Consider the following 55,288-nt stretch of genomic DNA (forward strand, 5'->3'; position numbering starts at 1 on the left):
GTGAGGAACGAGCAAAAAATTTAGCGGCACCCGGCCAAAAGTGTGGTTGGCTCCGCCAGGTCATACGGAGATGACACAAGCAAGAAGCCCCCGCCTTTTCTTTTGCTTTTGTGTCATCTTTGGCGGCCTGCCCGCCGGCGAGGCTCTTTTCGCTTTAGACTGAACGCTGACGCTCTCAAGCCCTCGCTTCGCGGGTCTTCACGCAACGCGCTCCGCGCTCGCAAGCTCGAACGCGCTTCGCGCTTGGGAGCGCTCCGCGCATCGGAACGCGCGAAGCGCTCTCAAGATGAAAAGCGCCTCGCCGGCGGGCAGGCCCCCGGGGGTGGAAGGGCGTCGGTTCGTTCCCCGTACGGCCTGCCGGAGGCAACCACCCTTTGGTCTTCTCCGCAACCGGAAAAGCTGGTTGCGGAGAAGACCAAAGCGCGGTTGGGCTGCGCCCAGGCCGTACGGGGAACGAACCGAGGCCCTTCCTTGGCTTGGCAGCCCGATCAGAAGCCCGCGCTTCGCGCGGATTGCGGCGTGCGTCTAGTGGCGCGCGTATCGGTGCATTTGTAGGCCGCTGGTTGTCTAAATGGTGTTCCCCTGGCGTGTCAGAAGCCGCTGCAGAATGCGCTGGTGTTCGGGCCACTGGCTGTGGCGGATCGGCGTTCCACGCCATCCACGCTCACCTTGCACCCCACCGAGCCGCCCTCCGGTCCCACGGTCACCGTGAGCACCCCGTTCCGCACTTCCCCCGGCACGGACAACTCCGCCCGCCACGGGAACGAACTCAGCTCCACCTCGCGCAGGGCGTTCCCCTCGTCCTCCGCGAAAGTGGAGTACACGACCGTGGCGCGCACGGCCTCTCCGGACACCTCGTACACGACAACGGACCGTTGCTCCGGTCTGGCCGCCCAGTACGCCAGGGCCAGGGCGCTCAGCACGAGTGCCACCGAACCGGCGATCACGATCCACTTCCGGGCGGGTTTGTCGGACTCCGGTGGGTCCGGCTCCGTCATCGTTGGTCTCCTCGGGTGAAGATCGGTTGCTCTGAACGGATCATCGCCCACTTTCTACTGTGAGTTACTCCATTCACCCGTTCGAGTTGCAGTTGGCCAGCGCGAACGGGCCGGTGGCCGTGGCTGTCTTGCGCTGGACGCCGTCTACGAGGATTCGGCAGGTCACGGTGCCGCCGGTCGGGCCGGCCATGGCGGTGAGGGTGCCGGCGCTGAGCAGGCCCTTCACCTTCAGCGTCTTGGACCACGGCAGCGCGGCGGCCGGCTCCTGCTCGGTGGTGCTGTCGCCGTCGCTGTAGGTCGAGTACCGGATGTCCGCCTTGTCGACGTCGCCGGTGATCTCGTAGACGACCGTGGACTCGCGGCCGGCGTGGCGGTCGAGGTCGTCCAGCGGCTCCTCGGGCTCCGCCGCGAACGCCGTCAGCCACACCACCACCGCGCCGGCTAAGAGGGCTAACACGAGCACGGCGACCAGTGGTCCACGGCGGCGCGGGCGGGTGGTCGGGTGCTGGGCGTGGGCCACGGGGTACTCCCTCGGGTCGGCGTACTGAGACGCCGGGACCATCGAGTGACCTCCGACACAGTTACTGGTCGTGATCGAACTGTGGCCTAAAACGCGTCAGGGGCACCCGCGGCGGGGTGCCCCTGACGATCGCGCGGCGCGGGTCTTACAGCTCGATCTCGCCCAGCAGCTCGGCCATGCGCGTGACGCCGGTCTTCAGGTCGTCGTCGCCCAGGGCGTAGGACAGGCGCAGGTAGCCCGGCGTGCCGAACGCCTCACCCGGCACGACCGCGACCTCGGCGTGCTCCAGGATCAGGGCCGCCAGCTGCACGGTGTCCTTGATCTCGGTGCCGCGCAGGGTCTTGCCGATCAGCGCCTTCACCGACGGGTACACGTAGAACGCGCCCTTCGGGGTCGGGCACTCCACGCCCGGGATCGCGGACAGCAGGTCCACGATCGTCCGCCGCCGCCGGTCGAACGCCTTGCGCATCTCGTCCACCGCGTCCAGGGACCCGGAGACGGCCTCCAGGGCCGCGCGCTGCGAGACGTTCGCCACGTTCGACGTCAGGTGCGACTGGAGGTTCGCGGCGGCCTTCACGACGTCGGTGGGGCCGATCAGCCAGCCCACCCGCCAGCCGGTCATCGCGTAGGTCTTGGCGACGCCGTTGAGCACGATCGTCCGGTCGGCCATCGCGGGCACCGCGACCGGCAGGGACACCGTCTCGGCGCCGTCGTAGAGCAGGTGCTCGTAGATCTCGTCAGTGATCACCCACAGGCCGTGCTCCAGCGCCCACTCGCCGATCGCGGTGATCTGCTCGCGGCTGTAGACCGAGCCGGTCGGGTTGGACGGCGAGCACAGCAGCAGGACCTTGGTCTTCTCGGTCCGCGCCGCCTCAAGCTGCTCGACGGTCACCAGGTAGTCGGTGGTCTCGTCGGCCGTGACCTGCACCGGGACGCCGCCCGCGAGGGTGATCGCCTCCGGGTAGGTGGTCCAGTACGGCGCGGGCAGCAGGACCTCGTCGCCCGGGTCCACGATCGTCGCGAACGCCTGGTAGACGGCCTGCTTGCCGCCGTTGGTGATCAGCACCTGGGCCGCGGTGACCTCGTAGCCCGAGTCCCGCTTGGTCTTGGCCGCCACGGCCTCCCGCAGCTCCGGCAGGCCGGCGGCGGGGGTGTAGCGGTGGTTCTTCGGGTCCGCGCAGGCCGCCGCCGCGGCGGCCACGATGGCCTCCGGGGTCGGGAAGTCCGGCTCGCCCGCGCCGAAGCCGATCACCGGTCGGCCGGCCGCCTTGAGCGCCTTCGCCTTCGCGTCCACCGCGAGGGTGGCGGACTCGGCGATACCGCCGATCCGCTTCGAGATCCGGGGGAAGTCGGAGGAGCCGGGCGCGGAGGTCGTCTCAGGTGAGGCCATGGCCCCAATCGTGGCAGACCGCACAACCGAGATGGTGCCCGGCACCCCCTCTGACCGGGCCGGTTGGGAGTAACGGCCCCCTGTGCCGTATGCTTCGACACCGGGAACGTCCAGCCGCTGCCTCACGGGCCACGTGAGGAGGGTGCAAGACGTCCTCAGCCAGCGGGTCCCCTCACGGGGGACCCCGAAGGGGTGTAGCTCAACTGGCAGAGCAGCGGTCTCCAAAACCGCAGGTTGCAGGTTCAAGTCCTGTCGCCCCTGCGTCGAAGCGCGATGGTGAGCGGAGGACGGCATGAGCGAGGGCCGCGAGCAGGACCAGCCGGACGAGCGCGAGAGCGCGGCCCGGCCGGTCACCGCCGCAGCGCGCCGCGAGCGCCGCGGTACCGCGCGTCCGGCGGGCCGCAAGGACGCCGCCGCCAAGCCGTCCGAGGCGAAGAAGTCGGCCGAGTCCGACTCGGACGCCGCGGACCGCAAGGGCCGCCCCACGCGCGCTCGGGGCGACCAGGAGAAGCGGATCGGCTTCTTCGCCCGGATCGTCCGCTACATCCGTGAGGTGGTCAGCGAGCTGCGGAAGGTCATCTGGCCGACCCGCAAGCAGATGATCACCTACACCTCGGTCGTGTTGGTCTTCGTGGCCTTCATGGTGGCGTTGGTGTTCGGCCTTGACTCGGCCTTCGCCTGGGGCGTGTTCAAGGTGTTCGGCTGAGCCGACGCCTCCCCGCCCGGGGTGGCGGTGGCGAACACGTGGATGAAAGGAAGCGAGACCCACAGTGACCTCCGAGAACGGCGTTGACGCCCAGGAGCTGACCGACCTGACCGACGAGCAGGACTTCGACGGTGATGTCGAGGACGTCGAGCAGGACGAGGCGACGGAGGACACCGCGGAGTCCGCTGACGACGCCGCCGAGTCTGCTGACGAGTCCGACGACTCCGACTCCGACGACGAGTCCGACGCCGCCGTGGCCGCGCCGGTCGCCGACATCGACGCCGAGCCGGCCGACCCGGCCGCCGAGATGCGCGAGGCCCTGCGCAACGCGCCCGGCGACTGGTACGTCGTGCACTCGTACGCCGGGTACGAGAACAAGGTCAAGACGAACCTCGAAACGCGCATCCAGACGCTGGACATGGAGGACTACATCTTCCAGGTCGAGGTGCCGACCGAGGAAGTCACCGAGATCAAGAACGGCCAGCGCAAGCAGGTGCAGCGCAAGGTGCTGCCCGGCTACATCCTGGTCCGGATGGAGCTCAACGACGCCTCGTGGAGCGCGGTGCGCAACACGCCCGGCGTCACCGGCTTCGTCGGCGCGACCTCCAAGCCGTCGCCGCTGACCCTGGACGAGGTGCTGAAGTTCCTGCTGCCGCAGGTCGAGCAGAAGCCGGCCGCGGGCAAGAAGGCCGCTTCCGCGCCCGCCAAGACCGCGGTCGAGGTGGACTTCGAGGTCGGCGAGTCGGTCACCGTCATGGACGGCCCGTTCGCCACGCTGCCCGCGACGATCAGCGAGGTCAACGCGGACGGCCAGAAGCTGAAGGTCCTGGTGTCGATCTTCGGCCGCGAGACTCCGGTCGAGCTGTCGTTCAGCCAGGTCTCCAAGATCTGACCGGGTTCCTCCGGTCCGGTCACCAGACTCCGACGCCCCGGTCGGGTGTCGGCAGCCACGCTGCGGCTGGCAGGGCCGCGCGCGGACACCGCAATAACAGGAAGCACTGAGATGCCACCCAAGAAGAAGAAGCTCGCAGCGATCATCAAGCTGCAGATCAAGGCCGGGGCCGCGAACCCCGCGCCGCCGGTCGGCCCCGCGCTGGGTCAGCACGGCGTCAACATCATGGAGTTCTGCAAGCAGTACAACGCCGCGACCGAGTCGCAGCGCGGCACCGTGGTGCCGGTCGAGATCTCCGTGTACGAGGACCGCTCGTTCGACTTCAAGCTCAAGACGCCGCCGGCCGCGAAGCTGCTGCTGAAGGCCGCGGGCGTGGAGAAGGGCTCGGGCGAGCCGCACCGCACCAAGGTCGCCAAGGTGACCATGGACCAGGTGCGCGAGATCGCGCAGACCAAGATGGTCGACCTGAACGCCAACGACGTGGACCAGGCGGCGAAGATCATCGCCGGCACCGCCCGCTCCATGGGCATCACCGTCGAAGGCTGACCCTTTCTTTTTGATCCCGTGGGAGAGCCAAGCGCTGGCTCGTCACCACTACTGTTTGGTTAAGGAACAGAAGCATGAAGCGCAGCAAGGCGTACAAGGCCGCGGCTGAGCTCGTCGACCGGGAGCGGCTGTACTCGCCGCTGGAGGCCGCGAAGCTCGCCAAGGAGACGTCCAAGGTCAAGCTGGACGCGACCGTCGAGGTCGCCATCCGGCTCGGCGTCGACCCCCGCAAGGCCGACCAGATGGTCCGCGGCACCGTGAACCTGCCGCACGGTACGGGCAAGACCGCCCGCGTGATCGTCTTCGCGACCGGCGACAAGGCCAACGAGGCCACCGCCGCCGGTGCGGACGCGGTCGGCAGCGAGGACCTGATCGAGCGCATCCAGGGTGGCTGGCTCGACTTCGACGCCGCGATCGCCACGCCGGACCAGATGGCGAAGGTCGGTCGCATCGCCCGCATCCTCGGCCCGCGTGGCCTGATGCCGAACCCGAAGACCGGCACCGTGACGCCCGACGTCACCAAGGCCGTGACGGAGATCAAGGGCGGTAAGATCAACTTCCGCGTGGACAAGCAGGCCAACCTGCACCTCGTCATCGGCAAGGCGTCCTTCGACCCGGAGAAGCTGGTCGAGAACTACGCCGCCGCCCTGGACGAGATCCTGCGCGCGAAGCCGTCCGCCGCGAAGGGCCGCTACCTGAAGAAGGTCACCGTCTCCACGACGATGGGCCCGGGCATCCCGGTCGACCCGAACCGCACCCGCAACCTGCTGAGCGACGAAGCCACCGCCTGACCGGCTGGCGCGCTGTAGCTGACGAAAGCCCCTCGGCACCTCGTGCCGAGGGGCTTTCGCGCGCCTCAACAGGCCGGCTCGGCCTCGTACCCGGTGATCACCCACGTCTTGTTCTCCTGCATGGAGAGGACGAAGCGACCCAGCCGGGGTCCGCCGTTGACCTGGAGCTTGCACGAGCTGACCACGACCGAGCCGCCGTCGGGCACCGCGCGCATGTCGGCCGGGAAACCGATCTGGCGGTACTGCGCGCCGTTGGTCACCTGCTTGCTGAGCTGGTGCACGGCGGAGTCGCAGTCCGGAGCGCCGAACGCCTCGGTGAACGCCTTCTTCGCCTTGTCCTCGCTGAAGAGCAGGCACGCGCGGCCCGCGTCGTCGTTCAGGACGTGCTTGTAGAGCAGGGCGACCGTGCCCTGGAGCCCGTACGGCGTCTGGGGCGCGATGACGTTGCCCTTGTCGCCGCCGCTGTCCACCGCCACCGAGCCGGGGTCCTCGCCGCCGAAGTACTGCTCGTAGAAGTACATGCCCACCAGCACGACGATGAGCAGCAGGATCAGGCGGCGGACGAGTTTGCTGCCGAGCAGGACCTGCCACAGTGGTTTGCGCGGGGGTGCCGCGGGGGGCGCCGGTGAGGGTGGGGGTGTGGGGGTGCCCGGGGGGAGGGCTTGGGGGCCCTGGGCTTGTTGGAAGCGTTGGAACTCCTGGAACCGTTGGAACTCCTGGAACTGCCGGAGTTGTTCCGGGTCGATGTCCGGGGGCGGCGGGTTCCTCGGTGGCTCTTCGGTCACGGGTCACATCATGCCGATTTGGTGGCTCCGGGACACGTCCCGTACTCTGGTCCACGGTTCCACCAAAGACCGCTGGTCTTCCCACGCCCTCGGGCGCGGGGACGAAGGGTTCGCACGGCGAACGGCCCGCGCAGGAGGACGAGGTAAGCATCAGGCGCGCTCGCGCGTCTCTTCCGCCCCGTGCTGCTGTGCGCCGGGGCGTTTTTCATGCCTTCTCTTCGGCCAGGCCGGCGGCTCACCTAAGCCCAGAGAGGAGGCGATCATGGCGAAGCCCAGCAAGGTTTCGGCCGTCGCCGAGCTGACGGACAAGTTCCGCGGCAGCTCGGCCGCCGTCGTCACCGAGTACCGTGGCCTCTCCATGGCGCAGCTCACCACGCTGCGTCGCGCTCTCGGCGCGGGCACCACGTACACCGTTGCGAAGAACACGCTGGTCAAGCGTGCCGCTCAGGACGCGGGCGTCGAGGGTCTGGAAGACCTGCTCGTCGGCCCGACCGCCATCGCCTTCGTCGAAGGCGAGCCGGTCGACGCGGCCAAGGCGCTGCGCGACTTCGCGAAGGACAACAAGGCCCTGGTCATCAAGGGCGGCTTCATGGACGGCCGCCCCCTCTCGGTCGACGAGGTCACCGCCATCGCGGACCTCGAAAGCCGCGAGGTGCTGCTCGCCAAGCTGGCGGGCGCGATGAAGGGCAACCTGGCCAAGGCCGCGGGTCTGTTCAACGCCCCGGCTTCCCAGGTCGCCCGCCTGGCCGCTGCCCTGCAGGAGAAGAAGGCTTCGGAGGCTCCCGCCGCCGAGGCCGAGGCTCCGGCCGAAAGCTGATCAACCCGACACATCGCGTCCAGTTCGGGCGTTGAATTAGAAAGGACCGCCGATCATGGCGAAGCTCAGCACCGACGAGCTGCTCGACGCGTTCAAGGAGATGACCCTCCTGGAGCTGTCGGCGTTCGTGAAGGAGTTCGAGGCGACCTTCGAGGTCACCGCTGCCGCTCCGGTCGCCGTCGCCGCCGCGGGCCCGGCCACCACCGCCGCCCCGGCCGAGGAGGAGAAGGACGAGTTCACCGTCGTCCTTGAGTCCGCCGGTGACAAGAAGATCCAGGTCATCAAGGTCGTCCGCGAGGTCGTCTCGGGCCTGGGCCTGAAGGAGGCCAAGGAGCTGGTCGAGTCCGCTCCGAAGCCGCTGCTGGAGAACGTGGCGAAGGACGTCGCCGACGCCGCCAAGGAGAAGCTCGAAGCCGCCGGCGCCAAGATCTCGCTCAAGTGAGCCGAGCGGCCCACCGGTGACACCGGCGGGCCGGCGCCCGGAAGCTGAACGCGCGAAAGGGCGGGCACCCACGCTGGGTGCCCGCCCTTTCGCATGCCCGGAACACGTGCCCGGAACGCGTGCCCGGAACGCGTGCCGCGTGCCGCGTTCGCGTACCTGTGACCGGGAGATTGACCGAATCGGGCGAAACGGAGATCACACCGGTCGTTACGCATCCGTGACACCCGCTAACCCAACTGGGGAGTAACCACGACGCGACGGGCTCGTTGCACGGGTATGGCGACCTGCTGCGCGGGCCTCGCCAGGCGTTGTGGCCGGTGACCTGGAGGTGCGATGGGCGTCGAGGTGGTCGTCGAGGGCCTGACCAAATCCTTCGGCAAGCAGACCATCTGGCGGGACGTCACGCTCACCCTGCCGCCGGGCGAGGTCAGCGTGATGCTGGGTCCCTCCGGAACGGGCAAGTCCGTCTTCCTCAAGTCCCTGGTCGGGCTGCTCAAGCCCGAAAAGGGCCGGATCCTGATCAACGGCACCGATCTGGTCCGCTGCTCCGAGCACAAGCTCTACGAGATCCGGAAGCTGTTCGGCGTCCTGTTCCAGGACGGCGCGCTGTTCGGCTCGATGAACCTCTTCGACAACGTGGCGTTCCCGCTGCGCGAGCACACCCGCAAGACCGAGGCCGAGGTCCGGCGGATCGTGCTGGAGAAGATGGAGATGGTCGGCCTCGTCGGCGCGGAGAAGAAGCTGCCCGGCGAGATCTCCGGCGGCATGCGCAAGCGCGCCGGCCTCGCCCGCGCCCTCGTGCTCGACCCCGAGATCATCCTGTGCGACGAGCCGGACTCCGGTCTCGACCCGGTCCGCACCGCCTACCTCTCCCAGCTGCTCATCGACCTGAACTCCCAGATCGACGCCACGATCCTGATCGTCACGCACAACATCACCGTCGCGCGCACGGTCCCGGACAACCTGGGCATGCTGTTCCGCCGCGAACTGGTCATGTTCGGCCCCCGCGAGGTGCTGTTGACCAGCGACGAACCGGTCGTGGAGCAGTTCCTCAACGGCCGCCGCATCGGCCCGATCGGCATGTCCGAGGAGAAGGACCAGGCCACCATGGCGGCCGAGCTGGCGCACCGGGACGCGGGCCACTCCGACGGCTCCCCGGACGAGGACGTGCGCGGCGTGGTGCCGCAGCTCGAACCCACCCCGGGCCTGCCGCCGCGCACCGCCGTGCGCCGCCGCAAGGACCGGGTCATGAGCATCATCCACACGCTGCCGCCCGAGGCGCAGCAAGGGATCATCGCGAGCCTCACGCCCGAGGAGCAGCGCCACTACCGCGTGCTCGCGACCTCCGCCCAGACCCAGCAGAGCTTCGACCGCACGATCCCGGCCGCGGGCACCGCGGTGCCCGTCGCCGAGCGGCCCGCGCCCAGCCCCTGGCCCCGGCGGGGAGGCGACCTGTGAGCGCCCCGGCGACCTTTCCCGGCGCGGGCGCCCTGCGGGAGACCGGCCGGCTGTTCGCGCTCGGCATCGACGTCGTCCGCAACACCTTCCGCCGCCCGTTCCAGCTGCGCGAGTTCATCCAGCAGTGCTGGTTCGTGGTCAGCGTGACGGTCCTGCCGACCGCCCTGGTGTCGATCCCGTTCGGCGCGGTCATCGCGCTGCAACTCGGGTCGCTGACCCGGCAGATCGGCGCCCAGTCGTTCACCGGCGCGGCCAGCGTGCTGGCGATCATCCAGCAGGCGAGCCCGATCGTGACGGCCCTGCTCATCGCGGGCGCGGGCGGCAGCGCCATCTGCGCCGACCTCGGCTCCCGCAAGATCCGCGAGGAGATCGACGCCATGGAGGTGCTGGGCGTCTCGCCGATCCAGCGCCTGGTGGTGCCCCGCGTCCTGGCCGCGATGCTGGTCAGCGTCCTGCTCAACGGCATGGTCAGCGTCGTCGGCGTGATGGGCGGCTACTTCTTCAACGTGATCCTCCAGGACGGCACGCCCGGCGCGTACCTGGCGAGCTTCAGCGCCCTGGCGCAGCTGCCGGACCTGTGGATCTCCGAGATCAAGGCGTTGATCTTCGGCTTCATCGCGGGCATCGTCGCGGCCTACCGCGGCCTGAACCCGGCGGGCGGCCCGAAGGGCGTGGGCGACGCGGTCAACCAGGCCGTGGTCATCACGTTCCTGCTGCTGTTCTTCGTGAACTTCGTGCTCACCACGATCTACCTCCAGGTCGTCCCGGCGAAGGGGAGCTGAGATGGCCACGATCGGCAACCGCGCGCGCAAGGCGGCCAACGCCCCGCTGGCGATGCTGGACACCTTCGGCGACCAGCTCTGGTTCTACCTGCGCGCCCTGGCGTGGACGCCCCGGACGCTGCACCGCTACCTGCGCGAGACCCTCCGGCTGCTGGCCGAGGTCAGCTTCGGCTCGGGCGCGCTGGCGGTCATCGGCGGCACCATCGGCGTGATGGTCGGCCTGTCGGTGTTCACCGGCACGGTCGTCGGCCTGCAGGGCTTCGCCGCCCTGAACCAGATCGGCACGTCGGCGTTCGCGGGCTTCGTGTCGGCCTACTTCAACACCCGCGAGATCGCGCCGCTGGTGGCCGGTCTCGCCCTGAGCGCGACGGTGGGCTCCGGGTTCACCGCCCAGCTCGGCGCGATGCGGATCTCCGAGGAGATCGACGCGCTGGAGGTCATGGGCATCCCGAGCATGCCGTTCCTGGTGACGACCCGGATCATCGCGGGCTTCATCGCGATCATCCCGCTCTACGTCATCGGCCTGCTGACGTCCTATCTAGCGGCGCGGTTGATCACCGTGGAGCTGTATGGGCAGTCAGCCGGCACATATGACCATTACTTCAACCTGTTCCTACCCCCGGTGGACGTGCTCTGGTCGTTCGGCAAGGTCCTCGTCTTCTCGGTCGTGATCATCCTGACGCACTGCTACTACGGCTACCGGGCGTCCGGCGGCCCGGCGGGCGTGGGTGTCGCGGTCGGCCGCGCGGTGCGCACCGCGATCGTGACGACGAGCCTGCTGGACTTCTTCCTGAGCATGGCGATCTGGGGCACGACGACCACGGTGAGGATCGCCGGATGATCACCCGCAGGCTCCTGGGCGTCGTCTTCATCGCGGTCATCGCCCTGTTCCTCAGCCTCACCGTCGCGCTCTACAACGACGCCTTCACCAAGGTCGTCAAGGTGACGCTGAAGACCGACCGGGTCGGCAACCAGCTCCAGCTCGCCTCGGACGTGAAGGTGCGCGGGCTGGTCGTCGGCGAGGTCGCGGACATCCGCACCGAGGGCGACGGCGCCGTGCTGGAACTGGCGCTGCACCCCGACCAGGTGCACCACATCCCCGGCAACGTCTCGGCGCGCCTGCTGCCCAAGACGCTGTTCGGCGAGCGGTACGTGAACCTGGTCGTGCCCAAGCAGCCCGACCTCGCGAACCACCTGGACCAGGGCGACGTCATCGAGCAGGACCGGTCGAGCAGCGCGATCGAGCTGGAACGGGTGCTCGACGACCTCATGCCCGTGCTGCAGGCGGTGCAGCCGGAGAAGCTCGCCACCACCCTGACCGCCATGTCGCAGGCCCTGGACAACCGGGGGAAGCAGCTCGGCGAGACCCTCGTCCAGCTCGACGGCTACCTGGGCGAGCTCAACCCGCAGCTGCCTGCCATCAAGCAGGGCATCAGCAAGCTGGCCGAGGTCTCCGACGTCTACGCCGACGCCGCGCCCGACCTGGTGCAGGCGCTGTCCGACGCCACCGTCACCAGCCGCACGCTGGTCGACCAGCGGGACAAGCTGCTGGCCATGTACGGCACGCTGACCACCACCGCGGTGGACCTGAACAGCTTCGTCACGGTCAACCGGAACAACCTGATCCAGCTCGCCGACGTGTCGCGGCCGACGCTGGAGCTGCTGGCCAAGTACGCGCCCGAGTACCCGTGCCTGCTCAAGGGCCTGACCGAGTTCAAGCCGATCATGGACCAGGTGTTCGGCAAGGGCACCGACGAGCCGGGCCTGCACATCACGCTGGAGATCACCGCGAACCGCGGCAAGTACGAGCCGGGCAAGGACGAGCCGGAGTACGCCGACAAGCGCGGCCCGCGCTGCTACGACATCGTGCCGCGGCCGGACCCGTTCCCGCAGTACCCGCCGGAGGGCGCGGTGAAGGACGGGTCCACGTCCCCGCCGCCCGCCCGCAACGCCACCGACGGCCTGCTGCCGCCCAACACCGGCCAGATCAACCCGGACGGCACCGTCGTCTCGTCGGCGCCCGGCGGTCCGGCGCTCGCGCCGAGCCTCGCGAACTCGCCGGAGGAGATGGACTTCCTCAACGCGCTGCTCGCGCCGCAGTTCGGTCTGCGCAAGTCCGAGATGCCCAGCTTCACGGCCCTGCTGCTGGGCCCGCTGTACCGGGGAGCGGAGGTGACGGTGTGAGGTCGCTCGTCGCGCCGCTGGTCAAGCTGTCGATCTTCGCGGTCGTCACGGTCCTGGCGACCGCGCTGCTCGCGGTGACCATCGCGAACGTCAACTTCACCGGCGCCACCACCTACACGGCCCGGTTCACCGACGTCACCGCGCTCAACGAGGGCGACGACATCCGCATCGCGGGCGTCCGGGTGGGCCAGGTGCAGGACATCCGGGTGGTGGACCGGCGGCTCGCGGAGGTCGAGTTCTCGCTGGAGGGCGAGCGCCGGCTGCCCGCCTCGGCGACCGCGACCATCAAGTACCGCAACCTGGTCGGCCAGCGGTACATCGCGCTGGAGCACGGCGTGGGCGACGCGTCCCCGCTCAAGCCCGGCGACGTGATCCCGCTGGAGCGCACCAAGCCGGCCCTGGACCTGACGGTGCTGTTCAACGGCTTCAAGCCGCTGTTCCAGGCGCTCAACCCGGACGACGTCAACAAGCTGTCCAACGAGATCATCCAGGTCCTCCAGGGCGAGGGCGGCACGATCGACAGCCTGTTGCGGCACACCGCGTCGCTCACCTCGACCCTGGCGAGCCGGGACAGGGTGATTGGCGAGGTCATCGACAACCTGAACACCGTTCTGGACACCGTGAACAGCCGTACGGACCAGGTCTCGACGCTGGTCGCGACCCTCCAGGAGCTGACCACGGGCCTGGCCGGCGACCGGCAGCCGATCGGCGAGTCGATCGCCGCCCTCGGCGACCTGACCAACACCACGGCCGGCCTGCTCACCGAGGCCCGCGAGCCGCTGAAGAACGACATCGCCCGCCTGGGCGTGGTCTCCCGGACGCTGGCCGACAACGAGGCCGTGGTCGAGGGCGTCATCCAGCGGCTGCCGAACAAGATCGAGGCGATGGCGCGCACCGCGTCGTACGGCTCCTGGTTCAACTTCTTCCTGTGCGAGGGCACGGGTCAGATCGCCGTTCCGCCGATCATCAACGACCCGATCCCGATCACCGCCCTCCCCGTCACACAGCCGAGGTGCCGCCGGTGAAACCCGAACGGAATCCGGTGACCATCGGCGCGGTCAGCCTGACCGTGATCGCGCTGCTGCTGCTCGCCGCCTTCTACTCCGACGACCTGCCGATCATCGGCGGCGGCACCACCTACCAGGCCGAGTTCAGCGAGGCCGCCGGGCTGGTGCCGAGCAACGAGGTGCGGGTCGCGGGCGTGAAGGTCGGCAAGGTGACCGACGTCGAACTGGCCGGCGACAAGGTGCTGGTGTCGTTCAAGGTCAAGGACGCCTGGGTGGGCGACCGGACCACGGCGACCATCCGGATCAAGACCCTGCTCGGCCAGAAGTTCCTGGCCCTGGACCCGCAGGGCGCCGAGCCGATGGACCCGGGCAACCCCATCCCGCGCGAGCGCACGCTGGCCCCGTACGACGTGCAGGAGGCGTTCAACGGCCTCGCGTCCACGGTCGGCCAGATCGACACCAAGCAGCTCGCGGACAGCTTCCAGGTGCTGTCGGAGACGCTCGACGGCACCAAGGACAGCGTCCGGGGCGCGCTGGACGGCCTGTCCGCGCTGTCCAAGACGATCTCCTCGCGCGACGAGCAGTTGGCGAAGCTGCTGGCCAACACCCGGCAGGTCACGCAGACCCTGGCCGACCGCAACGAGCAGTTCGAGAAGCTGCTCGCGGACGGCAACCTGCTGCTGGGCGAGCTGCGCAAGCGCCGGGACGCCATCGGCGCGCTGCTGTCCGGCACCCGCGAGCTGTCCAAGGAGCTGTCCGGCCTGGTGGCGGACAACAACGCCCAGCTCAAGCCCGCCCTGGAGCAGCTCGACCGGGTGTCCACGATGCTCCAGCGCAACCAGGACACGCTCAGCCGCAGCCTCGCGCTGATGGCCCCGTTCTACCGGGTGTTCGCCAACACCCTGGGCAACGGCCGCTGGTTCGACACCTACATCTGCGGCCTGCTGCCGCCGTCGGTGAACCTCGGCGTGGTCGGTTTCAACGAAGAGGGCTGCCTGCCCCCCGGCGTGCAGAGGGGGAACTGACGTGGCGACCACGAGGGTCGGACGTGACCTGGGCCGGGCCGTGGCGATCGCGTGCGTGCTCGCGCTCGTCGCCGCGGCGGCGATGTGGTGGGCGTTCGCCGGCGTGAACAGCCGGAAGGTGACCGCGCTGTTCGGCGGGGCGGTCGGCGTGTACCCGGGCTCGGACGTGCGGGTCCTGGGCGTGCGGATCGGGTCGATCGAGGACGTCGAGCCGCAGGGCACGCTGGTCAAGGTCACCATGTCGATCGACCGGACGGTCAAGGTCCCCGCGAACGCGCAGGCCGTCGTGGTCGCGCCGAGCGTGGTCAGCGACCGGTACGTCCAGCTCGCCCCCGCCTACACGGCCGGGCCGGCGATGGGCGACAACGCGACCATCCCGCGCGAGCGCACCGCCACCCCGGTCGAGCTGGACGAGCTGTACGCGAGCCTGGACAAGCTGACCACCGCGCTCGGCCCCAACGGCGCCAACAAGGACGGCGCGCTGTCGGACCTGCTGGACTCGGCCGCGGCCAACCTCGACGGCAACGGCAAGGCGCTCGGCGACACCATCAAGCAGCTCGGCGACGCCGCCCGCACCCTGTCCGGCTCCAAGGACGACCTGTTCGGCACGGTGGACAACCTGCAGAGGTTCACCGGCATGCTGGCCGCCAACGACAGCCAGGTCCGGGACATGAACCGGCAGCTCGCCGAGGTCGCCGGGTTCCTCGCCGACGAGCGGGAGAACCTGGGCGCGGCCCTGACCGAGCTCGCGCACGCGCTGGGGCAGGTGCAGGGCTTCATCCGGGACAACCGGGCGATCATCAAGACCAACGTGGACAAGCTGACCGGCATCACGCAGGTGCTGGTGGACCAGCGGGCCGCGTTGGCCGAGACCCTGGACGTCGCCCCGCTCGCGCTGGGCAACCTCCAGAACGCCTACAACGCGGCGTCGGGCACGCTGGACACCCGCGCCGACCTGAACGAGCTCAACCAGCCGCCGATCGTGCTGGTGTGCAAGCTGATCCAGTCCGTCGAACCGGGCAAGGTGCCGCTGGTGCTGTCGCAGGCGTGCAAGCAGTTGGAGCCCATCCTGTCCGGCGCGGTGCCGCTCAAGATGCCGGCCGAGGTGCTCAGCGACATGTCCCAGGGCAAGGTTCCGCTGCCCCTGCCGCTCGCGGGGGTGCCGCAATGAGGCGTCTGGTGGGTCTGATGGCCGGCGCGCTGCTGCTCACGGGCTGCGGCTCGGGCGGGTTCGACGGCGTCTACAACATGCCGCTGCCCGGCGGTGCGGACCTGGGCGACCGGCCGTACGCGGTGAAGGTGCAGTTCAAGGACGTCCTGGACCTGGTGCCGCAGGCCGGCGTGAAGGTCAACGACGTGCCGGTGGGCCGCGTCGACCGGATCGACCTGGCCGCCGACGGCTGGACCGCCGAGGTGACCGTCCTGGTCAACGGGGACGTGAAGCTGCCCGGCAACGCCATCGCCAAGCTGCGCCAGTCCGCGCTGCTCGGCGAGAAGTACGTGGAGCTGGCCAAGCCCGCCGAGGGGCGCGAGGAGGGCACGCTCGCCGACGGCGCGACCATCCCGGTGGAGCGGACCAACCGCAACCCCGAGGTGGAGGAGGTCTTCGGCGCGCTGTCCATGCTGCTCAACGGCGGCGGCATCGCCCAACTCCAGAACATCAGCAAGGAGCTCAGCGCGGCCCTGGAGGGCAACGAGCCGGAGGTCAAGTCCCTGCTGGCCAACCTGAACACGCTGGTCGGCGAGCTGGACGGGCACAAGACCGAGATCACCCGCGCGTTGGACGGCGTGAACCGGCTGGCCGGCACGCTGAGCGCCCAGCGCGACCAGATCAGCGGCGTGCTGGAGGGCCTGGAGCCCGGCCTGAAGGTGCTCAGCGAGCAGCGCACCCAGCTGGTGACGCTGCTGCAGTCGCTGGACTCGCTGGCCGACGTCGCCGTGGACACCATCGACAAGTCCAAGGCGGACGTCGTGGCCGACCTCAAGGCGCTCGAACCCACGCTGCAGAAGCTGGTCGAGGCGGGCACGAACCTGCCCAACGCGTTCGAGCTGCTGCTGACCTACCCGTTCCCGGACGCGGCCGTCGACGGCATCAAGGGCGACTACACCAACCTGTACGCCGACCTCGACCTGAACCTGGGCACGGTCGTGGACAACCTGGGCCGGTCGCGGCAAAGCCCGCTGCCGACCCTGCCCGGCCTGGACGGCAACGCGCCGTCCCTGCCGCTGCCGCTGCCCAACCTGCCGTTGCCCCACCTCGGCGGCACCCCCGGCCTCGGTGACGTGCTCGGCGGACTCCTGGGAGGTGGTCGGCGGTGATGACGGCCCGCACGCGCCTGCAGATCATCGCGTTCGTGCTGATCGCGCTGGTCGGCGTGAGCTACGTCGGCGCCCGGTACGTCGGCCTGGGCCGCGCGTTCGGCGCGACCGGCTACGTGGTGAAGATGCAGCTCGCCGATTCCGGCGGCGTGTTCACCAACGCCGAGGTGACCTACCGCGGCGTGACCGTGGGCCGGGTCGGCGAGATGCGGCTGACCGCCGACGGCATCGAGGTGGACCTGGACATCGACCCGGACGCGCCGCGCATCCCGGCCGACCTGGAGGCCGTGGTCGCCAACCGGTCCGCGGTCGGCGAGCAGTACGTGGACCTGCGCCCGCGCGGCGAGGAGGGCCCGTACCTGGCGGAGGGCACGGTCATCCCGCGCAGCTCCACCAAGACCCCGCCGCCGGTGGACGGCCTGCTGACCAACCTCGACGCGTTCGCCAAGTCGGTGCCCACCGACTCGCTGCGCACCGTCGTGGACGAGCTGGACCAGGCGTTCAACGGCACCGGGCCGGACCTCCAGGTGCTGCTGGACAACACCCGCGTGTTCACCGAGGCGGCGACGCGGAACCTCCCGCAGACCAAGGCGTTGATCAACGACGGCCTGGTCGTGCTGAACACGCAGGCGGCGCAGGGCAGCGCGATCCGGTCGTTCTCCGGCGACCTGCGGGCGCTGGCGGAGACGCTGAAGAACTCCGACAGCGACCTGCGGGCGTTGATCGGCGTCTCCCCGCAGGCCGCCGAGCAGTTGTCCGCGCTGCTCCGGGAGACCGGCCCGAACCTGGGCGTGGTCCTGGCGAACCTCCTGACCACCGGGAACGTCCTGGTGACCAGGCTGGACGGGCTGGAGCAGATCGCGGTGACCTACCCGATCGCCGTCGGCGGCGGGTTCAGCGTGGCCAAGGGCGACGGCACCGGCGCCCACTTCGGCCTCGCGCTCAACGTCTTCGACCCGCCGCCGTGCACGGTCGGCTACGAGGGCACCAAGATCCGCCAGGGCACCGACACCAGCCCCGTGGCGCTCAACACCGGGGCCTACTGCGCCCTGGCCCGGGGCAGCGTGACCAGCGTGCGGGGTGCGCAGAACGCCCCGTACGGTGGCACCCCGGGCACTCCGAAGGGCGACGAGACGTCCCAGCCGGGCCGGGAGCCCACCACCGGGCAGCCGGGCGAGCCGGTGGTCCTGACCAGCCTGGGGCAGTTGCTCGGTCTGCCGGGCTGAGCGGAGAGGACATCGTGCGACGTTTCTTCCTGCCGATCGCGGCCGTGCTGGCCGTGCTCGCCGCCGGGTACGCCACCTGGGCGGGCGTGTCCTGGTGGGGCGCCTCCACGAACGACTCGGCGGCGTTCGCCCGGGAGCGGGAGGAGGTGCTGCGGGTGGGGCAGGTCGGCATCGCCAACTTCACGACCCTGGACTACAAGAAGGTCGACGACGACCTGAACCGGTGGGTCGACTCGGCCACCGGCGAGCTGCGCACCGAGATCGAGAACGGCCGCGCGGAGCGCAAGAAGCAGATCGAGGACGCCAAGACCGTGACGGTGAGCCGGGTGCTGGACGCGGCCGTGACGGAGCTGGACTCGCGCGCGGGCAAGGCCCGCCTGATCGCCGTGGTCGAGACGACGGTGACGCCGGAGGGCGGCCAGCCGGTCAAGAAGGTCAACCGCTACCAGACCGCCCTGACCCGCACCGACGCCGGCTGGAAGCTCAACGCGCTCGGCCCGGTCGCGGCCGGCGGCGCCTGAGGATAGGAACGACTCGTGCCCCCGTCACGCCGCCGCCCCGTCCCGTCCACCCCGACGGGCCGCCCGAAGGTTGCCGGCCTCCGCAAGCGCCAGGACGCTCCGCCGTCGTCCCCCGAGGCGACCGGTCCCGCTGTCGACCCGGCGGTTGACCCCGCTGTCGATCCCGCTGTCGATGGCGCGGTCGATCGCGTGGAGGAGGAGTTGGAGCCGTCGCCTTTCGTGGACGCGGTCCCCGCGACCACCACCGACCCGGCCTCGCCCGCCGACCCCGGTTCCGGTGCCGAGCGCGGGTCGGGTGCCGGATCGGCCGCGGGACCCCGCCCGACCGGTCGCCGGAAGCGGTCCGGCGCGCCGGTGCCGACGTCCGCCGAGGAGCCGCGCCGGTCGCGCACCGGGGTCGCCGACGCGAAGCCCGTCGAGCGCGGTGGCGTGGTGCTGCCGATCGCCCTGGTCGTGGTGGCGGCGGTGCTGGTGGGGTTGGGCGTGTGGTTCCAGACGCGGTCCGGGGACGTGAAGTACAACCAGGCCCTGGTGGACAGCGCCGGCACGACCGAGGTGGCGGGGCAGGTGCGCGAGGCGGTCGAGAAGTCGTTCTCGTACAACTTCGCGGACGTGTCCGGGACCGAGAAGGCGGCGAACGAGCTGCTGGTCGGCAAGGCGAAGTGCCAGTACAACGCGATCTTCGGGCCGGTGAAGACGCTCGCGCCGGAGCAGAAGCTGGTGGTGACGGTGAAGGCCGTGTCGACCGGCGTGACGAGCCTGGACGGCGACCGGGCGACCGTGCTGCTGTTCCTGGACCAGGTCACGACCCGGACGACGGACAACCAGAGCGGCGGCGGCATCGCGATGATGCGGGCGGGCGCGCAGAAGGTCGACGGGCGCTGGAAGGTGGACAACATGGAGATGTTCGGCGCGGCAGCCGACCAGTCCGCCGCCCTGGCGAAGTGCAACTGACCGGACACGCCCGGTAGCGGGTCTCGCCTCGAGGCACGCCGCACCTCGCCCCCACCGAGGAGGCCGCCCGCCGGCCGGCTTCCGGGGACGCTGCCCCTCGGCGCGCCGCTCCGGGACGCTGCCCCTCGGCGCGCCGGCCCTCGGGGGCGCGCTGGCCGAAGTTGACCGCGCCGTGCCCCACCCGCCGCCGCTGTCGCCGGGTTCCGCCCGCCTCGCCGCCGCGGACCCGCTCAGCCCGCCGCCCCTGCCGCACCGCCCGCTGCGGCGAGCCCTGTCCCGACTCGCCGCCGCCCTTCGCCGTCGCCCGCCCAGATACCCTCGCGCACCCGCCTGGAAACGCCCGCCGAGACGCCCGCCGAAGCGCTCGGCCGTGGCCGCCGGCCCCCGACTCCATGATCGCACGGGGCACCGACAATTTCGGCTCGGCGCAGACCGGGGGTAGCCGCACGGTCGCTGAGCGTGTGCGCTACCTTCATGATCATCGGTCAGGGGTTCGCGACCCGTCGAAACCGCCGCTCGCAACGGCGTAGTACAGTGATCTCCGCCACACTTTTGCACCGGTGACTGAACGGAATCGCCGGGCCTTCCCGAAGGGCGACAAAGACCAGCCAACAGTTCACCCCGGCCCACAACTGTGTAATTCCGCAGGTCAGAGCGGTAACGCGGCGTGAGGTCCGCTTGCGCCACGCGAGTGATCGCCGCGTGGCATCTTGACTGTCGGCGTCGGCGGGGTCACTCTGTCGGTGACGACGAGAAAGGTCCTTCCAGGTGCCTCTCGACAGTTGGCGTGCGCGTGGCTAGACTGCCCCTTTGCGCTGCCCTCTTTCCGTTTGCCCTTCGCCGAGAGCTGGATTGCCGGGCATCGCCGCACCCTTGACAGCCGTGCTAGTCCGCTGCTAGCCAGCTACCTGTCCCTGGAAGGACGCATCTTGGCGATCTCTCGCGCGACCAAGGCCACTGCTGCGACCAACTCCACGTCGGGGATTCCCGGAGCGCCGAAGCGAGTCTCTTTCGCGAAGATCCACGAACCGCTTCAGACGCCCAACCTGCTGGACCTCCAGATCCAGTCCTTCGAGTGGCTCACCGGCGACGAGGCGTGGTTCCAGCGCCGCGTCGACGAAGGTGACGAGACCCCCACCAGCGGTCTCGAAGAGGTCTTGAACGAGATCTCGCCCATCGAGGACTTCTCCGGCTCGATGTCGCTCTCCTTCTCCGACCCGCGCTTCGACGAGGTCAAGGCCTCGACCGAGGAGTGCAAGGACAAGGACATGACGTACGCGGCCCCGCTGTTCGTCACGGCGGAGTTCACCAACCACACCACCGGCGAGATCAAGAGCCAGACGGTGTTCATGGGTGACTTCCCGATGATGACGGACAAGGGCACGTTCATCATCAACGGCACCGAGCGGGTCGTCGTGTCCCAGCTCGTCCGGTCGCCGGGTGTCTACTTCGACACCGCGATCGACAAGACGACCGACAAGGACGTCTTCAGCGTCAAGATCATCCCTTCGCGGGGTGCCTGGCTGGAGTTCGACGTCGACAAGCGCGACACCGTCGGCGTCCGCATCGACCGCAAGCGCCGGCAGCCCGTCACGGTGCTGCTCAAGGCCCTGGGCTGGACCACCGAGCAGATCCGGGAGCGGTTCTCCTTCTCGGAGACGCTGCTGACCACCCTGGAGAAGGACCACACCGCCGGGACCGACGAGGCGTTGCTCGACATCTACCGGAAGCTGCGTCCGGGCGAGCCGCCGACGAAGGAGTCCGCGCAGGCGCTGCTGGAGAACCTGTTCTTCAAGGACAAGCGCTACGACCTGGCCAAGGTGGGCCGCTACAAGGTCAACAAGAAGCTGGGCCTGGCGACGCCGATCAGCACCGGCGTGCTGACCGAGGACGACATCGTCACGACGATCGAGTACCTGGTCCGCCTGCACGCCGGTGAGACCAGCATGCAGCCGGGCGAGACCGAGGTGCCGGTCGAGGTCGACGACATCGACCACTTCGGCAACCGCCGCCTGCGCACCGTCGGCGAGCTGATCCAGAACCAGATCCGGGTCGGCCTGTCCCGCATGGAGCGCGTCGTGCGCGAGCGCATGACGACCCAGGACGTCGAGGCCATCACGCCGCAGACCCTGATCAACATCCGCCCGGTCGTGGCGGCGATCAAGGAGTTCTTCGGCACCTCCCAGCTGTCGCAGTTCATGGACCAGACCAACCCGCTGGCGGGTCTGACCCACAAGCGCCGCCTGTCGGCGCTGGGCCCGGGTGGTCTGTCCCGTGAGCGGGCCGGCATGGAGGTCCGCGACGTCCACCCGTCGCACTACGGCCGCATGTGCCCGATCGAGACGCCGGAAGGCCCGAACATCGGCCTGATCGGCTCGCTGTCCTCCTACGGGCGGGTCAACCCGTTCGGCTTCATCGAGACGCCGTACCGCAAGGTCGTCGATGGTCGGGTCACCGACCAGATCGACTACCTGACCGCGGACGAGGAGGACCGCTTCGTCAAGGCGCAGGCCAACGCGAAGATCGACGACGAGGGCAACTTCCTGGAGGACCGCGTCCTGGTCCGCAAGAAGGGCGGCGAGGTCGAGCAGATCGACCCGCGCGACGTCGACTACATGGACGTCTCCCCGCGCCAGATGGTGTCGGCGGCGACCGCCATGATCCCCTTCCTGGAGCACGACGACGCCAACCGCGCCCTGATGGGCGCGAACATGCAGCGCCAGGCCGTGCCGCTGCTCCGCTCCGAGTCGCCGCTGGTCGGCACCGGCATGGAGCTGCGCGCCGCGGTCGACGCCGGTGACGTCGTGGTGGCCAAGAAGACCGGTGTGGTCGAGGAGATCTCCGCCGACTACGTCACGGTCATGGCCGACGACGGCTCGCGGCAGACCTACGGCCTGCACAAGTTCCGCCGCTCGAACCAGGGCACCTGCATCAACCAGAAGCCCATCGTCAACGAGGGCGACCGGGTGCAGGAGGGCCAGGTCCTGGCCGACGGCCCGTGCACCGAGAACGGCGAGATGGCGCTGGGCAAGAACCTGCTCGTCGCGATCATGCCGTGGGAGGGCCACAACTACGAGGACGCGATCATCCTGTCGCAGCGCCTCGTGCAGGACGACGTCCTGACCTCGATCCACATCGAGGAGCACGAGATCGACGCGCGGGACACCAAGCTGGGCGCCGAGGAGATCACCCGGGACATCCCGAACGTCTCCGAGGAGGTCCTGGCGGACCTGGACGAGCGGGGCATCATCCGCATCGGCGCCGAGGTCCAGCCGGGCGACATCCTGGTCGGCAAGGTCACCCCCAAGGGCGAGACCGAGCTGACCCCCGAGGAGCGCCTGCTGCGCGCGATCTTCGGCGAGAAGGCCCGCGAGGTGCGCGACACGTCCCTGAAGGTGCCGCACGGCGAGTACGGCAAGGTCATCGGCATCCGCGTGTTCTCCCGCGAGGACGACGACGAGCTGCCCCCGGGCGTCAACGAGCTGGTCCGCGTCTACGTGGCCCAGAAGCGCAAGATCCAGGACGGCGACAAGCTCGCCGGCCGCCACGGCAACAAGGGCGTCATCGGCAAGATCCTCCCCGTCGAGGACATGCCGTTCCTGGAGGACGGCACCCCGGTGGACATCGTGCTGAACACGCACGGCGTGCCGCGTCGTATGAACATCGGCCAGGTGCTGGAGACCCACCTCGGGTGGATCGCCAAGCAGGGCTGGAGCATCAACGGCGACCCGGACTGGGCGAAGAACCTGCCCGCCGAGCTGTACGAGGTCGAGCCCGGCACGAAGACCGCCACCCCGGTCTTCGACGGCGCCCGCGAGGACGAGATCACCGGTCTGCTCGGCTCCACCATCCCGAACCGCGACGGTGAGCGGATGGTCAAGGAGAACGGCAAGGCGCAGCTGTTCGACGGCCGCAGCGGCGAGCCGTACCCGTTCCCGGTGTCGGTCGGCTACATGTACATCCTGAAGCTGCTGCACCTGGTGGACGACAAGATCCACGCCCGCTCCACCGGCCCGTACTCGATGATCACCCAGCAGCCGCTGGGCGGTAAGGCGCAGTTCGGTGGCCAGCGCTTCGGTGAGATGGAGTGCTGGGCGATGCAGGCCTACGGCGCGGCCTACACGCTGCAGGAGCTGCTCACGATCAAGTCCGACGACGTGCTCGGCCGCGTGAAGGTCTACGAGGCCATCGTCAAGGGCGAGAACATCCCGGAGCCGGGCATCCCGGAGTCCTTCAAGGTGCTGCTCAAGGAGCTCCAGTCGCTGTGCCTCAACGTCGAGGTGCTGTCCTCGGACGGCGCCGCGATCGAGATGCGCGACGGCGACGACGAAGACCTGGAGCGCGCGGCCGCGAACCTCGGCATCAACCTGTCGCGGTCCGAGTCGCCGTCCGTGGACGACGTCGTCAACTAGAACCCTCGCCGGTCACCGGGGAAGGCCTCCCGCCCTCCCCGGTGACCCCGCCACCAGCTCCTGAGCCAAGCCCCTTGCTGGGCAACCGATCTAAAAGGGGAAGAGAGTAGACGTGCTCGACGTCAACTTCTTCGATGAGCTCCGCATCGGTCTCGCGACCGCGGACGACATCCGCCAGTGGTCCTACGGCGAGGTCAAGAAGCCCGAGACCATCAACTACCGCACGCTCAAGCCGGAGAAGGACGGCTTGTTCTGCGAGAAGATCTTCGGTCCCACCCGGGACTGGGAGTGCTACTGCGGCAAGTACAAGCGCGTCCGGTTCAAGGGCATCATCTGCGAGCGCTGCGGCGTCGAGGTGACCCGCGCCAAGGTGCGCCGCGAGCGGATGGGCCACATCGAACTGGCCGCCCCGGTCACGCACATCTGGTACTTCAAGGGCGTCCCGAGCCGGTTGGGCTACCTGCTCGACCTGGCCCCCAAGGACCTTGAGAAGATCATCTACTTCGCGGCCTACGTCATCGTGGGCGTGAACGGCGAGCTGCGCCACAACGACCTGCCGACGCTCGAAAACGAGATGCAGGTCGAGCGCAAGCGCGTGGAGAACCGCCGCGACGCCGACGTGGAGGCCCGGGCGCAGAAGCTCGAAGCCGACCTGGCCGAGCTGGAGGCGGAGGGCGCCAAGTCCGACGTGCGCCGCAAGGTCAAGGAGGGCGGCGAGCGCGAGATGCGCCAGCTGCGCGACCGCGCGCAGCGCGAGCTGGACCGCCTCGACGAGATCTGGTCCACCTTCACCAAGTTGGAGAAGGGCCAGCTCATCGCGGACGAGCTGCTCTACCGCGAGCTCTACGACCGCTACGGCGACTACTTCACCGGCGCCATGGGCGCCGAGGCCATCCAGAAGCTGCTGGGTGACTACGACGTGGACGCCGAGGCCGAGTCGCTGCGCGAGACCATCCGCAGCGGCAAGGGCCAGAAGAAGCTGCGCGCCCTCAAGCGCCTCAAGGTCGTCGCCGCGTTCCAGGCGACCCGCAACAACCCGCAGGGCATGGTCCTGGACTGCGTCCCGGTCATCCCGCCGGACCTGCGCCCGATGGTGCAGCTCGACGGTGGCCGCTTCGCGACCTCGGACCTCAACGACCTGTACCGCCGGGTCATCAACCGGAACAACCGCCTCAAGCGGCTGATCGACCTCGGCGCGCCCGAGATCATCGTCAACAACGAGAAGCGGATGCTCCAGGAGGCCGTCGACGCGCTGTTCGACAACGGCCGCCGCGGCCGTCCGGTCACCGGCCCGGGCAACCGGCCGCTGAAGTCGCTGTCCGACCTGCTCAAGGGCAAGCAGGGCCGGTTCCGCCAGAACCTGCTCGGCAAGCGCGTCGACTACTCCGGCCGTTCGGTCATCGTGGTCGGCCCGCAGCTCAAGCTGCACCAGTGCGGCCTGCCCAAGCAGATGGCGCTGGAGCTGTTCAAGCCGTTCGTGATGAAGCGGCTGGTCGACCTCAACCACGCGCAGAACATCAAGTCCGCCAAGCGGATGGTCGAGCGCGCCCGCCCCGCCGTGTGGGACGTGCTGGAAGAGGTCATCACCGAGCACCCGGTGCTGCTCAACCGCGCGCCCACGCTGCACCGCCTGGGCATCCAGGCCTTCGAGCCGCAGCTGGTCGAGGGCAAGGCCATCCAGCTGCACCCGCTGGTCTGTGAGGCGTTCAACGCCGACTTCGACGGTGACCAGATGGCGGTCCACCTGCCGCTGTCCGCCGAGGCGCAGGCCGAGGCGCGCGTGCTGATGCTGTCGTCGAACAACATCCTCTCGCCCGCGTCGGGCAAGCCGCTGGCCATGCCGCGTCTGGACATGGTGACCGGCCTGTACCACCTGACCCGGCACAAGGAAGGCGACATCGGCGAGGGCCAGGCGTACTCGTCGCCGGCCGAGGCGCTGATGGCGTTCGACCGCAAGGTCCTGGGCCTGCAGGCGATGGTGAAGATCCGCATCGCGGACAAGAACCCGCCCAAGGGCCAGGAGCCGGAGGGCTGGGAGCCCGGTCAGCCGTGGCTGGCCGAGACCACCCTGGGCCGCGTGCTGTTCAACGAGGTCCTGCCGCAGGACTACCCGTTCCTGAACGAGGTCATGCCCAAGAAGCGGCAGGCCACGGTCATCAACGACCTCGCCGAGCGGTACCCGATGGTCACCGTCGCCCGGACGCTGGACAAGCTGAAGGACGCGGGCTTCTACTGGGCCACCCGGTCCGGTGTCACCGTCGCGATCTCCGACGTGCTCGTGCCGGAGGCCAAGCAGGGCATCCTGGACGAGTACGAGAAGCTCGCCGACGCGGTGGAGAAGCGCTACCAGCGCGGTCAGCTCTCCTACGCGGAGCGCAACAACGAGCTGGTCAAGGTGTGGACCAAGGCGACCGAAGAGGTGGCCGAGGTCATGGAGGCCAACTTCCCCGAGGACAACTCGATCCGCATGATCGTGAAGTCCGGCGCGGCGGGCAACATGACCCAGGTCCGCTCGCTGGCGGGCATGCGTGGTCTGGTGACCAACCCGAAGGGCGAGTACATCCCGCGGCCGATCAAGAACTCGTTCCGCGAGGGCCTGTCGGTGCTGGAGTACTTCATCGCCACGCACGGCGCCCGCAAGGGTCTGGCCGACACCGCTCTGCGTACCGCCGACTCGGGTTACCTGACCCGTCGTCTGGTGGACGTCTCGCAGGACGTCATCATCCGCGAGATCGACTGCGGCACCACCCGCGGCGTGAACATGACGGTCGGCGAGCGGCTGGGCGACAAGGTCGTCCTGCACGAGTTCGCGCAGACCTCGGTCTACGCCCGGACCATCGCCGAGGACATCACCGACGCGGACGGCAACATCGTCCTCAACCGCGGTGACGACCTGGGCGACCCGGCGCTGCAGACGCTGGTCCAGAACGGCGTGACCCGCGTCAAGGTCCGCTCCGTGCTGACCTGCGAGTCGGCGGTCGGCGTGTGCGCGTCCTGCTACGGCCGCTCGATGGCGACCGGCAAGCTGGTCGACGTCGGCGAGGCCGTCGGCATCGTCGCCGCCCAGTCGATCGGTGAGCCCGGCACGCAGCTGACCATGCGCACGTTCCACCAGGGTGGTGTCGCCGGTGACGACATCACCACCGGTCTGCCCCGTGTGCAGGAGCTCTTCGAGGCTCGTGTGCCCAAGGGCAAGGCGCCCATCGCGGACGTCGACGGCCGGGTGCGCATCGAGGACGGCGACCGGTTCTGGAAGATCACCCTCATCCCGGACGACGGGTCCGAGGAGATCGTCTTCGAGAAGCTCTCGAAGCGCCAGCGCCTGGCCAACACCGCCACCGGTCCGCTGCAGGACGGCGACCACGTGCACGTCGGCCAGCAGTTGCTGGAGGGCACGCCCGACCCGCACGAGGTGCTGCGCGTCATGGGTCCGCGCGAGGCCCAGCTGCACCTGGTGCAGGAGGTCCAGAAGGTCTACCGGGCCCAGGGCGTGGCGATCCACGACAAGCACATCGAGGTCATCGTCCGGCAGATGCTGCGCCGGGTGACGATCATCGACTCGGGCGCCACCGAGTTCCTGCCGGGCTCGCTGGTCGAGCGCGCGGAGTTCGAGTCGGGCAACCGCGCGGTCGTGGCCGAGGGCGGCGAGCCGGCGGCCGGCCGTCCGGTGCTGATGGGCATCACGAAGGCGTCGCTGGCCACGGACTCGTGGCTGTCGGCGGCCTCCTTCCAGGAGACCACGCGTGTCCTGACCGACGCCGCGATCAACGGCCGGTCGGACAAGCTGATCGGCCTGAAGGAGAACGTGATCATCGGCAAGCTGATCCCGGCCGGCACCGGCATCAACCGGTACCGGAACATCCAGGTCCAGCCGACCGAGGAGGCGCGGGCGGCGGCGTACGCCATCCCGAGCTACGACGACGGGTACTACACCCCGGACGTCTTCGGCACCGGCACGGGCGCGGCGGTCCCGCTCGACGACTACGACTTCGGTCGCGACTACCGCTGACAGCAGCGCTACGACAGAACGGCCCCTCGAAGCCTCCCGCTTCGAGGGGCCGTTCCGCGTCGGGTGGCGCGCCGGGCCGACGGCAGCCGCGACCGGGCGGGGCATAGTGGGCTGATGGGGACCGCGCGGATCGACCACGTCCTGTACGCCGCTCCCGAGCTGGAGGCGGCCGTGGCCGACCTCGCCGCCCGCCTGGGCGTGCGGGCGGCGGGCGGCGGGCAGCACCCCGGCGTGGGCACGCACAACCGCCTGCTCGGCCTGGGGCCGCACACCTACCTGGAGGTCATCGCGCCCGACCCGAGCCAGCCGGGGCCCGCCCTGCCACGCCCCTACGGCGTCGACGGGGTGACGTCCGGACGGGTGGTGGGGTGGGCGCTCACCGTGGACGACATCGACGCGGCGGTGGCCCGCGCGCGGGCGGCCGGGTTCGACCCCGGCGAGGTGCTCGACGGGCAGCGGCGGACGCCCGACGGCGAGCTGCTGCGGTGGCGGTTGACGGCCAACGCGCGCACGGCCGGGGTCGTGCCGTTCCTGATCGACTGGGGTGGCACACCGCACCCCGCCCGGTCCGCGCCCGCCGGACTCGCGCTCGCCTCCCTCCACATCGAACACCCCGAACCCGCGAACGTCCTTGCGGCGCTGAGGGCTTTGGGCGTCGAGGTCGAGGTGCGCGCAGCGTCCACAGAGGCCTTGGTGATGCGTGTGGACGGTCCGAACGGGATGGTGGAAGTCCGATGAAGGTCTGTTCGTCGGATTAGTGCATGCGCATGGGTGTCGTAAAGAACGCTGCGGCATTCGGGTGATGCGCGAGTGGACCCCTTGTCCAACCTACTTGGAAGTAGATAGCTTTCCGATCGACGTGATCATGCGTCACAGGCCGTGATCCGGCCGAACTTCGAGGTACCTCCGCCGCCATCGGACCCTCGACCGATCAGGAACCACGATGTTTCGTGTGCTGCTGGTCGCGCTGGCGACGGCCTTCGCCGTCTCCTCGTGCGCCGGCTCCGAACCACCACCGAACCCCCGGCCCCGGCCGCAGGCCGTCGACGTGCAGTCGTACGCCGTGCTGCCCGAGGCCACCACGTTCGCCAAGATCGAAGCCCTCCCGCGGGACGACGACACGTCGCCCACGGCGGGCCAGGTCCTGCGGGCGAAGAAGGACGTGCCCGTCTACGACGCCGTGGACGGGCGCGCCGTCGCCAAGCTCCCCGCCACCCAGCTCGGCTCGCCGACGTGGGTGCCCGAGGTGGACCGGCGGGACGGCTGGTCCAAGGTGCTGCTGCCGTCCCGGCCCAACCGGTCCGCCGGCTGGGTGTTCACCGGCTCCGACGACTTCGAACGCGCCGAGAACGACTACCTGGTCACCGTGGACCTGGCCGCGTTCCGGATGGACGTCACCGAGAAGGGCCGCTCGATCGGCACGTGGACCGTCGGCACGGGCAGTGCCCGGCACCCCACGCCCACCGGCCGGACCTACGTGATGGCCTCCATCAAGGAGACCGTGGCGACGTTCAGCCCGTACGTCCTGCCGCTGGGCTCGCACTCCGACAGCCACGAGACCTTCGGCGGCGGCCCCGGCACGGTGGCCCTGCACGGCTGGCCGGACGACACCCCGTTCGGCACGGCGAGCAGCGACGGCTGCATCCGCGTCCCCGACGACGCGCTCGACCTCCTCCTCACCCTCCCGCTGGGGACCGTGGTGATCGTCAAGTGAAAGGCACATCCCCCATGAAGAGAACCGCGGCCCTGGTCACCGCCGCCCTCCTCGTCGCCACCGCCGGCACCGCGCACGCCCAGGTCGCCAAGCGGCAGGCGGCGGGCGGCGCCCCGAGCTCCGCGTTCGCCCTGTCCGCGTCCGGCCTGCTCACCGTCGAGCCCCTGGCCGCGCTGGACGGGTCCAAGGGCTACCGGCAGACCTCGGTCGCCTCGGTCGCGCTGCCCGACGCGAAGGCCCCGGTCATCACCGCCGGCGTGCTGAACACCGAGGTGGACACGGCGTCCGCCAAGGCGAGCGTCGCCGACCTCAAGGCGCAGCTCGGCCTGCTGAAGCTCTCCGACCTGACGTCCCTGACCGCCGAGGTCATCAGCGCGACCTGCGTGGACGGCACCGGCGCCGTCACCCTGGCCGCCGCGAAGGCCGGCCCGACCGCGCTGGACCTGCACCCGGGCCCGAACACCCGCGTCCAGGTGCCGGGCGTGGTGTCGGTGGTCCTGAACAAGCAGACCCGCGCCGCCGACGGCTCCCTGACGGTCGTCGCGGTCTCCGTCGAACTGGCGGGCCTGCAGAAGATCGACATCGCGTCGGCCACCTGCGCGCAGGCGCAGAAGCCGGTGCCGACGAGCACCCCGTCCGCGACGCCGACGAAGCCGTCCACGACCACCCCGGCCCCGTCCGCCCCGGGCAAGGCGCCGCGTCCGACTCCCGTCGAAGGGCACCTGCCGGTGACGGGTTGAGCTGTGTTGGATTGCGCCGCCTCCGGCGTCGCGGGCGAGGCCGCCTGGAAGTCGGCCCATCTCGCCGGGTTTACCGCCGATCGAAGGACGTGATCGGCGGTAAACCCGGCGCGACAGGCCGACGCGGCCTCGCGGATCAGCGGAGCGGGGTAGGGCGACGCGGCCTCGCGGGTCAGCGGAGCGGGGTTGGGCGAGGCGGCCGCGCGGGGGTCAGCGGCGGCGGGACTTGGCCAGGGCTCGGGCGCGGGCGACCAGGTCGTCCACCAGGTCCGCGTCGGCGGACGGGGGAGTGCCGTCGGAGCAGCACGGCGGCTTGGTGCGGCGCTCGTTGAGGCGCGGGCGGACGCCGGCCAGTTCGTAGAGGGCGTCGTAGAGGTTGCGGCCCGGGTCGTCGTCGTGCGCGCCGACCAGCAGGACCCACGCCGTGTCCGGTTCGGGGAAGGCGACGACCACGCGGTCGGTGCCGCGCAGGTGCTTCACGCACAGGCGGGGGAGGGGTTCGGGGCCCGTCACGCGGTACCCGAGGGCGGCGCAGCCGCGGTGGGACAACTCGTCCAGGAAGCGGTCGTAGGCCTGGCGGGCGGGTCCGCGCAGGGCGGCGGCCTGGAGGCTCGCGACCGGCGTCTCAACTACCTTGATCAAGATTGCGGACTACGCGTCCTTCACCCCGGTGCATCTGCGCCAGGCTCGTGGCCAGGTCGTCGCGGTCGAGCAGGGCCTGGTCGCTCAACCGGCGGTGCACCTCGTCGAGCAGGCCGCGGGTGCGGCCCGCCTGGCGCAGCTCGGAGACGACGTGCAGCACCTCGTGCAGGCGGACGGCGTCGAGCAGCATCCGGGGTTCCCGGCTGTGGATCGCCAGCACGCCCTCGCGGGCCCACGCCTTGACGGTCTTCTCGGTCAGGTCGAGCAGCTCACCGGCGACCACCGGCCGGACCGGGGGAGCCGTGCGCAGCACCCGGGCCACCACGCCGTCGAGCTTCCGCCGCCGCTCGTCGTCCTCGGCCAGCGTCGAGGCGACCTCCTCGATCTCCTCGACCTGGTCGAACAGGTCCCGGATCTGCGCAGCCTCCGTTGCGACCGACATGGCGACCTCCCTCAGTCACTACTGAGTATCGCCCAATTTCTCGGTAGTCGCAACGGAGGCGGCTGCTCCTGGGATCAGGAGGAGAAGAACAGGCCCGCGAGGCCGTGGTGCTTGCGATGGCCGTAGCCGTGGCCGTAGTGCGGCGCGGGAGCACCCCAGCCCGGCTGGACCGGCTGCACGTAGTGGACCTGCGCCGGGGCCGGCGCGGCGGGCGGCGGGGGCGGCGGGGCCTGCATCTGGGCCTCCAGGCGCGTGATGGCCTCCAGCTCGCCGTAGTCGAGGAAGACTCCGCGGCAGCCGTCGCACTGCTCGATGTGTACGCCCATGCGGTCGAAAGTCCGCATGTTCGCATGGCACTTGGGGCACTGCATCGTGTGAGCCTCCTGCTCTCGGTGCGTTGTGCGCGATATTAGCCGCGCGGCATGGGTTCGTGCCTGGACGCGATGCGCTCGCACGCCTCCAGCAACGCGACCTGCGCGGGCTGCAACGCCGTCCCGTCACGCTCCGCCGCCGCGAGGGCACGCGCCGCCATCTGCACGACCAGCGCCCGCGCCGGTCCCTCCAACGCCGCCCACGGGTCGTCCCGGTCGATCCCCGTGCCGCCGGCGTCGAGGTAGGCGTCCAGCAGCCGCGACCACGCGCGCGGTTCGAGCACCCCGGCCGCGAACAGCGCCGCCGGCCGGGCGAGGTCCCACGCCGGGTCGCCGACGCCGAGGTCGTCCACGTCGATCAACCGCCACCCGCCGCGCGCCACGAGCTGCCCGAGGTGCCAGTCGCCGTGGACGAGCGCCGTGCCGGGCCGCATCGGCTCGACGGTCGCGAACGCCCGCCGGACGACGTCCGCGCCCCCGACCGACGGCACCCGGGCCACCGCCCGCTCCAACCGCTCCCACGCCCCGGCGACCGGGAGCCCGCCGAAGTCGTCGGCGGTGAAGCCGTGCAGGGCGGCGAGCATCCGGCCGGCGTCCTCCATCGGCAGCGTGTCGGGCGGGCCGGGCTCCACCGGCACCCCCAACGGCCACCCGGTGACCAGCCGGTCGCGCACCGGGACCGGACCCAGGAGGGGCGGCAGGAAGAGTTCACCCAATCGTGGGTCACCGGCCAACTTGCACCGGGCGGCGAGCAGCGAGGCGTCCGTGCCGCTCTCGTGCGCCTTCAACACCACGTCCCCGACCTGCACCACCACGACGTCCCCGCGCACGGCGAGCACCACGGGCTCGGCGGTGGGGCCGACCAGGGCGGCCATGGCGGTGACCAGAGCGGTGTGCACCGCGCCCCTCTACACTGGAAACGCCCCGCCGGACAAGTCCCCGGTCGCGCTGACCGCCCGGCGAGGGTGTGCGCGCGGTCACCGGTAGGGCCCGAAACCGCAGGTCGTCAAGGCTCGGCGGGCACGTCAAGCCCTCGACCCCACCCGTTTTGACCAGTGGGAAGCGGGCGGGGTATCTTTGGTACTCGTGCCCGACCCATGTCGGGCCGCTCCGCGTGCCTACGCGCCAGTCGTGCTGGAAAGCCGGCCGCGGTGACCTCCACACGTAGGGGCGTCCTGGGATGTCGCCTGCGGACCTTGGGTCAACGGTGTTCCACCCCCGGGCTTCGGCCACAGGGGCGCGACACGCCCGACCTCGGGTGCAGAGAGGGACCAAGTAAACAGCGCTCGCCGCCCGCGCGACGAGCACGCGAACGGAAGAAGCAGCCGGCGTATGCCAACGATCCAGCAGCTGGTCCGCAAGGGCCGGCAGGACAAGGTCGCCAAGCAGAAGACCGCGGCGCTCAAGGGCAGCCCGCAGCGGCGCGGTGTGTGCACCCGCGTCTACACGACCACGCCCAAGAAGCCGAACTCGGCGCTGCGCAAGGTGGCCCGTGTGAAGCTGACCTCCGGCATCGAGGTCACGGCGTACATCCCGGGTGAGGGCCACAACCTCCAGGAGCACTCGATGGTGCTCGTGCGCGGCGGTCGTGTGAAGGACCTCCCGGGTGTCCGCTACAAGATCATCCGCGGCTCCCTGGACACGCAGGGCGTGAAGAACCGCAAGCAGGCTCGCAGCCGCTACGGCGCGAAGAAGGAGAAGAGCTGATGCCCCGCAAGGGACCGGCCCCGAAGCGGCCGTTGATCTCCGACCCGGTCTACAGCTCTCCGCTGGTGACCCAGCTCATCAACAAGGTGCTGGTCGACGGCAAGCGCTCCGTGGCCGAGCGGATCGTGTACGGCGCCCTCGAAGGCGCCCGCGAGAAGACCGGCACCGACCCGGTCGTCACGCTCAAGCGCGCGCTGGACAACGTCAAGCCCGCCCTGGAGGTCAAGAGCCGCCGCGTCGGTGGCGCCACCTACCAGGTGCCGGTCGAGGTCAAGCCCGGTCGGGCGACCACCCTGGCGCTGCGCTGGCTGATCAGCTTCTCCCGGCAGCGCCGTGAGAAGACCATGATCGAGCGCCTGATGAACGAGCTGCTCGACGCGAGCAACGGCCTGGGCGCGAGCGTCAAGCGCCGCGAGGACACCCACAAGATGGCCGAGTCGAACAAGGCCTTCGCCCACTACCGCTGGTGACTCACCGCCCGGCCGGCACCCGAGACCCGGCCGGGCGCACCCAGCCCTAGTGAGCCTGCGAGCTCAAGACAGGGGAAGACACCCGTGGCACAGGACGTGCTCACCGACCTGGCCAAGGTCCGCAACATCGGGATCATGGCCCACATCGACGCGGGCAAGACCACGACGACCGAGCGGATCCTCTTCTACACCGGGATCAGCTACAAGATCGGCGAGGTCCACGACGGCGCGGCCGTGATGGACTGGATGGAGCAGGAGCAGGAGCGCGGCATCACGATCACGTCCGCCGCGACGACGTGCTTCTGGAAGAACCACCAGATCAACCTGATCGACACGCCCGGCCACGTCGACTTCACCGTCGAGGTGGAGCGCAACCTCCGCGTCCTCGACGGCGCCGTCGCCGTCTTCGACGGCAAGGAGGGCGTCGAGCCCCAGTCCGAGCAGGTCTGGCGCCAGGCGACCAAGTACGACGTCCCGCGCATCTGCTTCGTCAACAAGATGGACAAGCTCGGCGCGGACTTCTACTTCACCGTCCGCACCATCTCCGAGCGCCTGGGCGCGAAGCCGCTCCCGATCCAGATCCCGATCGGCGCGGAGAGCGACTTCATCGGTGTCGTCGACCTGGTGGAGATGCGCGCGCTGACCTGGCGCGGCGAGGTCCAGAAGGGCGAGGACTACACCGTCGAGGAGATCCCCGCGGACCTCCTGGACAAGGCGCAGGAGTACCGCGAGGCGCTGGTCGAGGCCGTGGCCGAGACCGACGACGCCCTCATGGAGCTGTACCTGGGCGGTGAGGAGCTGTCCGTCGAGCAGATCAAGGCGGGCATCCGCAAGATCGTCGCCGAGGGCACGGCCTACCCGGTGCTGTGCGGTTCCGCGTTCAAGAACAAGGGCGTGCAGCCCATGCTCGACGCGGTGATCGACTTCCTGCCGTCGCCGCTGGACCTCCCGCCGGTCGAGGGCACGCTGCAGGACGGCGAGACCCCCGAGTTCCGCAAGGCCGAGAGCACCGAGCCGTTCTCCGCGCTGGCGTTCAAGATCGCCGTGCACCCGTTCTTCGGCAAGCTGACCTACATCCGGGTCTACTCGGGTCGGGTCGCCTCCGGCACCCAGGTCATCAACTCGACCAAGGACCGCAAGGAGCGCATCGGGAAGATCTTCCAGATGCACGCCAACAAGGAGAACCCGGTCGACGAGGCCATCGCGGGCCACATCTACGCCGTGATCGGTCTGAAGGACACGACCACCGGTGAGACGCTCTGCGACCCGCAGCACCCCATCGTGCTGGAGTCGATGACCTTCCCCGAGCCGGTCATCCAGGTGGCGATCGAGCCCAAGACGAAGGCCGACCAGGAGAAGCTGGGCACCGCGATCCAGAAGCTGGCCGAGGAGGACCCGACCTTCCGGGTCAACCTGGACCAGGAGACCGGCCAGACCATCATCGCCGGCATGGGCGAGCTCCACCTGGACATCCTGGTGGACCGCATGCGCCGCGAGTTCAAGGTCGAGGCCAACATCGGCAAGCCGCAGGTGGCGTACCGGGAGACCATCCGCCGCAAGGTGGAGAAGTACTCCTACACCCACAAGAAGCAGACCGGTGGCTCCGGCCAGTTCGCGAAGGTCCTCATCGACCTGGAGCCGCTGGAGAAGCAGGAAGACGGCGCGCTCTACGAGTTCGTCAACGCGGTCACCGGTGGTCGCATCCCGCGGGAGTACATCCCGTCGGTCGACGCCGGCGCCCAGGACGCCATGCAGTACGGCGTGCTGGCGGGCTACCCGCTGGTCGGCGTGAAGGTGACGCTGCTCGACGGCGCCTACCACGAGGTCGACTCGTCGGAGATGGCGTTCAAGATCGCCGGTTCCATGGCGCTCAAGGAAGCCGCCCGTCAGGCGAGCCCGGCGCTGCTGGAGCCGCTGATGGCCGTCGAGGTCACCACGCCCGAGGACTACATGGGCGACGTGATCGGCGACTTGAACTCCCGCCGTGGCCAGATCCAGGCCATGGAGGAGCGCAGCGGCACCCGTGTCGTGAAGGCACTGGTCCCGCTGTCGGAGATGTTCGGGTATGTCGGCGACCTGCGGTCCAAGACCCAGGGTCGCGCGAACTACTCGATGACCTTTGACTCCTACGCCGAGGTTCCCGCGAACGTCGCGAAGGAGATCATCGCGAAGGCGACGGGCGAGTAACCCCAACCGGAGCACCGCAGCACCACGCGGGCTCTCCGGGGTCTCTCGTCCCTGGGGTCCGCAAAACCCTTGACGTGACGCCGGGCGGGTGGAACCACACCCGCTCGGCACAGCAACAGAAGTCCAGGAGGACAATCCAGTGGCGAAGGCGAAGTTCGAGCGGACGAAGCCGCACGTCAACATCGGCACCATCGGTCACATCGACCACGGCAAGACGACGCTGACCGCGGCGATCTCCAAGGTCCTGCACGACAAGTACCCGGACCTCAACCCCTTCACGCCGTTCGACCAGATCGACAAGGCGCCGGAGGAGAAGCAGCGCGGCATCACCATCTCGATCGCGCACATCGAGTACCAGACCGACAAGCGCCACTACGCGCACGTCGACTGCCCCGGCCACGCCGACTACATCAAGAACATGATCACCGGTGCGGCGCAGATGGACGGCGCCATCCTGGTGGTCGCGGCGACCGACGGCCCGATGCCGCAGACCAAGGAGCACGTCCTCCTGGCCCGCCAGGTCGGTGTGCCCTACATCGTGGTGGCCCTGAACAAGGCCGACATGGTGGACGACGAGGAGATCCTGGAGCTCGTCGAGCTTGAGGTCCGCGAGCTGCTCTCCGAGTACGAGTTCCCGGGTGACGACCTGCCGGTGGTCCGTGTCTCCGCGCTCAAGGCGCTGGAGGGCGACGCCGAGTGGGGCGAGAAGCTCCTCGGCCTGATGGACGCCGTGGACGAGAACATCCCGGAGCCCGAGCGCGAGGTCGACCGGCCGTTCCTGATGCCGGTCGAGGACGTGTTCACCATCACCGGTCGTGGCACCGTGGTGACCGGCCGCATCGAGCGCGGCATCATCAAGGTCAACGAGGAAGTCGAGATCGTCGGCATCAAGGAGCAGTCGCGCAAGACGACTGTCACCTCGATCGAGATGTTCAAGAAGTTCCTCGACGAGGGCCAGGCCGGCGACAACGCCGCCCTGCTGCTCCGCGGCATCAAGCGCGAGGAGGTGGAGCGCGGCATGGTCATCGTGAAGCCGGGCACCACCACCCCGCACACCGAGTTCGAGGCGCAGGTCTACATCCTGTCCAAGGACGAGGGCGGCCGCCACACGCCGTTCTTCAACAACTACCGTCCGCAGTTCTACTTCCGGACGACCGACGTGACCGGCGTCGTGACCCTCCCCGAGGGCACCGAGATGGTCATGCCGGGCGACACCACGTCGATGTCGGTCAAGCTGATCCAGCCGATCGCCATGGACGAGGGCCTGCGGTTCGCCATCCGCGAGGGTGGCCGCACCGTCGGCGCGGGCTCGGTCACCAAGATCATCAAGTGACCTGGCTCTAAAAACCGACCCCCGATTTGGCCTGCGCACCCCGGTGTGCGACCATTGACGGGTTGCTCGTCACGGGGCGGCCGAGTTCGACTCGAACCGGCCGCCCCCGTGCGAGCGGGGTTAGCTCGCTAGACAATCCCACAGGTTTCATCAGTGGGACCGGTCTATCGCCAAGGGCGCGACACGCCCGACCGCGTGGACCGGGCACCGTGACACCGCTCGGTGTCAGTCCTTAATAGGGGGCGGAGCGCGCCGGAAGGTCCCAGTGGCCTCGTGGTGCCCGCACCGCAGCGGTACGAGAAGCAGAGGAACGGCAAGCCATCATGGCGGGACAGAAGATCCGCATCCGGCTCAAGGCCTACGACCACGAGGCGATCGACGCGTCCGCGCGCAAGATCGTCGAGACCGTGACGCGCACCGGCGCTCGGGTCGTCGGGCCTGTGCCGCTGCCCACTGAGAAGAACGTTTACTGCGTCATCCGCTCGCCGCACAAGTACAAGGACTCGCGCGAGCACTTCGAGATGCGCACGCACAAGCGTCTGATCGACATCCTCGACCCGACGCCGAAGACGGTGGACGCGCTCATGCGCATCGACCTGCCGGCGAGCGTCGACGTCAACATCCAGTAAGCGTGGACGCGGCAGCGTTGATCCCTTTTGGGGCGGAGAGTAACGAGACCAATGTCTGACAGGCAGGTTAAGGGCCTCCTGGGCACCAAGCTCGGCATGACCCAGGTCTTCGACGAGAACAACCGGGTCGTCCCGGTGACCGTCGTCAAGGCCGAGCCGAACGTGGTCACCCAGGTTCGGACCCAGGAGAACGACGGCTACTCGGCCGTGCAGCTGGCCTTCGGCGCGATCGACCCGCGCAAGGTCAACAAGCCCGTCGCGGGCCACTTCGCCAAGGCGGGCGTCACGCCCCGCCGGCACCTGGCGGAGCTGCGCACCACGGACGCGTCCGAGTACACGGTCGGCCAGGAGATCACCGCAGAGGTCTTCGAGACCGGCGCGGTGGTCGACGTGGTCGGCACCAGCAAGGGCAAGGGCACCGCGGGTGTCATGAAGCGGCACGGCTTCGGCGGCCTGGGCGCGAGCCACGGCACGCAGCGCAAGCACCGCTCGCCCGGCTCCATCGGTGGCTGCGCCACGCCCGGCCGCGTGTTCAAGGGCCTGCGCATGGCGGGTCGCATGGGCCACGTGCGCGTGACCATCCAGAACCTCAAGGTGCACAAGGTCGACGCGGAAGCCGGCCTCCTGCTCATCAAGGGCGCCGTTCCCGGCCCCAAGGGCGGCACCGTGTTCGTCAAGACCGCTGCGAAGGGTGGTGCCTGATCATGACTTCCGTTGAGATCCGCACCCCGGACGGCAAGACCGACGGCTCCGTCGAGCTGCCCTCGGCCGTCTTCGACGCGCAGGCCAACGTCGCGCTGCTGCACCAGGTCGTCGTCGCCCAGCAGGCCGCGGCCCGCCAGGGCACGCACAAGGCCAAGACGCGCGGCGAGGTGTCCGGTGGCGGCAAGAAGCCGTACCGCCAGAAGGGCACCGGTCGCGCCCGCCAGGGCTCGACCCGCGCGCCGCAGTTCGCCGGCGGTGGCACCGTCCACGGCCCCGTGCCGCGCGACTACAGCCAGCGCACCCCCAAGAAGATGAAGGCCGCCGCCCTGCGCGGCGCCCTCTCCGACCGGGCGCGCGCCGGCCAGGTCCACGTGGTGAGCGGTTTCGTCTCCGGCGACCAGCCGTCGACGAAGACCGCCCGCAAGGTCCTGGAGTCGGTGACCGAGGCCCGTCGCGTGCTGGCCGTGCTGCTGCGCACCGAAGAGGTGTCGTGGGTGAGCCTGCGGAACCTGCCGCACGTGCACATCATCGCCCCGGACCAGCTGAACACCTACGACGTGCTCGTCAACGACGACGTGGTGTTCACGAAGGACGCTCTGGACGTGTTCCTGGCGAGCAAGGCCCAGCAGGGCAAGGGCTCGGCCGAGGCGGTCGCCGGTTCGTCCGAAGTGGAGGACGAGAAGTGATCCCCGACCACAGGGACATCCTGCTCGCGCCGGTCATCTCCGAGAAGTCCTACGGGCTCCTGGAGGAGAACAAGTACACCTTCGTGGTGGCTCCCGGCGCGAACAAGACCCAGATCAAGATTGCCGTGGAGAAGGTCTTCGGCGTCAAGGTCGTCAGCGTCAACACGATCAACCGGCAGGGCAAGCGCAAGCGCACCCGCACGGGCTTCGGCAAGCGCAAGGACACCAAGCGCGCGATCGTGACGCTGTCCGCCGAGAGCAAGCCGATCGAGATCTTCGGCGGCCCGGCCGCCTGATGACGACGAGGACTGCGTAGAGATGGGCATTCGCAAGTACAAGCCGACGACCCCCGGTCGTCGCGGTGCGAGCGTCTCCGACTTCGCCGAGATCACTCGGTCGACCCCGGAGAAGTCGCTGATCCGCCCGCTGCACGGCCGTGGTGGCCGCAACGCGTCGGGCAAGATCACGACGCGGCACAAGGGTGGTGGCCACAAGCGGGCCTACCGCCTGATCGACTTCCGCCGCACCGACAAGGACGGCGTGCCGGCCAAGGTCGCGCACATCGAGTACGACCCCAACCGCACCGCGCGCATCGCGCTGCTGCACTACGCCGACGGCGAGAAGCGCTACATCATCGCGCCGGCGAAGCTGCAGCAGGGTGACCGGATCGAGAACGGCCCCAAGGCCGACATCAAGCCGGGCAACAACCTGCCGCTGCGCAACATCCCGGTCGGCACGGTCGTGCACGCGATCGAGCTCCGCCCCGGCGGTGGCGCGAAGATCGCCCGGTCCGCCGGCGCCAGCGTCCAGCTGGTCGCCAAGGACGGCCCGTACGCCCAGCTGCGGATGCCCTCGGGCGAGATCCGCAACGTGGACGTGCGCTGCCGCGCCACGGTCGGCGAGGTCGGCAACGCCGAGCACCAGAACATCAACTGGGGCAAGGCCGGCCGCATGCGCTGGAAGGGCAAGAAGCCCACGGTGCGTGGTGTCGCCATGAACCCGGTCGACCACCCGCACGGTGGTGGTGAGGGCAAGACCTCCGGTGGTCGCCACCCGGTGAACCCGGCCGGCAAGCCCGAAGGCCGTACCCGCCGCCGCAAGGCAAGCGACAAGCTCATCGTCCGGCGTCGTCGCACCGGTAAGAAGCGCTGAGCAGGGAGGGAGTGAAGGATGCCACGCAGCCTTAAGAAGGGCCCCTTCGTCGACGACCACCTGCTCAAGAAGGTGGACGTCCTCAACGAGTCGGGCAAGAAGACCGTCATCAAGACCTGGTCCCGCCGGTCGACGATCATCCCCGACATGCTGGGCCACACGATCGCGGTGCACGACGGCCGCAAGCACGTGCCGGTGTTCGTGACGGAGGCGATGGTCGGGCACAAGCTCGGCGAGTTCGCGCCGACCCGCACGTTCAAGGGTCACATCAAGGACGACCGGAAGTCGCGCCGCCGCTAGGCGACGAACTAGAGGAAGAGCAAGGGGAAGCAGCGATGAACGCCCGTAACGAAGCTGAGGCGCAGGAGTTTCCGCGCGCCGTGGCTCGGGCTCGCTACGTCCGCGACACGCCCATGAAGGTGCGCCGCGTCGTCGAGCTCATCAGGGGTCGTAGCGCCAGCGAGGCCCTGGCCGTGCTCCAGTTCGCGCCGCAGGCGGCATCTGAGCCGGTCCGGAAGGTGCTCGCGAGCGCCGTGGCCAACGCCGAGAACAACCTGTCCCTGGACCCCGACACCCTGTGGGTGTCGAAGGTCTACGTGGACGAGGGTCCGACCCTCAAGCGGTTCCGCCCGCGCGCCCAGGGCCGTGCGTACCGGATCCGCAAGCGGACGAGCCACATCACCGTCGAGGTGGAGTCGCGTCCGAAGAAGTCCAGCGCGAAGGGAACCCGGTAGTGGGCCAGAAGATCAACCCGCACGGCTTCCGGCTGGGGATCACCACCGACTGGAAGTCCCGCTGGTACGCCGACAAGCAGTACGCCGAGTACGTGGCCGAGGACGTCAAGATCCGCAAGCTGCTCGGCCGTGGCATGGAGCGTGCCGGCATCTCCAAGGTGGAGATCGAGCGCACCCGCGACCGGGTCCGCGTCGACATCCACACCGCCCGGCCGGGCATCGTCATCGGCCGTCGTGGTGCGGAGGCCGACCGCATCCGCGGTGAGCTGGAGAAGCTCACCAAGAAGCAGGTGCAGCTCAACATCCTTGAGGTGAAGAACTCCGAGGCGGACGCGCAGCTCGTCGCGCAGGGCGTGGCCGAGCAGCTGTCGAACCGCGTGGCGTTCCGCCGCGCGATGCGCAAGGCCATCCAGTCGGCCATGCGCTCGCCCCAGGTGAAGGGCATCCGCGTGCAGTGCGGCGGTCGTCTCGGCGGCGCCGAGATGTCCCGCTCGGAGCACTACCGCGACGGCCGGGTGCCGCTGCACACGCTGCGCGCCGACATCGACTACGGCTTCTTCGAGGCCCGCACCACGTTCGGCCGCATCGGCGTGAAGGTGTGGATCTACAAGGGTGACGTCGTCGGTGGCCTCAGCGCCAAGCGCGAGCGCGACGCCGCGCCGTCCGCCGAGCGCGCCCCGCGCCGCGACCGCGGCGAGCGCCCGAACCGGGCCCGTCGTTCCGGCGCCAGCGGCACCACGGCGACGAGCACCGAAGCCGGACGGGCCGCGGCCGAGACCGCGGACGCCCCGGCCGCGACCGAAGAGAAGACGGAGGGCTGAGTCGTGCTCATCCCGCGCAGGGTTAAGCACCGCAAGCAGCACCACCCCGGTCGGTCCGGTGCTGCCAAGGGCGGCACGAGGGTCACCTTCGGCGAGTACGGCATCCAGGCGCTGGAGCCCGCTTACGTGACCAACCGCCAGATCGAGTCGGCGCGTATCGCCATCACGCGGCACATCCGCCGTGGTGGCAAGGTCTGGATCAACATCTTCCCGGACCGCCCGCTGACCAAGAAGCCCGCCGAGACCCGCATGGGTTCCGGTAAGGGCTCCCCGGAGTGGTGGGTCGCCAACGTCAAGCCGGGTCGGGTGCTCTTCGAGATGAGCTTCCCGAACGAGCAGGTGGCCCGCGAGGCGCTGCGCCGCGCGATCCACAAGCTCCCGATGAAGTGCCGCATCGTTACGCGTGAGGGTGGTGAGTTCTGATGGCAGCGGGTACCACCGCTTCCGAGCTTCGCGAGCTCACCGAGGAAGAGCTCGTGCTGCGCCTTCGGGAGGCGAAGGAGGAGCTGTTCAACCTCCGCTTCCAGATGGCCACCGGGCAGCTGGACAACAACCGCCGGTTGCGCACGGTCCGGCACGAGATCGCCCGGATCTACACCGTGATGCGGGAGCGGGAGCTGGGCCTGTCGGCCACTCCCGACGGTTCCACTGGTGAGGGTGCGGCATGAGCGAGAACGAAGTGACTGAGACTCAGACGCGCGGCGAGCGCAAGGTCCGCGAGGGCTACGTCGTGTCCGACAAGATGGACAAGACGATCGTGGTCGCCGTCGAGGACCGCAAGAAGCACCGCCGCTACTCCAAGGTCATGCGCTCCACCACCAAGGTGAAGGCGCACGACGAGCAGAACAGCGCCGGCGTCGGCGACCGCGTGCTGCTCATGGAGACCCGGCCGCTGTCGGCCACCAAGCGCTGGCGCCTCGTCGAGATCCTCGAAAAGGCCAAGTAAAACCACGGACCGAGCCCGTCAGGTCGGCAATCTGGCGGGCCAGGAATGGTCAGGAGAAGGTAAGTGATCCAGCAGGAGTCGCGGCTGCGCGTCGCCGACAACACCGGTGCGAAGGAGATCCTCTGCATCCGTGTTCTCGGTGGCTCGGGCCGCCGCTACGCGGGCATCGGGGACATCATCGTCGCGACGGTGAAGCAGGCCATCCCCGGCGCCGGTGTGAAGAAGGGTGACGTCGTCAAGGCGGTCGTCGTCCGCACCGTCAAGGAGAAGCGCCGTCCCGACGGCTCTTACATCCGGTTCGACGAGAACGCCGCGGTGCTCATCAAGAACGACAACGAGCCGCGGGGCACCCGCATCTTCGGCCCGGTCGGTCGTGAGCTGCGCGACAAGAAGTTCATGAAGATCATCTCGTTGGCGCCGGAGGTGCTCTGATGAAGGTGAAGAAGGGCGACACCGTCGTCGTTATCGCCGGCAAGGACAAGGGTGCTCGCGGCAAGGTCATCCAGGCCTACCCCGCCGAGAACCGCGTCCTGGTCGAGGGCGTCAACCGCATCAAGAAGCACACCCGGATCACGCAGACCCAGCGCGGCGCGCAGTCGGGCGGCATCGTGACCCAGGAGGCCCCCATCCACGTGTCCAACGTGATGGTGGTCGACTCGGACGGCAAGCCGACCCGTGTGGGCTACCGGACGAACGACGAGGGCAAGCGGGTCCGCATTTCCCGTCGTAACGGGAAGGACATCTGATGACCACCGTTGAGAAGACCATCCCTCGGCTGAAGACGCGCTACCGCGAGGAGATCGTCGCGGAGCTGCGCAAGCAGTTCGAGTACGCCAACGTGATGCAGATCCCGGGCGTCGTGAAGGTCGTCGTGAACATGGGTGTCGGCGACGCCGCCCGCGACGGCAAGCTGATCGAGGGCGCGGTGCGCGACCTGTCGATCATCACCGGCCAGCGCCCCGAGGTCCGCAAGGCGCGCAAGTCCATCGCCCAGTTCAAGCTGCGCGAGGGCATGCCGATCGGTGCGCGCGTGACGCTGCGCGGCGACCGCATGTGGGAGTTCCTGGACCGCCTGCTGACGATCGCGCTGCCGCGCATCCGCGACTTCCGCGGCCTGTCCGGCAAGCAGTTCGACGGCAACGGGAACTACACGTTCGGCCTCAACGAGCAGTCGATGTTCCACGAGATCGACCCGGACGCCATCGACCGCCCCCGCGGCATGGACATCACGGTCGTCACCACCGCCACCAACGACGAGGAGGGCCGGGCGCTGCTGAAGGCCCTGGGCTTCCCGTTCAAGGAGAACTGAGCTGATGGCCAAGAAGGCTCTGATCAACAAGGCGGCCAAGAAGCCGAAGTTCAAGGTGCGGGGGTACACCCGGTGCCAGCGCTGCGGCCGGCCGCACTCGGTGTTCCGCAAGTTCGGCCTGTGCCGGATCTGCCTGCGCGAGATGGCCCACCGGGGCGAGCTGCCCGGCGTGAGCAAGTCGAGCTGGTAAGACCCGCCCACCGGCAGGTTTTCGAAAATCCCACTTCGCTGTAGGCCCGCTCACGACCCGGCCGGCGCCCCGGCGCCGGCCGCGGACCCTGACTGGGGAACCGCAGCGAGAAAGGTTGACCAGGTCACCATGACGATGACCGACCCGATCGCAGACATGTTGACGCGTCTGCGGAACGCGAACTCGGCTTACCACGACAAGGTCGTGATGCCGCACTCCAAGCTCAAGGCCAACATCGCCGAGATCCTCAAGCGCGAGGGCTACATCGCGAGCTACCGCGATGAAGAGGGCGATGTCGCCAAGCAGCTCGTCATCGAGCTGAAGTACGGCCCGAACCGGGAGCGCAGCATCGCCGGCCTCCGCCGCGTGTCCAAGCCCGGTCTGCGCGTGTACGCCAAGTCGACGAACCTGCCGAAGGTGCTGGGCGGTCTGGGCGTCGCGATCATCTCGACCTCCGGCGGTCTCATGACCGACCGTCAGGCCAACAAGTCGGGCGTGGGCGGCGAAGTCCTCGCCTACGTCTGGTAAGGGAAGGGGGACAAGCCAATGTCGCGCATCGGAAAGCTGCCGATCACCGTCCCCTCCGGGGTCGACGTGAACATCGACGGCCAGGACGTCAGCGTGAAGGGTCCCAAGGGCACCCTGTCGCTCACGATCGCTGAGCCGATCATCATCGAGAAGGCCGAAGACGGCACTCTTGAGGTGAAGCGCCCGAACGACGAGCGCCGCAGCCGCTCGCTCCACGGCCTGTCGCGCACCCTGGTGCAGAACATGGTCGTCGGTGTGACGCAGGGCTACGAGAAGAAGATGGAGATCCACGGGGTCGGTTACCGCGTCGCGCTCAAGGGTTCCGACCTGGAGTTCGCGCTCGGTTACAGCCACCCGGTCAAGGTGGAGGCCCCCGCGGGCATCACCTTCGCGGTGGAGACCCCGACCCGCTTCTCCGTGGCCGGCATCGACAAGCAGCTCGTGGGCGAGGTCGCCGCCAACATCCGCAAGCTGCGCAAGCCCGACCCGTACAAGGGCAAGGGCGTGCGCTACGCGGGCGAGAAGATCCGCCGCAAGGTCGGAAAGACGGGTAAGTGACATGAGCGAGACTGCAACGAAGCGCAAGCCGGTCGGCAAGGACATCTCGACCACCCGCCGCATCGCCAAGACGCGCCGTCACTTCCGCCTCCGCAAGAAGGTCAGCGGCACGCCGGAGCGTCCGCGCCTGGTCGTGCACCGGTCGTCGAAGCACATCACCGTGCAGATCATCGACGACCTCGCCGGCCACACCCTGGCGGCCGCCTCCTCGGTGGAGGCGGACGTCCGCGCGGTGGAGGGCGACAAGAAGGCCAAGGCCGCCAAGGTCGGCCAGCTGGCCGCGGCCCGCGCCAAGGACGCCGGGATCACCAAGGTCGTGTTCGACCGCGGTGGCAACTCCTACCACGGCCGGATCGCTGCTCTGGCCGATGCCGCCCGCGAGGCGGGGCTGGAGTTCTGACAATGCACATCTTCGGAATTGAGAGGGACGCCTGATGCCAGGACGCACGCGTCGCGAAGGCGGCGGGGGCGAGCGCGGAGAGCGTCGCGACCGTCGTGACGGCGGCCGCGGCGGCGCGGCCCAGGAGAAGACCCCGCACCTGGAGCGCGTGGTTGCGATCAACCGCGTCTCCAAGGTCGTGAAGGGTGGTCGTCGCTTCAGCTTCACCGCTCTGGTCGTCGTCGGCGACGGCGACGGCATGGTCGGTGTCGGCTACGGCAAGGCCAAGGAAGTCCCGGCCGCGATCGCCAAGGGTGTCGAGGAGGCGAAGAAGAACTTCTTCCGCGTCCCTCGCATCGCGGGCACGATCCCCCACCCGGTGCAGGGCGAGAAGGCGGCCGGTGTCGTGCTGCTGCGCCCGGCCTCGGCCGGTACCGGCGTCATCGCCGGTGGCGCGGTCCGCGCGGTGCTGGAGTGCGCCGGTGTCCACGACGTGCTGAGCAAGTCGCTGGGCTCGGACAACGCCATCAACATCGTGCACGCCACGGTGGAGGCCCTGAAGGGTCTCCAGCGTCCCGAGGAGGTGGCTGCCCGTCGCGGTCTGCCCCTGGAGGACGTCGCTCCCGCCGGTATGCTCCGCGCTCGCGCAGGGGCGGTGTGATCATGGCTCAGCTCAAGGTCACCCAGGTGAAGAGCAGCATCGGTACCAAGCACAACCACCGTGAGTCCCTCCGGACCCTGGGGTTGCGCAAGATCCGCCAGTCGGTGGTCCGCGAGGACACGCCGCAGGTGCGCGGGCTCATCCACGCCGTGCGCCACCTGGTGGTCGTCGAGGAGGTCCAGTCGTGACCATCAAGATCCATGACCTGCGTCCGGCCCCCGGCGCCAAGACCGCGAAGACCCGTGTCGGTCGCGGTGAGGGCTCCAAGGGCAAGACGGCCGGTCGAGGCACGAAGGGCACCGGCGCGCGGAAGAACGTCTCCCCGCGCTTCGAGGGTGGCCAGATGCCGCTGCACATGCGCCTGCCGAAGCTCAAGGGCTTCCGCAACCCGTTCCGCACCGAGTACCAGGTCGTGAACGTGGGCGACCTGGCCCGGGTGTTCCCGGACGGTGGCCGGGTCGACGTGGACGCCCTCGTCCACGCCGGTCTGGTGCGCAAGAACGAGCTGGTCAAGGTCCTCGGTGAGGGCGACCTGAACGGCGTCAAGCTGGACGTCGTGGCCAACAAGTTCTCGGGCAGCGCGGTCGAGAAGATCGCGGCGGCCGGCGGCACCACGACGGTGCTCTGACGCACTGCCACGGTGCTTGACGCACTGCCACGGTGCTTGACGCACTGCCACGGTGCTTGACGCACTGAAGTGGCAAGATTGAACTACAGCAAGGTCTGAACGGCCCCCGGTGCCTCCCGCGCCGGGGGCCGTTCGCTGTCTCCTCCTCCTCCGGAGGGGTGTCCTCGCTTCGCGGTTCCTAGACGCGCTGCGCGCTCTCAAGCGGACGCGCTGGCGCGCTCTAAAGACAAAAGCGGCCGGGAGGCCTCCAGTGGGGGGAAGGGCCTGCGTGTTCCCCACCGCATGACCTGGCGGAGCCGACCACACTTTTCGGGGGTCGGTCGAAAAACTTTTTGCTCGTTCCTCGCAAAAACTTTTTGGCCCGACCCCCGAAAAGTGTGGTTGCCCTTCGGGCAGGTCATACGGTGGGGAACACGAAGGCCCCTTGTGGCTGGTAGCTCAGCCGCCGCTGCGCGGCGGGGCCGCGCGGGGCGCGGCGGAGGGCGCTTCTGGGCGGTTAAGGCGTGCTGGGGGCGGCGGAGTCGTGTTGGGGGCGGCTGGGGCGGGTGGCCGGGTGGGGTGTGGGCGGCCGGGGTAGTGGGGCGTCTGGGGGCGTTTGGGGGCGTGTGGGGGCCATTCGAGATGGTGGCTGGGGGTGTTCGCGCACAGCAGAAAGCAGTTGCGGTGTCGGGTTAGTTTGGGCGCATGTGGCTGGTGGTCTTTTTTGGTGCGGCTGTTCTGGTGGCGCTCACGCCTGGTGCCAACAACCTGCTCGGCATGCACCACGCCGTGCACCACGGGGCGCTCAAGGCGGTGACTGCCCTGGTCGGGCGGCTGTTCGCGTTTGCTCTCATGATCGTCGCCGTCGTGGCCGGGCTCGGGCCGGTGTTGGCCGCGTCCACCGCCGCGCTCACCGTCATCAAGTGGCTCGGGGTGGCCTACCTCGTCTACCTCGCCGCGCGCATCTTCTTCACACCATCACAGGCCTCCTCGGCCCCGAAGAGGGGCAACCCGCTGCGCAAGGAGTTCCTCGTCGCGATCACGAACCCGAAGGCGCTGTTGATCTTCACCGCCTTCGTCCCGCAGTTCGTGGACCCCGCGCGGGGCTCCGTGCAGGCCCAGCTCGTCGTGCTCGGCGCGGTCTACCTGGCGGCGGAAGTGCTGGCAGGGGCCGGTTACGTGACCGTTGGCGCGATCATCCGCCGGGCCGACCTGAGCGCTCGCGCGCGGCGCCGGCTGGACCAGGGGACCGGGACGCTCCTGCTCGGGATGGCCGGGGTCCTGGCCACCAGCGCCACCCGCTGAGACCGGGCGCGCACCGGCTGCAACTTGATCCATTCGGCGGCTTGCGAACGCCGGGTCTTGATCGGGTACGAAGTGTGAAGGGCGGCTGGCTACGGCAACCCGCTTCGCGGCTGTTAAAGTCGCGGGCTGAACCCGGATGTCCTCCGGGTCGGTCGCGGCTACCCCCGCGTCCGCCACCACCGCAAGACTGTGCCGGCAACACAGCCGGTACCGCAGGATGCCGACCCAGGCGGGGCGGCAACGCTGATGGAGGTTCGCGTGCTCGGCGCATTCCGCTCGGCTCTCGCGACGCCGGACCTACGCAAGAAGATCCTCTTCACCCTGGGGATCGTCGTGGTGTACCGGTTGGGCGCGACCATGCCCGCGCCGGGCGTCTCCTTCAAGAACGTGAAACTCTGCGTCGAGCAGGTCGACCAGCAGGGGATCTACTCGCTGATCAACCTGTTCAGCGGCGGCGCCCTGCTCAACCTGTCGATCTTCGCGCTGGGCATCATGCCCTACATCACCGCGAGCATCATCATCCAGCTGCTCACCGTGGTCATCCCGCGGTTCGAGCAGTTGAAGAAGGAAGGCCAGGCGGGCCAGGGCAAGCTGACCCAGTACACCCGCTACCTGACCATCGCCCTCGCGGTGCTGCAGTCGACCGGCATCATCGCGCTCGCGGTGCGCGGCCAGCTGTTCCAGAACTGCGAGCACGACGTCATCCCGGACCAGAGCGTCTGGAACCTCGTCGTCATCGTCGTCGCCATGACCGCGGGCACCAGCGTCATCATGTGGCTGGGCGAGATCATCACGGAGAAGGGCATCGGCAACGGCATGTCGTTGCTGATCTTCACCGGCATCGCCGCCCGCATCCCGCACGAGGGCCAGCTGATCCTCCAGCGCGGTGGCCTGACCTTCTTCCTGGTCTGCGTCGCGGCCCTGCTGATCATCGCCAGCGTCATCTACGTGGAGCAGGCGCAGCGCCGCATCCCGGTCCAGTACGCGAAGCGCATGATCGGTCGCCGCATGTACGGCGGCACCTCGACCTACCTGCCGCTGAAGGTGAACCAGGCCGGTGTCATCCCGGTCATCTTCGCCTCGTCGCTGCTCTACCTGCCCGACCTCATCTCGCGCCTGACCACGTCGACCGACGGGTCCGCGCCGAGCTGGTGGGAGACGTTCGTCCAGACGCACCTGGTCAGCCAGTCCAGCCCGGTGCACATCTCGGCGTACTTCCTGCTGATCGTCTTCTTCACCTACTTCTACGTGGGCATCACGTTCAACCCCGACGAGCGTGCCGACGAGATGAAGAAGTTCGGTGGGTTCATCCCGGGTATCCGCCCCGGGCGTCCCACCGCCGAGTACCTCCGCTTCGTGCTGGGGCGGATCACGCTGCCGGGCTCGCTGTACCTGGGCATCGTCGCCATCCTGCCGAACCTGTTCCTCGACCTGACCGGTCAGGGCCAGAACCAGAACTTCCCGTTCGGCGGCACGGCGGTGCTGATCATGGTGGGCGTCGGCCTCGACACTGTTAAGCAGATCGAGAGCCAGCTCATGCAGCGCAACTACGAAGGGTTCCTCCGCTAGTGCGACTCGTTCTCGTCGGCCCGCCCGGAGCGGGCAAGGGCACTCAGGCCGAACTGCTCAAGACCAAGCTCGGCGTGCCGCACATCTCCACCGGGGACCTCTTCCGCGCGCACATCAGCCAGCAGACCGACCTCGGCAAGGAGGTCCAGGAGTACCTGGACTCCGGCGAGCTCGTGCCGGACGCGGTCACCAACGAGATGGTGCGGGAGCGCCTGTCGCAGGAGGACGCCAAGGACGGCTTCCTGCTCGACGGGTTCCCCCGCAACGTCGCCCAGGCGGCCGTGCTCGGCGAGATCCTCGCCGCGGACGGGCACGCCCTGGACGCCGTGCTGGAGTTCCGGATCGACGAGGACGTCGTGGTGGAGCGCCTGCTCGCCCGCGGCCGGGCGGACGACAAGGAAGAGGTCATCCGCCACCGCCAGCAGGTCTACCGCACCGAGACCGCGCCGCTGCTCGACCACTACGCCGACATCGTCGTGAGCATCGACGCCGTGGGCGACGTCGAGGAGATCAGCGAGCGGGCCCTGGCCGCGCTGCGCGCCGCGCGCGGCGAGAAGTGACCGGTGGCCTGCTCGATGCGCTGCGCAGGATCGTCCCGGGTGACCGCATGATCGAGATCAAGAGCCGCGGCCAGCTGGAGGCCATGCGGGCCGCCGGCCTGGTCGTGGCCCGCACCCTGGCGCTGCTCACCGAGCACGCCAAGGTCGGCGTGAGCACGGCCGAGCTGGACGAGCTGGCGGAGCAGTCCATCCGCGACGCCGGCGCGATCCCCAGCTTCAAGGGCTACCACGGGTTCCCGGCGAGCATCTGCGCGTCGGTGAACGAGCAGGTGGTCCACGGCATCCCGAGCAAGACGCAGGTCCTGGCCGAGGGCGACCTCATCTCCATCGACTGCGGCGCCATCCTCGACGGCTGGCACGGCGACTCCGCCGTGACCCTGCCGGTCGGGACGGTGACCGAGGCGGAGCTGAAGCTGTCCGAGGCGACCCGCGAGTCGATGCTGGCGGGCATCGCGGCGGCCGTCCCGGGCGGGCGGCTCAGCGACATCTCCTTCGCCATCGAGTCGGCGACGATCCTGGCGGGCGAGCGCGACGGTGTCGAGTACGGGATCGTGGACGGCTACGGCGGCCACGGCATCGGCACCAAGATGCACATGGACCCGTTCCTGCCGAACTACGGCAAGCCCGGCAAGGGGCCGCGGTTGAAGGTCGGCATGGCGATCGCGATCGAGCCCATGCTGACCCTGGGCAGCGAGCGGACCGCCGAGCTGGACGACGGCTGGACCGTGGTGACCACGGACGGGTCGCGGGCGGCGCACTGGGAGCACAGCGTGGCCATCACCGACGACGGCCCCTGGGTGCTGACGGCGCTCGAAGAGGGCTGACGCGACGCCGGCTCCGGGACGCCGGAGGCGGATACGGGGGTTAGCCCCCTTCTTCGGCTTGCGGGCGGTCGCCACGATTGACGTGTGAGCCTCCCCGTGCGGCCCGAGGACATGCGGGCCTCCGACGCCGAGCGCGAAGTCGTGCAGCAACTGCTCCACCGCGCCCACGCCGACGGCAGCCTGGACCTCGCCGAGTTCGACGAGCGGGTCGTGGCGGTCTGGCGGGCGAAGACCCGTGGTGAGCTGGCGGCCCTGACCGCGGACCTGCCGCAGGTGGTCGAGCGGCCCCTGCCCCCGCCGCCACCGGTTCGGGTGAAGCCCCGGGGGCCGTCGGCGATGAAGGTGCTCACCACGGTCTGGCTGAGCGTGAGCGCGTTCAACTTCGCGATCTGGCTGCTGGTGAGCGTGCTCGGCGGCGAGGGCGTGGTCTACCCGTGGTTCCTGTGGGTGGCGATGCCGTCCGGGGCCGTCCTGGGTGTGATCTGGCTCCTGGTCGGGCGCGACCGCGCGGCGGGTTGACAGCCCCGATTTGGGCATACCCGCCGGCGCGCGTACTATGGACGGGTGGCGCACACGTAGCGCCGGTTCCGCCATGCCTGTGACGCACCTTACCGCCGGCTGGCAGGTTCGCAAGGGCCTGAAGGAGTCGGGGTTCCGCGCGTGCTCCACGTCCAAGTGGAAGCTAACCACCGTCACGAAACGCGGAGGACATGGGCAAGAAGGACGGGGCCATTGAGGTCGAGGGCCGCGTAGTCGAACCGCTCCCCAACGCGATGTTCCGCGTCGAGTTGGAGAACGGGCACAAGGTCCTGGCACACATCAGCGGCAAGATGCGTCAGCACTACATCCGCATCCTCCCCGAGGACCGGGTTGTCGTGGAGCTCTCGCCCTACGACCTGTCCCGCGGGCGCATCGTCTACCGCTACAAGTGACCTCCACGGTGACACCGGGCGACCGGTGCACCGGGGCTACCAGCAGGAGAGCTCAGGCGTGAAGGTCCAGCCGAGCGTCAAGAAGATCTGCGACAAGTGCAAGGTGATCCGCCGCCACGGCCGGGTCATGGTCATCTGCGAGAACCTGCGCCACAAGCAGCGCCAGGGCTGAGCAGACAGCCACGTCGCAGCGTCCTCACCGACGCAAGACAAGCAAGCCTCCCCGCACCTGCTCCTCGACGCACGACCCGAGGAGCACACCCCCGGACTCCAGGCCGGGGCCGGGACACCGACCGTGAGAGCGGTCGGAACTGACAACAGCGAGTCAGTCCCGGGAGCGGACGGGGAGCAGACCTGGAGAGAAACGACAGGAGCAATCGCCGCATGGCACGACTCGCTGGCGTCGACCTCCCCCGCGAGAAGCGGATGGAGATCGCGCTCACCTACATCTTCGGCATCGGTCGCACGCGCTCCAAGGAGCTGCTGACCGCCACTGAGATCTCCCCTGACCTGCGCGTCAAGGACCTCAGCGACGACGACCTCGCCAAGCTGCGGGACTACATCGAGAACAACTTCAAGGTCGAGGGTGACCTCCGCCGCGAGGTTCAGGCCGACATCCGCCGCAAGATGGAAATCGGCTGCTACGAGGGTCTGCGCCACCGTCGCAACCTGCCCGTCCGCGGGCAGCGCACCAAGACGAACGCGCGTACTCGTAAGGGTCCGAAGAAGACCGTTGCGGGCAAGAAGAAGGCCGGCAAGAAGTAACCTCGCGCACCCATAAGTAGGAGATCACCCAGATATGCCACCCAAGTCCCGCACGGGCGCCGGGGTCAAGAAGGTCCGGCGCAAGGAAAAGAAGAACGTCTCGCACGGCCAGGCGCACATCAAGAGCACGTTCAACAACACCATCGTGTCCATCACGGACCCGATGGGCAACGTGATCAGCTGGGCGTCCGCCGGCCACGTGGGCTTCAAGGGCTCGCGGAAGTCGACGCCGTTCGCGGCGCAGATGGCCGCCGAGAACGCCGCCCGCAAGGCCGCCGAGCACGGCATGCGCAAGGTGGACGTGTTCGTGAAGGGTCCCGGCTCCGGCCGCGAGACCGCGATCCGTTCCCTCCAGGCCGCCGGTCTTGAGGTCGGCACCATCCAGGACGTGACCCCGCAGCCCCACAACGGCTGCCGCCCGCCCAAGCGGCGCCGGGTCTGAGGCACGGGGAGGAGTAAGCACACATGGCTCGCTACACCGGACCGGCCACCCGCATCTCGCGCCGGCTCAAGGTCGACCTCGTCGGTGGGGACCAGGCGTTCGAGCGCCGTCCCTACCCGCCCGGCCAGCACGGCCGCGGTCGCATCAAGGAGTCGGAGTACCTGCTCCAGCTCCAGGAGAAGCAGAAGGCCCGCTACACGTACGGCGTGCTGGAGAAGCAGTTCCGCCGCTACTACGAGGAAGCGGTCCGCCGCACCGGCAAGACCGGTGAGAACCTGCTGCAGATCCTGGAGTCCCGTCTGGACAACGTGGTGTACCGCGCGGGCCTCGCGCGCACCCGTCGCCAGGCTCGCCAGCTGGTCAGCCACGGGCACTTCCTGGTCAACGGCCAGAAGGTGAACATCCCGAGCTACCGGGTGTCGAAGTTCGACATCATCGACGTGAAGCCGAAGTCGCTCCCGACGCTGCCCTTCGAGGCCGCGCGCGCGTCCTTCGGTGACCGCCCGATCCCGGCGTGGCTCCAGGTCGTGCAGTCCAACCTGCGCATCCTGGTGCACCAGCTGCCGGAGCGGGCGCAGATCGACACGCCGGTGACCGAACAGCTCATCGTCGAGCTTTACTCGAAGTGATCCTCTCGGCGGGCGGTCCACGCGACCGCCCGCCGATCGGGTCCCGCGACGGCACGGAATGGTGTGCCGAACGCGTTTGCCGGTCTCCGCGACTGGCGTTCCCGGCGTCATATGGCGGGCGTCGGGTTGAGAAAGGAAGAACCCAGTGCTGATTTCCCAGCGCCCCTCGCTCAGCGAGGAAGCGGTCAACGAGACCCGCTCCCGGTTCGTCATCGAGCCGCTGGAGCCGGGCTTCGGCTACACCCTCGGCAACTCGATCCGCCGCACCCTGCTGTCCTCCATCCCCGGCGCCGCCGTGACCAGCATCCGCATCGACGGCGTGCTGCACGAGTTCACGACGGTCCCCGGCGTGAAGGAGGACGTCACCGACATCATCCTCAACCTCAAGGAGCTGGTCGTCAGCTCCGAGGAGGACGAGCCGGTGACCATGTACCTGCGCAAGCAGGGCCCCGGTGCGGTGACCGCCGGTGACATCGTGCCCCCGGCCGGTGTGACCGTGCACAACCCCGACCTGCACATCGCCACCCTGAACGGCAAGGGCAAGCTGGAGATCGAGCTCGTCGTCGAGCGCGGTCGCGGCTACGTCCCCGCCGTCCAGAACAAGCAGGCCGGCGCCGAGATCGGCCGCATCCCGGTCGACTCGATCTACTCGCCCGTCATGAAGGTGACCTACAAGGTCGAGGCCACCCGTGTCGAGCAGCGGACCGACTTCGACAAGCTGATCCTCGACGTCGAGACCAAGCCCTCCATCACGCCGCGCGACGCCGTCGCGTCCGCGGGCAAGACCCTGGTGGAGCTGTTCGGTCTCGCGCGTGAGCTGAACGTGGACGCCGAGGGCATCGAGATCGGACCGTCTCCCGCCGAGGCGGACACCATCGCGGCCTTCGCGATGCCGATCGAGGACCTGGACCTCACCGTCCGGTCCTACAACTGCCTCAAGCGCGAGGGCATCCACACGGTGGGCGAG

The 55,288-nt window shown here is 69.1% G+C and carries 66 protein-coding genes and 1 tRNA gene (1 of these 67 cut by a window edge); 59 read left to right on the top strand and 8 right to left on the bottom strand.

From position 1 onward, the window contains the following. Positions 1–590 precede the first annotated feature (590 nt). The 3 genes from AB0A74_RS08425 to AB0A74_RS08435 all read right to left on the bottom strand — a co-directional run bounded on the left by AB0A74_RS08425 (position 591) and on the right by AB0A74_RS08435 (position 2,908). Positions 591–998: a hypothetical protein gene (locus tag AB0A74_RS08425; RefSeq protein ID WP_358248206.1), complete on the bottom strand. Its 408-nt coding sequence runs from the start codon at positions 996–998 to the stop codon at positions 591–593. Positions 999–1,071: 73 nt separating this feature from the next. Next, entirely contained in the window at positions 1,072–1,560 is a 489-nt protein-coding gene (locus AB0A74_RS08430; protein ID WP_358248207.1) for an MmpS family transport accessory protein, read from the bottom strand. Between the two features lie 103 nt (positions 1,561–1,663). Beyond that, positions 1,664–2,908, bottom strand: coding sequence for a pyridoxal phosphate-dependent aminotransferase (locus tag AB0A74_RS08435; protein ID WP_358248208.1), 1,245 nt, complete (start codon positions 2,906–2,908; stop codon positions 1,664–1,666). A gap of 188 nt (positions 2,909–3,096) precedes the next feature. Here AB0A74_RS08435 and AB0A74_RS08440 point away from each other — a divergent pair. The 5 genes from AB0A74_RS08440 to rplA all read left to right on the top strand — a co-directional run bounded on the left by AB0A74_RS08440 (position 3,097) and on the right by rplA (position 5,843). Further along, positions 3,097–3,169: transfer RNA gene (locus AB0A74_RS08440), tRNA-Trp, on the top strand. A 31-nt stretch (positions 3,170–3,200) separates the two neighbouring features. Further along, complete coding sequence (secE, locus tag AB0A74_RS08445) at positions 3,201–3,614, top strand: preprotein translocase subunit SecE (RefSeq protein WP_358248209.1); 414 nt, start codon at positions 3,201–3,203, stop codon at positions 3,612–3,614. Positions 3,615–3,678: 64 nt separating this feature from the next. Continuing rightward, positions 3,679–4,506 (top strand): transcription termination/antitermination protein NusG, encoded by an 828-nt coding sequence (gene nusG, locus AB0A74_RS08450; protein ID WP_358248210.1) that lies wholly within the window; start codon positions 3,679–3,681, stop codon positions 4,504–4,506. Between the two features lie 111 nt (positions 4,507–4,617). Beyond that, complete coding sequence (gene rplK, locus AB0A74_RS08455; RefSeq protein WP_121224842.1) at positions 4,618–5,052, top strand: 50S ribosomal protein L11; 435 nt, start codon at positions 4,618–4,620, stop codon at positions 5,050–5,052. Positions 5,053–5,126: 74 nt separating this feature from the next. Next, positions 5,127–5,843, top strand: coding sequence for a 50S ribosomal protein L1 (gene rplA / locus AB0A74_RS08460; RefSeq protein WP_343935322.1), 717 nt, complete (start codon positions 5,127–5,129; stop codon positions 5,841–5,843). Positions 5,844–5,908: 65 nt separating this feature from the next. Here rplA and AB0A74_RS08465 read toward each other — a convergent pair whose 3' ends face one another. Continuing rightward, complete coding sequence (locus tag AB0A74_RS08465; RefSeq protein ID WP_358248211.1) at positions 5,909–6,628, bottom strand: hypothetical protein; 720 nt, start codon at positions 6,626–6,628, stop codon at positions 5,909–5,911. A gap of 262 nt (positions 6,629–6,890) precedes the next feature. Here AB0A74_RS08465 and rplJ point away from each other — a divergent pair, with 262 nt between their 5' ends. The 18 genes from rplJ to AB0A74_RS08555 all read left to right on the top strand — a co-directional run bounded on the left by rplJ (position 6,891) and on the right by AB0A74_RS08555 (position 30,238). Beyond that, positions 6,891–7,445, top strand: a complete 555-nt coding sequence (rplJ, locus tag AB0A74_RS08470) for a 50S ribosomal protein L10 (protein WP_343935324.1) — start codon at positions 6,891–6,893, stop codon at positions 7,443–7,445. Positions 7,446–7,500: 55 nt separating this feature from the next. After that, entirely contained in the window at positions 7,501–7,887 is a 387-nt protein-coding gene (rplL, locus tag AB0A74_RS08475; RefSeq protein WP_358248212.1) for a 50S ribosomal protein L7/L12, read from the top strand. 333 nt (positions 7,888–8,220) lie between these two features. Then, the gene (locus AB0A74_RS08480) at positions 8,221–9,345 is read left to right on the top strand and encodes an ABC transporter ATP-binding protein (RefSeq protein WP_358248213.1); all 1,125 of its coding nucleotides are present in this window, start codon (positions 8,221–8,223) and stop codon (positions 9,343–9,345) included. Further along, positions 9,342–10,127, top strand: a complete 786-nt coding sequence (locus AB0A74_RS08485) for an ABC transporter permease (protein ID WP_343935327.1) — start codon at positions 9,342–9,344, stop codon at positions 10,125–10,127. The genes AB0A74_RS08480 and AB0A74_RS08485 overlap by 4 nt, the downstream gene beginning before the upstream one ends. Position 10,128: 1 nt before the next feature. Continuing rightward, the gene (locus AB0A74_RS08490) at positions 10,129–10,968 is read left to right on the top strand and encodes an ABC transporter permease (RefSeq protein ID WP_358248214.1); all 840 of its coding nucleotides are present in this window, start codon (positions 10,129–10,131) and stop codon (positions 10,966–10,968) included. Then, complete coding sequence (locus AB0A74_RS08495; protein ID WP_358248215.1) at positions 10,965–12,311, top strand: MCE family protein; 1,347 nt, start codon at positions 10,965–10,967, stop codon at positions 12,309–12,311. Before AB0A74_RS08490 ends, AB0A74_RS08495 begins: the two co-directional genes overlap by 4 nt. Then, positions 12,308–13,336, top strand: a complete 1,029-nt coding sequence (locus AB0A74_RS08500) for an MCE family protein (RefSeq protein ID WP_358248216.1) — start codon at positions 12,308–12,310, stop codon at positions 13,334–13,336. The genes AB0A74_RS08495 and AB0A74_RS08500 overlap by 4 nt, the downstream gene beginning before the upstream one ends. Next, positions 13,333–14,343, top strand: a complete 1,011-nt coding sequence (locus AB0A74_RS08505; protein ID WP_358248217.1) for an MCE family protein — start codon at positions 13,333–13,335, stop codon at positions 14,341–14,343. Before AB0A74_RS08500 ends, AB0A74_RS08505 begins: the two co-directional genes overlap by 4 nt. Before the next feature lies 1 nt (position 14,344). Continuing rightward, positions 14,345–15,514: an MCE family protein gene (locus AB0A74_RS08510; RefSeq protein ID WP_358248218.1), complete on the top strand. Its 1,170-nt coding sequence runs from the start codon at positions 14,345–14,347 to the stop codon at positions 15,512–15,514. Then, positions 15,511–16,662 (top strand): MCE family protein, encoded by a 1,152-nt coding sequence (locus AB0A74_RS08515; protein ID WP_358248219.1) that lies wholly within the window; start codon positions 15,511–15,513, stop codon positions 16,660–16,662. The genes AB0A74_RS08510 and AB0A74_RS08515 overlap by 4 nt, the downstream gene beginning before the upstream one ends. Next, on the top strand, positions 16,659–17,888 hold the full coding sequence (locus AB0A74_RS08520; protein ID WP_358248220.1) for an MCE family protein: 1,230 nt from the start codon (positions 16,659–16,661) through the stop codon (positions 17,886–17,888). Before AB0A74_RS08515 ends, AB0A74_RS08520 begins: the two co-directional genes overlap by 4 nt. A gap of 14 nt (positions 17,889–17,902) precedes the next feature. Further along, the gene (locus AB0A74_RS08525) at positions 17,903–18,409 is read left to right on the top strand and encodes a hypothetical protein (RefSeq protein ID WP_343935336.1); all 507 of its coding nucleotides are present in this window, start codon (positions 17,903–17,905) and stop codon (positions 18,407–18,409) included. A gap of 189 nt (positions 18,410–18,598) precedes the next feature. Then, positions 18,599–19,363, top strand: a complete 765-nt coding sequence (locus AB0A74_RS08530) for a hypothetical protein (RefSeq protein WP_358248221.1) — start codon at positions 18,599–18,601, stop codon at positions 19,361–19,363. A 929-nt stretch (positions 19,364–20,292) separates the two neighbouring features. Beyond that, the gene (rpoB, locus tag AB0A74_RS08535) at positions 20,293–23,775 is read left to right on the top strand and encodes a DNA-directed RNA polymerase subunit beta (protein ID WP_358248222.1); all 3,483 of its coding nucleotides are present in this window, start codon (positions 20,293–20,295) and stop codon (positions 23,773–23,775) included. A 112-nt stretch (positions 23,776–23,887) separates the two neighbouring features. Next, the gene (locus tag AB0A74_RS08540) at positions 23,888–27,784 is read left to right on the top strand and encodes a DNA-directed RNA polymerase subunit beta' (RefSeq protein ID WP_358248223.1); all 3,897 of its coding nucleotides are present in this window, start codon (positions 23,888–23,890) and stop codon (positions 27,782–27,784) included. A 114-nt stretch (positions 27,785–27,898) separates the two neighbouring features. Next, the gene (locus tag AB0A74_RS08545) at positions 27,899–28,522 is read left to right on the top strand and encodes a VOC family protein (RefSeq protein WP_358248224.1); all 624 of its coding nucleotides are present in this window, start codon (positions 27,899–27,901) and stop codon (positions 28,520–28,522) included. 205 nt (positions 28,523–28,727) lie between these two features. Next, complete coding sequence (locus AB0A74_RS08550) at positions 28,728–29,498, top strand: L,D-transpeptidase (protein WP_358248225.1); 771 nt, start codon at positions 28,728–28,730, stop codon at positions 29,496–29,498. 14 nt (positions 29,499–29,512) lie between these two features. Continuing rightward, complete coding sequence (locus tag AB0A74_RS08555) at positions 29,513–30,238, top strand: choice-of-anchor P family protein (RefSeq protein ID WP_358248226.1); 726 nt, start codon at positions 29,513–29,515, stop codon at positions 30,236–30,238. A 210-nt stretch (positions 30,239–30,448) separates the two neighbouring features. Here AB0A74_RS08555 and AB0A74_RS08560 read toward each other — a convergent pair whose 3' ends face one another. The 4 genes from AB0A74_RS08560 to AB0A74_RS08575 all read right to left on the bottom strand — a co-directional run bounded on the left by AB0A74_RS08560 (position 30,449) and on the right by AB0A74_RS08575 (position 32,592). Then, positions 30,449–30,880: a hypothetical protein gene (locus AB0A74_RS08560; RefSeq protein WP_309117934.1), complete on the bottom strand. Its 432-nt coding sequence runs from the start codon at positions 30,878–30,880 to the stop codon at positions 30,449–30,451. Continuing rightward, the gene (locus tag AB0A74_RS08565; RefSeq protein ID WP_358248227.1) at positions 30,864–31,322 is read right to left on the bottom strand and encodes a hypothetical protein; all 459 of its coding nucleotides are present in this window, start codon (positions 31,320–31,322) and stop codon (positions 30,864–30,866) included. Before AB0A74_RS08565 ends, AB0A74_RS08560 begins: the two co-directional genes overlap by 17 nt. A 74-nt stretch (positions 31,323–31,396) precedes the next feature. Beyond that, positions 31,397–31,693, bottom strand: coding sequence for a zf-TFIIB domain-containing protein (locus AB0A74_RS08570; protein ID WP_343935343.1), 297 nt, complete (start codon positions 31,691–31,693; stop codon positions 31,397–31,399). 38 nt (positions 31,694–31,731) lie between these two features. Further along, entirely contained in the window at positions 31,732–32,592 is an 861-nt protein-coding gene (locus AB0A74_RS08575; RefSeq protein WP_358248228.1) for a phosphotransferase, read from the bottom strand. Positions 32,593–33,025: 433 nt separating this feature from the next. On the opposite strand from AB0A74_RS08575, the gene rpsL reads away from it, so the two are divergent. From rpsL to AB0A74_RS08755, 36 genes are all read left to right on the top strand, one after another. Next, a complete protein-coding gene (rpsL, locus tag AB0A74_RS08580) occupies positions 33,026–33,400 on the top strand; it encodes a 30S ribosomal protein S12 (RefSeq protein WP_030473471.1) in 375 nt (124 codons plus the stop codon). Continuing rightward, on the top strand, positions 33,400–33,870 hold the full coding sequence (gene rpsG / locus AB0A74_RS08585) for a 30S ribosomal protein S7 (protein WP_219437845.1): 471 nt from the start codon (positions 33,400–33,402) through the stop codon (positions 33,868–33,870). Before rpsL ends, rpsG begins: the two co-directional genes overlap by 1 nt. Before the next feature lie 84 nt (positions 33,871–33,954). Then, a complete protein-coding gene (gene fusA, locus AB0A74_RS08590; RefSeq protein ID WP_358248229.1) occupies positions 33,955–36,057 on the top strand; it encodes an elongation factor G in 2,103 nt (700 codons plus the stop codon). Between the two features lie 139 nt (positions 36,058–36,196). Further along, positions 36,197–37,390 carry an elongation factor Tu gene (gene tuf, locus AB0A74_RS08595; protein ID WP_121224896.1) on the top strand — a complete coding sequence of 398 codons (1,194 nt, stop codon included), beginning with the start codon at positions 36,197–36,199 and terminating at the stop codon, positions 37,388–37,390. 323 nt (positions 37,391–37,713) lie between these two features. Beyond that, entirely contained in the window at positions 37,714–38,019 is a 306-nt protein-coding gene (gene rpsJ, locus AB0A74_RS08600) for a 30S ribosomal protein S10 (RefSeq protein WP_003938093.1), read from the top strand. A 51-nt stretch (positions 38,020–38,070) separates the two neighbouring features. After that, positions 38,071–38,721, top strand: a complete 651-nt coding sequence (gene rplC, locus AB0A74_RS08605; protein ID WP_343935346.1) for a 50S ribosomal protein L3 — start codon at positions 38,071–38,073, stop codon at positions 38,719–38,721. A 2-nt stretch (positions 38,722–38,723) separates the two neighbouring features. Further along, complete coding sequence (rplD, locus tag AB0A74_RS08610; RefSeq protein WP_358248230.1) at positions 38,724–39,410, top strand: 50S ribosomal protein L4; 687 nt, start codon at positions 38,724–38,726, stop codon at positions 39,408–39,410. Continuing rightward, complete coding sequence (gene rplW / locus AB0A74_RS08615) at positions 39,407–39,706, top strand: 50S ribosomal protein L23 (protein WP_121009862.1); 300 nt, start codon at positions 39,407–39,409, stop codon at positions 39,704–39,706. Before rplD ends, rplW begins: the two co-directional genes overlap by 4 nt. Before the next feature lie 22 nt (positions 39,707–39,728). Beyond that, entirely contained in the window at positions 39,729–40,562 is an 834-nt protein-coding gene (gene rplB / locus AB0A74_RS08620) for a 50S ribosomal protein L2 (RefSeq protein ID WP_343935348.1), read from the top strand. A gap of 18 nt (positions 40,563–40,580) precedes the next feature. Next, positions 40,581–40,862, top strand: a complete 282-nt coding sequence (gene rpsS, locus AB0A74_RS08625; protein ID WP_015105260.1) for a 30S ribosomal protein S19 — start codon at positions 40,581–40,583, stop codon at positions 40,860–40,862. Between the two features lie 35 nt (positions 40,863–40,897). Beyond that, complete coding sequence (gene rplV / locus AB0A74_RS08630; protein ID WP_337728376.1) at positions 40,898–41,296, top strand: 50S ribosomal protein L22; 399 nt, start codon at positions 40,898–40,900, stop codon at positions 41,294–41,296. Continuing rightward, positions 41,296–42,117: a 30S ribosomal protein S3 gene (gene rpsC / locus AB0A74_RS08635; protein ID WP_343935349.1), complete on the top strand. Its 822-nt coding sequence runs from the start codon at positions 41,296–41,298 to the stop codon at positions 42,115–42,117. Before rplV ends, rpsC begins: the two co-directional genes overlap by 1 nt. A gap of 3 nt (positions 42,118–42,120) precedes the next feature. Continuing rightward, the gene (gene rplP, locus AB0A74_RS08640; protein ID WP_337728378.1) at positions 42,121–42,540 is read left to right on the top strand and encodes a 50S ribosomal protein L16; all 420 of its coding nucleotides are present in this window, start codon (positions 42,121–42,123) and stop codon (positions 42,538–42,540) included. Continuing rightward, positions 42,540–42,785: a 50S ribosomal protein L29 gene (gene rpmC / locus AB0A74_RS08645; RefSeq protein ID WP_358248231.1), complete on the top strand. Its 246-nt coding sequence runs from the start codon at positions 42,540–42,542 to the stop codon at positions 42,783–42,785. Before rplP ends, rpmC begins: the two co-directional genes overlap by 1 nt. Further along, positions 42,782–43,063 (top strand): 30S ribosomal protein S17, encoded by a 282-nt coding sequence (gene rpsQ, locus AB0A74_RS08650; protein WP_337728379.1) that lies wholly within the window; start codon positions 42,782–42,784, stop codon positions 43,061–43,063. The genes rpmC and rpsQ overlap by 4 nt, the downstream gene beginning before the upstream one ends. A gap of 63 nt (positions 43,064–43,126) precedes the next feature. Further along, entirely contained in the window at positions 43,127–43,495 is a 369-nt protein-coding gene (gene rplN, locus AB0A74_RS08655; protein WP_015805282.1) for a 50S ribosomal protein L14, read from the top strand. After that, a complete protein-coding gene (gene rplX, locus AB0A74_RS08660) occupies positions 43,495–43,809 on the top strand; it encodes a 50S ribosomal protein L24 (protein WP_121224914.1) in 315 nt (104 codons plus the stop codon). The genes rplN and rplX overlap by 1 nt, the downstream gene beginning before the upstream one ends. Beyond that, on the top strand, positions 43,809–44,372 hold the full coding sequence (gene rplE, locus AB0A74_RS08665; protein WP_337728380.1) for a 50S ribosomal protein L5: 564 nt from the start codon (positions 43,809–43,811) through the stop codon (positions 44,370–44,372). Before rplX ends, rplE begins: the two co-directional genes overlap by 1 nt. Before the next feature lie 4 nt (positions 44,373–44,376). Then, positions 44,377–44,562 (top strand): type Z 30S ribosomal protein S14, encoded by a 186-nt coding sequence (locus AB0A74_RS08670; protein WP_121224918.1) that lies wholly within the window; start codon positions 44,377–44,379, stop codon positions 44,560–44,562. A gap of 129 nt (positions 44,563–44,691) precedes the next feature. Beyond that, positions 44,692–45,090, top strand: a complete 399-nt coding sequence (gene rpsH, locus AB0A74_RS08675; RefSeq protein ID WP_309117676.1) for a 30S ribosomal protein S8 — start codon at positions 44,692–44,694, stop codon at positions 45,088–45,090. An 18-nt stretch (positions 45,091–45,108) separates the two neighbouring features. Continuing rightward, positions 45,109–45,648 carry a 50S ribosomal protein L6 gene (rplF, locus tag AB0A74_RS08680; protein WP_343935350.1) on the top strand — a complete coding sequence of 180 codons (540 nt, stop codon included), beginning with the start codon at positions 45,109–45,111 and terminating at the stop codon, positions 45,646–45,648. A gap of 1 nt (position 45,649) precedes the next feature. Continuing rightward, the gene (rplR, locus tag AB0A74_RS08685) at positions 45,650–46,048 is read left to right on the top strand and encodes a 50S ribosomal protein L18 (RefSeq protein WP_343935351.1); all 399 of its coding nucleotides are present in this window, start codon (positions 45,650–45,652) and stop codon (positions 46,046–46,048) included. A gap of 34 nt (positions 46,049–46,082) precedes the next feature. Beyond that, complete coding sequence (rpsE, locus tag AB0A74_RS08690) at positions 46,083–46,688, top strand: 30S ribosomal protein S5 (protein ID WP_121224926.1); 606 nt, start codon at positions 46,083–46,085, stop codon at positions 46,686–46,688. Between the two features lie 2 nt (positions 46,689–46,690). Further along, positions 46,691–46,876, top strand: coding sequence for a 50S ribosomal protein L30 (rpmD, locus tag AB0A74_RS08695; RefSeq protein ID WP_033428588.1), 186 nt, complete (start codon positions 46,691–46,693; stop codon positions 46,874–46,876). Continuing rightward, positions 46,873–47,316, top strand: coding sequence for a 50S ribosomal protein L15 (gene rplO / locus AB0A74_RS08700; protein ID WP_343935352.1), 444 nt, complete (start codon positions 46,873–46,875; stop codon positions 47,314–47,316). Before rpmD ends, rplO begins: the two co-directional genes overlap by 4 nt. A 684-nt stretch (positions 47,317–48,000) precedes the next feature. Continuing rightward, the gene (locus AB0A74_RS08705) at positions 48,001–48,600 is read left to right on the top strand and encodes a LysE family translocator (protein ID WP_358248232.1); all 600 of its coding nucleotides are present in this window, start codon (positions 48,001–48,003) and stop codon (positions 48,598–48,600) included. Positions 48,601–48,858: 258 nt separating this feature from the next. Continuing rightward, the gene (secY, locus tag AB0A74_RS08710; protein ID WP_358248233.1) at positions 48,859–50,169 is read left to right on the top strand and encodes a preprotein translocase subunit SecY; all 1,311 of its coding nucleotides are present in this window, start codon (positions 48,859–48,861) and stop codon (positions 50,167–50,169) included. Continuing rightward, positions 50,169–50,729 (top strand): adenylate kinase, encoded by a 561-nt coding sequence (locus AB0A74_RS08715; RefSeq protein WP_343935355.1) that lies wholly within the window; start codon positions 50,169–50,171, stop codon positions 50,727–50,729. Before secY ends, AB0A74_RS08715 begins: the two co-directional genes overlap by 1 nt. Positions 50,730–50,776: 47 nt before the next feature. Further along, complete coding sequence (map, locus tag AB0A74_RS08720) at positions 50,777–51,553, top strand: type I methionyl aminopeptidase (RefSeq protein ID WP_358248234.1); 777 nt, start codon at positions 50,777–50,779, stop codon at positions 51,551–51,553. Between the two features lie 84 nt (positions 51,554–51,637). After that, positions 51,638–52,072 carry a DUF1707 domain-containing protein gene (locus AB0A74_RS08725; protein ID WP_358248235.1) on the top strand — a complete coding sequence of 145 codons (435 nt, stop codon included), beginning with the start codon at positions 51,638–51,640 and terminating at the stop codon, positions 52,070–52,072. A 191-nt stretch (positions 52,073–52,263) separates the two neighbouring features. Then, positions 52,264–52,485, top strand: coding sequence for a translation initiation factor IF-1 (infA, locus tag AB0A74_RS08730; RefSeq protein WP_005166804.1), 222 nt, complete (start codon positions 52,264–52,266; stop codon positions 52,483–52,485). Positions 52,486–52,543: 58 nt separating this feature from the next. Then, on the top strand, positions 52,544–52,657 hold the full coding sequence (gene rpmJ, locus AB0A74_RS08735) for a 50S ribosomal protein L36 (protein WP_010148647.1): 114 nt from the start codon (positions 52,544–52,546) through the stop codon (positions 52,655–52,657). A 212-nt stretch (positions 52,658–52,869) separates the two neighbouring features. Continuing rightward, the gene (rpsM, locus tag AB0A74_RS08740; protein ID WP_121224935.1) at positions 52,870–53,250 is read left to right on the top strand and encodes a 30S ribosomal protein S13; all 381 of its coding nucleotides are present in this window, start codon (positions 52,870–52,872) and stop codon (positions 53,248–53,250) included. Positions 53,251–53,284: 34 nt separating this feature from the next. After that, on the top strand, positions 53,285–53,692 hold the full coding sequence (gene rpsK / locus AB0A74_RS08745) for a 30S ribosomal protein S11 (RefSeq protein WP_033436732.1): 408 nt from the start codon (positions 53,285–53,287) through the stop codon (positions 53,690–53,692). A gap of 23 nt (positions 53,693–53,715) precedes the next feature. Then, a complete protein-coding gene (gene rpsD / locus AB0A74_RS08750) occupies positions 53,716–54,321 on the top strand; it encodes a 30S ribosomal protein S4 (protein ID WP_343935358.1) in 606 nt (201 codons plus the stop codon). Positions 54,322–54,466: 145 nt separating this feature from the next. Further along, on the top strand, positions 54,467–55,288 hold the 5' portion of the coding sequence (locus tag AB0A74_RS08755; protein WP_121224939.1) for a DNA-directed RNA polymerase subunit alpha. Its footprint extends 234 nt past the window's final position; only the first 822 of its 1,056 coding nucleotides appear in the window; its start codon is at positions 54,467–54,469; its stop codon lies beyond the right edge, outside the window.

The sequence above is a fragment of the Saccharothrix sp. NPDC042600 genome, assembly GCF_040647305.1.
Classification (GTDB): Bacteria; Actinomycetota; Actinomycetes; order Mycobacteriales; family Pseudonocardiaceae; genus Actinosynnema; species Actinosynnema mutabilis.

Bases quoted from the DNA above. Each gene is read 5' to 3' on its own strand.
- AB0A74_RS08555 (WP_358248226.1), top strand. From the start codon at position 29,513: ATGAAGAGAACCGCGGCCCTGGTCACCGCCGCCCTCCTCGTCGCCACC.
- rpsM (WP_121224935.1), top strand. From the start codon at position 52,870: ATGGCACGACTCGCTGGCGTCGACCTCCCCCGCGAGAAGCGGATGGAG.
- AB0A74_RS08550 (WP_358248225.1), top strand. From the start codon at position 28,728: ATGTTTCGTGTGCTGCTGGTCGCGCTGGCGACGGCCTTCGCCGTCTCC.
- AB0A74_RS08430 (WP_358248207.1), bottom strand. From the start codon at position 1,560: ATGGTCCCGGCGTCTCAGTACGCCGACCCGAGGGAGTACCCCGTGGCC.
- rpsJ (WP_003938093.1), top strand. From the start codon at position 37,714: ATGGCGGGACAGAAGATCCGCATCCGGCTCAAGGCCTACGACCACGAG.
- rpsD (WP_343935358.1), top strand. From the start codon at position 53,716: ATGGCTCGCTACACCGGACCGGCCACCCGCATCTCGCGCCGGCTCAAG.
- AB0A74_RS08425 (WP_358248206.1), bottom strand. From the start codon at position 998: ATGACGGAGCCGGACCCACCGGAGTCCGACAAACCCGCCCGGAAGTGG.
- rpsG (WP_219437845.1), top strand. From the start codon at position 33,400: ATGCCCCGCAAGGGACCGGCCCCGAAGCGGCCGTTGATCTCCGACCCG.
- rpsS (WP_015105260.1), top strand. From the start codon at position 40,581: ATGCCACGCAGCCTTAAGAAGGGCCCCTTCGTCGACGACCACCTGCTC.
- rplE (WP_337728380.1), top strand. From the start codon at position 43,809: ATGACCACCGTTGAGAAGACCATCCCTCGGCTGAAGACGCGCTACCGC.
- rplR (WP_343935351.1), top strand. From the start codon at position 45,650: ATGAGCGAGACTGCAACGAAGCGCAAGCCGGTCGGCAAGGACATCTCG.
- rplB (WP_343935348.1), top strand. From the start codon at position 39,729: ATGGGCATTCGCAAGTACAAGCCGACGACCCCCGGTCGTCGCGGTGCG.
- rplC (WP_343935346.1), top strand. From the start codon at position 38,071: ATGTCTGACAGGCAGGTTAAGGGCCTCCTGGGCACCAAGCTCGGCATG.
- AB0A74_RS08495 (WP_358248215.1), top strand. From the start codon at position 10,965: ATGATCACCCGCAGGCTCCTGGGCGTCGTCTTCATCGCGGTCATCGCC.
- AB0A74_RS08480 (WP_358248213.1), top strand. From the start codon at position 8,221: ATGGGCGTCGAGGTGGTCGTCGAGGGCCTGACCAAATCCTTCGGCAAG.
- rplF (WP_343935350.1), top strand. From the start codon at position 45,109: ATGTCGCGCATCGGAAAGCTGCCGATCACCGTCCCCTCCGGGGTCGAC.
- rpmD (WP_033428588.1), top strand. From the start codon at position 46,691: ATGGCTCAGCTCAAGGTCACCCAGGTGAAGAGCAGCATCGGTACCAAG.
- AB0A74_RS08705 (WP_358248232.1), top strand. From the start codon at position 48,001: ATGTGGCTGGTGGTCTTTTTTGGTGCGGCTGTTCTGGTGGCGCTCACG.
- rplJ (WP_343935324.1), top strand. From the start codon at position 6,891: ATGGCGAAGCCCAGCAAGGTTTCGGCCGTCGCCGAGCTGACGGACAAG.
- AB0A74_RS08515 (WP_358248219.1), top strand. From the start codon at position 15,511: ATGAGGCGTCTGGTGGGTCTGATGGCCGGCGCGCTGCTGCTCACGGGC.
- rpsK (WP_033436732.1), top strand. From the start codon at position 53,285: ATGCCACCCAAGTCCCGCACGGGCGCCGGGGTCAAGAAGGTCCGGCGC.
- AB0A74_RS08570 (WP_343935343.1), bottom strand. From the start codon at position 31,693: ATGCAGTGCCCCAAGTGCCATGCGAACATGCGGACTTTCGACCGCATG.
- rpsH (WP_309117676.1), top strand. From the start codon at position 44,692: ATGACGATGACCGACCCGATCGCAGACATGTTGACGCGTCTGCGGAAC.
- secE (WP_358248209.1), top strand. From the start codon at position 3,201: ATGAGCGAGGGCCGCGAGCAGGACCAGCCGGACGAGCGCGAGAGCGCG.
- map (WP_358248234.1), top strand. From the start codon at position 50,777: ATGATCGAGATCAAGAGCCGCGGCCAGCTGGAGGCCATGCGGGCCGCC.
- AB0A74_RS08545 (WP_358248224.1), top strand. From the start codon at position 27,899: ATGGGGACCGCGCGGATCGACCACGTCCTGTACGCCGCTCCCGAGCTG.
- AB0A74_RS08490 (WP_358248214.1), top strand. From the start codon at position 10,129: ATGGCCACGATCGGCAACCGCGCGCGCAAGGCGGCCAACGCCCCGCTG.
- rpmC (WP_358248231.1), top strand. From the start codon at position 42,540: ATGGCAGCGGGTACCACCGCTTCCGAGCTTCGCGAGCTCACCGAGGAA.
- rplX (WP_121224914.1), top strand. From the start codon at position 43,495: ATGAAGGTGAAGAAGGGCGACACCGTCGTCGTTATCGCCGGCAAGGAC.
- AB0A74_RS08565 (WP_358248227.1), bottom strand. From the start codon at position 31,322: ATGTCGGTCGCAACGGAGGCTGCGCAGATCCGGGACCTGTTCGACCAG.
- AB0A74_RS08670 (WP_121224918.1), top strand. From the start codon at position 44,377: ATGGCCAAGAAGGCTCTGATCAACAAGGCGGCCAAGAAGCCGAAGTTC.
- infA (WP_005166804.1), top strand. From the start codon at position 52,264: ATGGGCAAGAAGGACGGGGCCATTGAGGTCGAGGGCCGCGTAGTCGAA.
- rplL (WP_358248212.1), top strand. From the start codon at position 7,501: ATGGCGAAGCTCAGCACCGACGAGCTGCTCGACGCGTTCAAGGAGATG.
- rplK (WP_121224842.1), top strand. From the start codon at position 4,618: ATGCCACCCAAGAAGAAGAAGCTCGCAGCGATCATCAAGCTGCAGATC.
- rplV (WP_337728376.1), top strand. From the start codon at position 40,898: ATGAACGCCCGTAACGAAGCTGAGGCGCAGGAGTTTCCGCGCGCCGTG.
- rplD (WP_358248230.1), top strand. From the start codon at position 38,724: ATGACTTCCGTTGAGATCCGCACCCCGGACGGCAAGACCGACGGCTCC.
- rpsL (WP_030473471.1), top strand. From the start codon at position 33,026: ATGCCAACGATCCAGCAGCTGGTCCGCAAGGGCCGGCAGGACAAGGTC.
- rpsE (WP_121224926.1), top strand. From the start codon at position 46,083: ATGCCAGGACGCACGCGTCGCGAAGGCGGCGGGGGCGAGCGCGGAGAG.
- rpsQ (WP_337728379.1), top strand. From the start codon at position 42,782: ATGAGCGAGAACGAAGTGACTGAGACTCAGACGCGCGGCGAGCGCAAG.
- AB0A74_RS08435 (WP_358248208.1), bottom strand. From the start codon at position 2,908: ATGGCCTCACCTGAGACGACCTCCGCGCCCGGCTCCTCCGACTTCCCC.
- rplA (WP_343935322.1), top strand. From the start codon at position 5,127: ATGAAGCGCAGCAAGGCGTACAAGGCCGCGGCTGAGCTCGTCGACCGG.